At 39.1% G+C, this 48,776-nt stretch carries 40 protein-coding genes; 16 read left to right on the forward strand and 24 right to left on the reverse strand.

Translation table 11 applies throughout. The features are described from left to right. The first annotated feature begins 353 nt into the window (after nucleotides 1-353). Nucleotides 354-968 (forward strand): TIGR04211 family SH3 domain-containing protein, encoded by a 615-nt coding sequence (locus CWC11_RS01840; protein WP_138681354.1) that lies wholly within the window; start codon nucleotides 354-356, stop codon nucleotides 966-968. A gap of 29 nt (nucleotides 969-997) precedes the next feature. Here CWC11_RS01840 and CWC11_RS01845 read toward each other — a convergent pair whose 3' ends face one another. The 5 genes from CWC11_RS01845 to CWC11_RS01865 form a co-directional block, all read right to left on the reverse strand. Then, nucleotides 998-2,053 carry a DUF21 domain-containing protein gene (locus CWC11_RS01845; protein WP_138681355.1) on the reverse strand — a complete coding sequence of 352 codons (1,056 nt, stop codon included), beginning with the start codon at nucleotides 2,051-2,053 and terminating at the stop codon, nucleotides 998-1,000. Nucleotides 2,054-2,075: 22 nt separating this feature from the next. Then, entirely contained in the window at nucleotides 2,076-3,428 is a 1,353-nt protein-coding gene (locus tag CWC11_RS01850; protein ID WP_104642171.1) for a magnesium transporter, read from the reverse strand. Nucleotides 3,429-3,742: 314 nt separating this feature from the next. Further along, nucleotides 3,743-4,492 carry an RIO1 family regulatory kinase/ATPase domain-containing protein gene (locus CWC11_RS01855; protein WP_138681356.1) on the reverse strand — a complete coding sequence of 250 codons (750 nt, stop codon included), beginning with the start codon at nucleotides 4,490-4,492 and terminating at the stop codon, nucleotides 3,743-3,745. 133 nt (nucleotides 4,493-4,625) lie between these two features. Beyond that, nucleotides 4,626-5,141 carry a MarR family winged helix-turn-helix transcriptional regulator gene (locus CWC11_RS01860; RefSeq protein WP_227006915.1) on the reverse strand — a complete coding sequence of 172 codons (516 nt, stop codon included), beginning with the start codon at nucleotides 5,139-5,141 and terminating at the stop codon, nucleotides 4,626-4,628. 118 nt (nucleotides 5,142-5,259) lie between these two features. Continuing rightward, nucleotides 5,260-6,927: a methyl-accepting chemotaxis protein gene (locus CWC11_RS01865; RefSeq protein WP_138681357.1), complete on the reverse strand. Its 1,668-nt coding sequence runs from the start codon at nucleotides 6,925-6,927 to the stop codon at nucleotides 5,260-5,262. Between the two features lie 569 nt (nucleotides 6,928-7,496). On the opposite strand from CWC11_RS01865, the gene CWC11_RS01870 reads away from it, so the two are divergent. The 8 genes from CWC11_RS01870 (at nucleotide 7,497) to CWC11_RS01905 (ending at nucleotide 19,552) form a co-directional block, all read left to right on the forward strand. After that, on the forward strand, nucleotides 7,497-10,205 hold the full coding sequence (locus CWC11_RS01870; RefSeq protein ID WP_138681358.1) for an endo alpha-1,4 polygalactosaminidase: 2,709 nt from the start codon (nucleotides 7,497-7,499) through the stop codon (nucleotides 10,203-10,205). Further along, on the forward strand, nucleotides 10,205-13,486 hold the full coding sequence (locus tag CWC11_RS01875; protein WP_138681359.1) for a tetratricopeptide repeat protein: 3,282 nt from the start codon (nucleotides 10,205-10,207) through the stop codon (nucleotides 13,484-13,486). Before CWC11_RS01870 ends, CWC11_RS01875 begins: the two co-directional genes overlap by 1 nt. A 15-nt stretch (nucleotides 13,487-13,501) precedes the next feature. Continuing rightward, nucleotides 13,502-14,017, forward strand: coding sequence for a protein PelC (locus tag CWC11_RS01880; RefSeq protein ID WP_138681360.1), 516 nt, complete (start codon nucleotides 13,502-13,504; stop codon nucleotides 14,015-14,017). Further along, nucleotides 14,014-15,312 (forward strand): PelD GGDEF domain-containing protein, encoded by a 1,299-nt coding sequence (locus CWC11_RS01885; RefSeq protein ID WP_138681361.1) that lies wholly within the window; start codon nucleotides 14,014-14,016, stop codon nucleotides 15,310-15,312. Before CWC11_RS01880 ends, CWC11_RS01885 begins: the two co-directional genes overlap by 4 nt. Beyond that, the gene (locus tag CWC11_RS01890; protein WP_138681362.1) at nucleotides 15,309-16,295 is read left to right on the forward strand and encodes a HEAT repeat domain-containing protein; all 987 of its coding nucleotides are present in this window, start codon (nucleotides 15,309-15,311) and stop codon (nucleotides 16,293-16,295) included. The genes CWC11_RS01885 and CWC11_RS01890 overlap by 4 nt, the downstream gene beginning before the upstream one ends. Beyond that, nucleotides 16,285-17,802 (forward strand): GT4 family glycosyltransferase PelF, encoded by a 1,518-nt coding sequence (gene pelF / locus CWC11_RS01895; RefSeq protein ID WP_138681363.1) that lies wholly within the window; start codon nucleotides 16,285-16,287, stop codon nucleotides 17,800-17,802. The genes CWC11_RS01890 and pelF overlap by 11 nt, the downstream gene beginning before the upstream one ends. Next, nucleotides 17,790-19,154 carry an exopolysaccharide Pel transporter PelG gene (pelG, locus tag CWC11_RS01900; RefSeq protein WP_058547232.1) on the forward strand — a complete coding sequence of 455 codons (1,365 nt, stop codon included), beginning with the start codon at nucleotides 17,790-17,792 and terminating at the stop codon, nucleotides 19,152-19,154. Before pelF ends, pelG begins: the two co-directional genes overlap by 13 nt. A gap of 95 nt (nucleotides 19,155-19,249) precedes the next feature. Beyond that, on the forward strand, nucleotides 19,250-19,552 hold the full coding sequence (locus tag CWC11_RS01905; RefSeq protein ID WP_138681364.1) for a hypothetical protein: 303 nt from the start codon (nucleotides 19,250-19,252) through the stop codon (nucleotides 19,550-19,552). A gap of 127 nt (nucleotides 19,553-19,679) precedes the next feature. Here CWC11_RS01905 and CWC11_RS01910 read toward each other — a convergent pair whose 3' ends face one another. The 3 genes from CWC11_RS01910 to CWC11_RS01920 all read right to left on the reverse strand — a co-directional run bounded on the left by CWC11_RS01910 (nucleotide 19,680) and on the right by CWC11_RS01920 (nucleotide 23,206). Next, nucleotides 19,680-20,681 (reverse strand): D-Ala-D-Ala carboxypeptidase family metallohydrolase, encoded by a 1,002-nt coding sequence (locus CWC11_RS01910; protein ID WP_138681365.1) that lies wholly within the window; start codon nucleotides 20,679-20,681, stop codon nucleotides 19,680-19,682. Nucleotides 20,682-20,692: 11 nt separating this feature from the next. Continuing rightward, nucleotides 20,693-22,018: a L,D-transpeptidase family protein gene (locus CWC11_RS01915; RefSeq protein WP_138681366.1), complete on the reverse strand. Its 1,326-nt coding sequence runs from the start codon at nucleotides 22,016-22,018 to the stop codon at nucleotides 20,693-20,695. Between the two features lie 210 nt (nucleotides 22,019-22,228). Continuing rightward, nucleotides 22,229-23,206, reverse strand: a complete 978-nt coding sequence (locus tag CWC11_RS01920) for a DNA topoisomerase IB (protein ID WP_138681367.1) — start codon at nucleotides 23,204-23,206, stop codon at nucleotides 22,229-22,231. Nucleotides 23,207-23,516: 310 nt separating this feature from the next. Between CWC11_RS01920 and CWC11_RS01925 the strand changes: the two genes are divergently transcribed. Together CWC11_RS01925 and purU are read left to right on the forward strand one after the other, a co-directional pair. Then, nucleotides 23,517-25,397 carry a hypothetical protein gene (locus CWC11_RS01925; protein WP_138681368.1) on the forward strand — a complete coding sequence of 627 codons (1,881 nt, stop codon included), beginning with the start codon at nucleotides 23,517-23,519 and terminating at the stop codon, nucleotides 25,395-25,397. 179 nt (nucleotides 25,398-25,576) lie between these two features. After that, entirely contained in the window at nucleotides 25,577-26,407 is an 831-nt protein-coding gene (gene purU, locus CWC11_RS01930; RefSeq protein WP_138681369.1) for a formyltetrahydrofolate deformylase, read from the forward strand. Between the two features lie 85 nt (nucleotides 26,408-26,492). Here the strand turns inward: purU and CWC11_RS01935 are convergent, their stop codons facing one another. The 3 genes from CWC11_RS01935 to acs form a co-directional block, all read right to left on the reverse strand. Beyond that, complete coding sequence (locus CWC11_RS01935) at nucleotides 26,493-28,085, reverse strand: AbgT family transporter (RefSeq protein WP_138681370.1); 1,593 nt, start codon at nucleotides 28,083-28,085, stop codon at nucleotides 26,493-26,495. Between the two features lie 187 nt (nucleotides 28,086-28,272). Continuing rightward, complete coding sequence (locus CWC11_RS01940) at nucleotides 28,273-28,923, reverse strand: response regulator transcription factor (RefSeq protein WP_138681371.1); 651 nt, start codon at nucleotides 28,921-28,923, stop codon at nucleotides 28,273-28,275. Nucleotides 28,924-29,027: 104 nt separating this feature from the next. Then, nucleotides 29,028-30,968 (reverse strand): acetate--CoA ligase, encoded by a 1,941-nt coding sequence (gene acs, locus CWC11_RS01945; RefSeq protein WP_138681372.1) that lies wholly within the window; start codon nucleotides 30,966-30,968, stop codon nucleotides 29,028-29,030. Between the two features lie 442 nt (nucleotides 30,969-31,410). Between acs and CWC11_RS01950 the strand changes: the two genes are divergently transcribed. Both CWC11_RS01950 and CWC11_RS01955 read left to right on the forward strand, forming a co-directional pair. Further along, entirely contained in the window at nucleotides 31,411-32,580 is a 1,170-nt protein-coding gene (locus tag CWC11_RS01950; protein ID WP_138681373.1) for a DcaP family trimeric outer membrane transporter, read from the forward strand. Between the two features lie 425 nt (nucleotides 32,581-33,005). Next, nucleotides 33,006-35,129 (forward strand): TonB-dependent siderophore receptor, encoded by a 2,124-nt coding sequence (locus CWC11_RS01955; protein ID WP_138681374.1) that lies wholly within the window; start codon nucleotides 33,006-33,008, stop codon nucleotides 35,127-35,129. Between the two features lie 482 nt (nucleotides 35,130-35,611). Here the strand turns inward: CWC11_RS01955 and recA are convergent, their stop codons facing one another. Together recA and CWC11_RS01965 are read right to left on the reverse strand one after the other, a co-directional pair. Next, nucleotides 35,612-36,655, reverse strand: a complete 1,044-nt coding sequence (gene recA, locus CWC11_RS01960) for a recombinase RecA (RefSeq protein WP_058547221.1) — start codon at nucleotides 36,653-36,655, stop codon at nucleotides 35,612-35,614. 65 nt (nucleotides 36,656-36,720) lie between these two features. Then, nucleotides 36,721-37,212 (reverse strand): CinA family protein, encoded by a 492-nt coding sequence (locus CWC11_RS01965; protein ID WP_138681375.1) that lies wholly within the window; start codon nucleotides 37,210-37,212, stop codon nucleotides 36,721-36,723. A gap of 21 nt (nucleotides 37,213-37,233) precedes the next feature. Here CWC11_RS01965 and mutS point away from each other — a divergent pair, with 21 nt between their 5' ends. After that, on the forward strand, nucleotides 37,234-39,816 hold the full coding sequence (mutS, locus tag CWC11_RS01970) for a DNA mismatch repair protein MutS (RefSeq protein WP_138681376.1): 2,583 nt from the start codon (nucleotides 37,234-37,236) through the stop codon (nucleotides 39,814-39,816). A 177-nt stretch (nucleotides 39,817-39,993) separates the two neighbouring features. Here mutS and rpoS read toward each other — a convergent pair whose 3' ends face one another. The 11 genes from rpoS to CWC11_RS02025 all read right to left on the reverse strand — a co-directional run bounded on the left by rpoS (nucleotide 39,994) and on the right by CWC11_RS02025 (nucleotide 47,559). After that, entirely contained in the window at nucleotides 39,994-40,959 is a 966-nt protein-coding gene (gene rpoS, locus CWC11_RS01975; RefSeq protein WP_058547218.1) for an RNA polymerase sigma factor RpoS, read from the reverse strand. A gap of 35 nt (nucleotides 40,960-40,994) precedes the next feature. Next, the gene (locus CWC11_RS01980) at nucleotides 40,995-41,819 is read right to left on the reverse strand and encodes a peptidoglycan DD-metalloendopeptidase family protein (protein WP_138681377.1); all 825 of its coding nucleotides are present in this window, start codon (nucleotides 41,817-41,819) and stop codon (nucleotides 40,995-40,997) included. A 41-nt stretch (nucleotides 41,820-41,860) separates the two neighbouring features. Beyond that, nucleotides 41,861-42,439, reverse strand: coding sequence for a YqaA family protein (locus CWC11_RS01985; RefSeq protein WP_104642152.1), 579 nt, complete (start codon nucleotides 42,437-42,439; stop codon nucleotides 41,861-41,863). A 9-nt stretch (nucleotides 42,440-42,448) separates the two neighbouring features. After that, nucleotides 42,449-43,087, reverse strand: a complete 639-nt coding sequence (locus tag CWC11_RS01990) for a protein-L-isoaspartate(D-aspartate) O-methyltransferase (protein ID WP_058547215.1) — start codon at nucleotides 43,085-43,087, stop codon at nucleotides 42,449-42,451. Next, the gene (gene surE / locus CWC11_RS01995) at nucleotides 43,077-43,841 is read right to left on the reverse strand and encodes a 5'/3'-nucleotidase SurE (protein WP_138681378.1); all 765 of its coding nucleotides are present in this window, start codon (nucleotides 43,839-43,841) and stop codon (nucleotides 43,077-43,079) included. Before surE ends, CWC11_RS01990 begins: the two co-directional genes overlap by 11 nt. Further along, on the reverse strand, nucleotides 43,822-44,871 hold the full coding sequence (gene truD / locus CWC11_RS02000) for a tRNA pseudouridine(13) synthase TruD (protein WP_138681379.1): 1,050 nt from the start codon (nucleotides 44,869-44,871) through the stop codon (nucleotides 43,822-43,824). The genes surE and truD overlap by 20 nt, the downstream gene beginning before the upstream one ends. Then, on the reverse strand, nucleotides 44,868-45,365 hold the full coding sequence (ispF, locus tag CWC11_RS02005) for a 2-C-methyl-D-erythritol 2,4-cyclodiphosphate synthase (protein ID WP_138681380.1): 498 nt from the start codon (nucleotides 45,363-45,365) through the stop codon (nucleotides 44,868-44,870). The genes truD and ispF overlap by 4 nt, the downstream gene beginning before the upstream one ends. Beyond that, nucleotides 45,362-46,063 (reverse strand): 2-C-methyl-D-erythritol 4-phosphate cytidylyltransferase, encoded by a 702-nt coding sequence (gene ispD / locus CWC11_RS02010; RefSeq protein WP_138681381.1) that lies wholly within the window; start codon nucleotides 46,061-46,063, stop codon nucleotides 45,362-45,364. Before ispD ends, ispF begins: the two co-directional genes overlap by 4 nt. Continuing rightward, nucleotides 46,053-46,340, reverse strand: coding sequence for a cell division protein FtsB (ftsB, locus tag CWC11_RS02015; RefSeq protein WP_058547210.1), 288 nt, complete (start codon nucleotides 46,338-46,340; stop codon nucleotides 46,053-46,055). Before ftsB ends, ispD begins: the two co-directional genes overlap by 11 nt. Nucleotides 46,341-46,373: 33 nt before the next feature. After that, nucleotides 46,374-47,006, reverse strand: coding sequence for a hypothetical protein (locus CWC11_RS02020; RefSeq protein WP_138681382.1), 633 nt, complete (start codon nucleotides 47,004-47,006; stop codon nucleotides 46,374-46,376). Nucleotides 47,007-47,079: 73 nt separating this feature from the next. Further along, the gene (locus tag CWC11_RS02025) at nucleotides 47,080-47,559 is read right to left on the reverse strand and encodes a DUF2947 domain-containing protein (RefSeq protein ID WP_138681383.1); all 480 of its coding nucleotides are present in this window, start codon (nucleotides 47,557-47,559) and stop codon (nucleotides 47,080-47,082) included. Nucleotides 47,560-47,620: 61 nt separating this feature from the next. Here CWC11_RS02025 and CWC11_RS02030 point away from each other — a divergent pair, with 61 nt between their 5' ends. Together CWC11_RS02030 and CWC11_RS02035 are read left to right on the forward strand one after the other, a co-directional pair. Next, a complete protein-coding gene (locus CWC11_RS02030; protein WP_138681384.1) occupies nucleotides 47,621-47,860 on the forward strand; it encodes a DUF1653 domain-containing protein in 240 nt (79 codons plus the stop codon). 52 nt (nucleotides 47,861-47,912) lie between these two features. Next, a complete protein-coding gene (locus CWC11_RS02035) occupies nucleotides 47,913-48,758 on the forward strand; it encodes an AAA family ATPase (protein ID WP_138681385.1) in 846 nt (281 codons plus the stop codon). Nucleotides 48,759-48,776 lie beyond the last annotated feature (18 nt).

The following is a 48,776-nucleotide window of genomic DNA, read 5'->3' on the forward strand; positions in this document are numbered from 1 at the left end:
TAAGTAAAAACCGAGCAAAGCTTCCGCGTCCTGCTCACGCCCCTTACCTACATCCATGTAGGCAACAAAGAGTAAATTGCCCCTAAGTAGAACCCGAAGGGCAGCGCATGTTTGGTATTGATGCTACGTTATCGTCTATTTATGGGGAATAACCACACTACATAGGCTCTGTCTTGCCTAAATACCAAACAGTCTGCTGCAAATTCAACCTCGAAAGATAAACAGGCCCCAAGCCTTAGCTGGGTTACAATATCAACCTTGCTATTGCGCTATTAAATCCATACTATCTGACTACTTATGTGAAATAAAAATCACGACAATAACGGACTCGGTAAGACCAACAAGGTAGATAAATGCTAAAACACTGTTTATTTGGGCTACTTTTAACAGCCACCACATTTATGAGCCATGCAGAAGAAGCTCAACCAGCAAATTCAACAAATTCAACAAATGCAAACACCGCTTATATTATCGACAATTTATATACATTTATGCGCTCGGGTGCAGGTAAAAATTATCGGTTATTGGGTTCTGTAGATGCAGGTACACAGTTAACTTTATTATCAAGCGAAGAAAACGGCTTTATTAAAGTAAAAGACGATAAAGATCGTGAAGGCTGGGTAGAAGCTAAGTTTATTTCACAAACCGCAGGCTTACATCAGCAATACAAAACACTAAGCAGTGAAATGAGTACCATGCAAGAAAAGCTACGCCAAGCACAAATAGAGCTTCCACAGTTGCAAGAACAAACTCAAACACTGACAGACCAAAACCAGCAGTTATCTGCACAAATTACTAAGCTTAAAACGACTCTTGAACAAGAGCGTGTTCAAAAGCAAGCTGCAAGCTCTAAAGAAAAACGCCAACTACTCACTTACGGTGGTGCAATTGCGTTTTTAGGTCTGTTTTTAGGTATTATACTAACAATTGTGCTATCGCGTCGTAAACGTTACGAAGGCTGGGCATAAGCCCTACTCTGCACAATAAAAAAGCCGCTTTATAGCGGCTTTTCTATATTTTCATGAAGTTCAAGTTTTGGGGCGCTCATACCTTTGAGTAACCGCCCAAATATATCAGCACCAGTAATAATGCGTTTCTCATCGCCCCACACCAATACTACGTCGTGATCAATTGCTCCATCAAACGACTTATCTAAAGAATGACTTGCGCGTATTTTTAAAATAACGTCGCTTAAACGCATTGTTTCGTCAGCCACTATAATAGGCCTATGGCAATAGTAATATGGGTCAAACGTGTCAGGCTCAAAAAGCGCTGAACGTAAGAAGCCATCAGCATCAACAACAAGTAAAGGCCAACCCTCCTCATTAGTTATAATTACCCAGTTATAGCCTGATTTATGTAACTTACGTAAAAAGTCGTTATCGGCGCTTAAAGTAAGCTCAGGGAATATTGGTAAATCTAATTTAGTTGGCAGTGCAATAATTGAATCAGGGTCTATAACTTCCCCTTCCTTTGTGACACTTATTTCATCAAGGCTAAAAAAGTTAAGTGCGCCAATACCTTCTACATGTTGAACATCAGCCTCTTCTGCTTCTATATGTTTGCGAATAATGCCTCTTAATTCACTCTCAGCAAAGTAGGTAATACCTTCTTTACCTAGCCATGCATCAAGAACCAGCGCAGTAGGTTTAGCTACAATATAAAACAGTATTTGATAAAACTTAATAAGCGGCGAAAGCAAGCTTGCCATTTTAAGCGCATTACGCGAAAAATAGGCTTGTGGTGTTATTTCACCAATAATAGTAATAGCAATTGTAGAAAATAAAAACGAACTTGCGCCCATAAGTACCGAATCAGAAAGCAACGTAAGTAATACGTTTATACCTACATTGCCCCATAAAATAGTCGATAGTAAAAAGTTAGAGTCGTTACGAAGCGCCATCACTTTAATTGCGGCTTCATTGCCTTTTGCACTTTCCATCTCGAGCTGTAATCTACTTAGTGAAAAAAACGCTAAGTTTAGGCCCGAAAATATTGCTGATTGTGAAATACACAGCGCAATAGCACACCAAATCATGACATCAAAAGTCATTATATTTTCCTGTTCAAAAAGCTCATAAAAGCAATAAGCTGCCTAAGCCTAAAAAGGTTACAAATCCAACAATATCAGTAACGGTGGTTAAAATTACCGAACCCGATAACGCAGGATCTATTTTCATTTTGTCTAAAATCGACGGTATAACTACACCCGCTAATGACGCAGCAACTAAGTTTAATAAAATAGCCACCGTAATAGTTATGCTCAGCATTATGTCGTTAAACCACAGGTAAGTAAGCGCACCTATCACAAATGCCCAAACCAAACCATTTACAGCACCTACTCGTAGCTCTTTTTTAAGTAAAGCATTACGGTTAGAGTCAGTAACCTGCCCAAGCGCTAAACCACGTACAATAACGGTAAGGGTTTGGCTACCTGCAATTCCCCCCATAGAGGCAACTACCGGCATTAATACCGCAAGTGCAACTACTTGTTCTATCGTTGCGCCAAATAAACCGATAAACCACGATGCTAAAAAAGCAGTCGCTAAATTTATACCTAACCAAATACCGCGGTTTTTAGCACTTTTGCGAACACTTGCAAATAGGTCTTCGTCTTCACGTAAACCACCGGCTTTAGCAGCTGCTTCGTCGGTTATTTCTTGGCGTAACTCGTATGCTGAGGCAATCGTCAAACGCCCTAATAGTTTATTATCTGCGTTAACTACCGGCATTGCCATTTGCTCTGAGTGAATAACCACTTCAGCAGCTTCATATAAATCATCATCAGCATGCAGTGATGAAAAGTCATGATTGGCAAGCGTCATTAAATTATCGCCATCATTAGCTTTAATTAAATCGTTTACAGCCACCTCTCCTATTAAGCTCCCTTTACGGCTAACTAAATAAATAACTTCACTGTATTGAGGTAAGCCTTTATGTAATAACTTTTTAGCACCACCGGCGGTTAGTTTTTCCGACACTTTTAAAAAGTCAAAACCTAACCAGTGACCCAATTGCTCTGGCGGATATTGCTGCGCTAAGTCGTATTGCTTTGTTTGTGCTTCATCGAGTTGCTTTTTTGCATACTCAACAAAACGCTCTGGGATAACTTCTTCAAGCTCTAGCAGTTCCTCTACGTTAACTTCGTCGAGTAACTTAAACGCATCGGTGTCATCGAGTGTTTGCAATAGCCATAAACAGCTATCGTCACTTAAATTAACAAAAATTTCGTGTTGCGTGTCTTCATCTAATAACTGCCATATTTCAAGACGCTGCTCTTTAGGTATCGCTTCAAACAGTAATGATAAGTGCTCTGTTGAGAGCGTTAACTGTGCATCTGCTAAGAGTTTATTTTTTCGCTCTGTTGTTTCACATTGCATCAAGTCGTTTATGAGTTGTGGGAGCTGGTCTACCGGATACTCAATCATCTTAAAACCTTAAAATTTAAAAATGCACATTGTTTATAGTTTACTTGAACAATAAAAAATTGCAGAGAAAACGTGAACTTATTAAACATGCACAGGCTATTTTTGCGCATTGTATGGGCAAACTAAATGTTGTACTAATGTTTATTTTCAAATATTAGAAAAACAGTCAAAGGGATTATTTTTACATTAATATTTTTTAAACTGAGTAAGCTAAATAGCTTAGTTTAAGCAAAAAAAAGCCCATATTAGCGAGCTAACATGGGCAAAATCACACAATGAAATCGGTGTTTTTAAATTACAGTTTATGCTTTAACTTAAAGTCTGTCGGTAATATTGCGTACCAAGTCAGAATCTACAAATTGAGTAATGAGTGCTGCACCCCAAGCATAACCCCGCTGAATTGGGTAGCCTTTGAATATCCAGCGTTTACGCACATGATTAAAACGCGTTAAGTAATTTTGCTTGGCATCTGGCAATGGCTTATCACTGAGTTTATTCCATGCTTTATACACACCCGACATATCAGAGCCACGCATAAAGCGTTGTAACCAGCGCGGAAAGCGCGAAAAACTCATTGTTGACTGAAAATCGATGATGTAAGGCTTACCATCACTGCCGCACAAAATGTTTCCCATATTTCGCAAATCTAAATGCACAATGCCTTGGCGGTGCATTTTTGCAACTTGGTGTTCAAGGTCTTTAAAAAAGTTAACTGGCAGTGTTTTACCTTCATGTATTAGGCTTCTAAGCGGTGTACCTTCTATATAGTCATATGCTACTGCTATTGGCGATAAACGACTATAACGATTAACCACTGCATCTAACTGCGCCAGTCGGCTTAAACCTTTATATTCTTGATTAACAGATAATCGAGCAAATGTTTTACGAATAAACCACGGGCTTAGGCTAAAGTCTTTTACTATTAAATCAAATTTGTCATCTTTATATCTATATACAATCGCATTAGCAAAACGCCCCTTATGAACAACACTTAAGTGATGTTGCACAAATGAATGCTCAGGAAATTTCTGCTGTAATTGTGCTAACAAATTATTTTCAATCATAACAAACCTAACAAGATGATAACCTTAATTGCCTAGGCAACTATATTATCAAGATTGGGATTTCTACACAATCAGATCAGGTAATTAGCAGGCTAACTTTTTGTTGAAACAGTATCGCTATTTTATTGATAATCTATTTTTGAGGCGCATTTGGCAGTGTGTCTAGGTTGTTTATGGCTTTAAATAATAAATCAATTATTTGATTTTTTTCAGGCTCAGAAAAGCCATTTAATGCTTGAGTATACACTTCGTTAACTAAGGGCATAATTTCAGGGCAAAGCGCTTTACCCTTGTCGCTCAAACATAAAATAGTTGAACGCTTATCAAATTCACATTGTGTTTTATTAACCAGGCCTTTTTCTTCAAGGCGGTTTAACAACCGGCTCATAGCACCACGATCATAAACCATATACTCACAAAGCCCGGCCAGTGTATTTACAGACTCTCTTGCAAGTAATACCACAACAATATACTGCGCTGAAGTTAAATCCATAGGGAGTAGTTTTGCATCAACATGAGTTGCAAGTCTTGAACGTAAAAAAGACACTAAACGCCCTAAGTCTTGTTCTGGTGAAAGCTGATCTCGAGTACAACGTTTAATTGATGGCATATTAGGCATAACTATTTCACTATGTAGATATATTTGCATGCAGATAGACCCTAGCGCATACAAAAAATTCAATAATTTTTATAAAAACTAAGTAGCTAAAACTAACCACAAAAATAAAGCCGCAATAAGCGGCTTTAGCTAAAAGCGTTTACATTATTTAAATTTTAAACTGACCAACCAACTGGCCTAAATTTTCACCCCGTCCAGCTAAGTGAAGCCCAACTGATGAGGTTGTTTTACTAGATATAGTAAGCTCGTTTACTATTTCCTGAATAGCAAATACGTTACGGTTTATCTCCTCTGTAACACTACTTTGCTCCATTGCTGCGGTGGCAATTTGTGTACTCATATCGTTAATACTTCTTACTGAGCTGGTAACCGCACCTAAGCTTTCAGAAATAGCACGAGATGACTCTACAGAGCGATTACAGCTTTGTTGACTTGCTTGCATTGCCTCTACTGCAGCCGACACTAAGTTGTGCAGCTCGCTAAGCATTTCACTAATTTCAAGGGTGCTTACTTGAGTACGACTCGCAAGGCTTCTTACCTCATCTGCAACTACCGCAAAACCTCGTCCTTGCTCACCTGCACGTGCAGCTTCAATTGCGGCATTTAATGCAAGTAAGTTTGTTTGCTCTGCAATACCGCCAATAACGCTTAATACACTATTAATTTTTTTAGATTGATCGCTTAATGAGTCAACCTGTTCAGCTGCTACATTTATCTCACCCATTAAATGGCTTACTTCACTGAGTGAAATATCAACACACTCCTGCGCTTTAGCTACTTCTTGCGTTGCCGCTTGGGTAGACTCAGCTACTTGTGTCGTATTTTGCGCTACTTCATGAGATGTTGCTGACATTTCGGTTATAGCAGTAGCAACAAGATCCGTCTCATGGTTATGATTAAGTAGCTTACTTTCAATTAGTTGCGTTTGTGTATTTATATCTCCAGAAGCGGTTTTAACATCATGTGTTACATCAACAACATTAGCAATTATACCGTGAAGCTTACTTACAAACATATTAAATGCTTCGCCAAGTTGGCCAATTTCATCATTAGTATCAATGTCTAAACGTTTAGTTAAATCGCCCTCACCTTTGGCAATATCATCAAGGCTTTGCACCATACGCTGTATAGGTTTAACCATGGTATTTGCAGCGATTAATGCACATGCAATTGTTAACACTAGCCAAAATAGCGCAATTAATAATAGCGTCGTCACTTTATCGTTCATGTGCTGTGTCATGGTATTACGATATTTAGCTAGCTCAGCATCAATGTCATCCATGTACTCGCCTGTACCAATCATCCAGTTTGTTCCTGGGATCATGGCTGCATAGCCCATTTTTTCAATTAACCCTGCCGTACCGGGTTTTTGAAAATGATAGTTAAATGCACCGCCCCCTTTACGGGCTTGCTCAAGTAACCCAACAATAATTTTTTTACCGTTTGGGTCGGTCATGCCTATCTTGTTTTGACCTTCAATTGCATCACCTAACAAAGCATGGAACACGCTCACACCGTTAGTATCGTAAATAAAAAAGTAACCACCTTGCCCAAAGGTTAAGTCTCTTAGGGCTTTTTTGGCATCTTCCTGTGAGCCATTCGCTAATTGATAACGAACAACCTTACTGGCAATTTCTATCTCAGTGCGTAATAGAGTTTGTTTTTCGCTTATAAGTTTTGCTTGGAATGACTCAAAGTTTTGTTGCTGATTTTTATTCTCTAAATAATAAGAGCTCAGCATTAAACTAATCAAAAGTAGTGTTAGTGGCAAAATAGCTAATAACAACAATTTGTTTTTTAAGCTTAAATTACTCATTATTTCTCCGAACGCAGCAACAATAGTCATAAACAATAAAAATAAACTTTTATTGTTAAACTAATTTGCAAATAGTTAAATTACGATTGTTTACATTGTTTTATTAATGCTTGAGTAAGCTTAATAAACACAAACAAGATAGGATTGAACATACATTTAGCACGATCTGTTGGCTCATATTATAGCCGTAAGAATGCCTTAATGACATATAAAAAATTAAGACCTTAGTCTCAATAAAACAGCTTGGGGTTTAGCTAAGTAAACCTCTAGCCAAAATAGAGGTTATGCTCAATAAACAATCACTTTTTTAGAGGTGTTAAATTATAAGCAATTTTTGTTGAAACTATTTAATTTACACCAAATAAAAGCCCCTTAGTTACCTTTAATCTTGATGAGTTAATCTGGAGCGCATGTTAGTATAAGAAATAGGTGCAAGTGTTAACGCACCAGTGGATATTGATATTTTATTAACATATAATAATCCTATCTTACTAATACCAAATAGCTAGCATTAAAACGGAACGCATTACTTTGAGTCACAGTTATAATTTATTAAAAACGAATTACTAATGAAGTATTTTTTATACCTTGCGCTCTTAGTATCAGTCCATGTATTTGCAAAACCTGTAAATAATAGCATCGCATTTTACTATTCATCCCCTATGCCACTGGCCGAAATGACCTTTTACTCTCGAGTTGTAGTGCAACCTGAGTTAGTAACTGAGCATGAGCTTGCGTGGTTTAAAAAACGTAATATAGCTGTTTATGCCTATTTAAGTGTAGGAGAGTCATTTAATGAAAGTGAATCATCACTTTCATTAAACCCAAACTGGAATAGCCACATTGCTGATTTAACCTCAGAGCATTGGCAGCAACATATGCAAAACAGCGCGGCTTCATTAAAAGCGCGAGGTTTTACTGGCTTGTTTTTAGATACATTAGATAGCTACCAACTTTTAGATACTAAACACAATAAGCCTGAGCAACAAGCGGGCTTAGTCAATATCATAAAAAGCTTATCGAATACATTTAATAAACACCTTATTCTTAATCGCGGGTTTGAGTTATTACCTAAATTAACAGGCTTTGCCAGCGATTTAGTAGCTGAAGGTTTATATAGCCATTATAACCCACGCGACAACAGCTATAAGTTTACCACAAAGGATGATCAAGCTTGGCTAATTGCACAGCTTAACAAAGCACAAACCTTAGGTTATAATGTACAAGTTATCGATTATGCAAAGCCAAATAACCGCCTTGCAATGGCACTTAAAATAAAACAAGCAGGTTTTACTCCATGGGTTACCGATGGGCACCTACAAACATGGGGTACATCGAGCATAAAACCGGTACCTAGGCGAATTTTAATTCCTTATAACAGTAAGGTTAAACCGCTTATATACACACTTGTTCATTTAAAACTAGCCACCATGATTGAGTACTTAGGCTATATTCCTGATTACGTTGATATGGCAAAGCGCCCGCTGCCATTGGTGGATCCAAGCTTACATGCAGGTATTATTTCGTGGACAGTCAGCGATGCCTTTTATACTCCAACACTTACAAATTGGCTTGAATCTAATTTAGGTGTAGTACCACAGCTTATTTTAGGCGAGTTACCTAATGCATCTAAGTTGTTATTAAAATTAGGTGTAGAGTCGTTAAATACCTCACCAAAGGCGCCCTATGAGTTAGCTCACTTTGAACCTTGGCTAAAAGGGGAAGCAACAACTGCTCCGGCGATTACTAAACCTTATTTTTTAAAGCTCTCAAAAAATGCAACGCCATTAATCACAATTAATTCGGCAGACAATTTAGCCGTTGTCCAAGCAGCAAAAACAAAATATGGCGCTGTAGTTGTCGCGCCGTGGTTAATAGACGCACTCCCAATGGAAGGCAGTAAATGGGTTATTGACCCTCGAACGTTACTTACAAAAGCCATGGGGCTACCGCCTATTTTAGTTCCTGATACCACCACCCTTAGCGGCCGACGTATGCTAACTATTCATATAGATGGTGATGGTTTTACAAGTGTTGCGCACTTTGCAGGTAAACCTTATTCAGCAGAAGTGATTCGTGATGAAATAATTGAACACTACAAACTGCCACTTACTTCATCTGTAATACAAGCCGATATTGAACAAGGCGGTTTGCACTCAAAAATGAGCCCTAAACTTGAAGCCATAGCGCGTGATATTTTTGCCCTGCCCTACGTAGAAGTAGCTTCACATACTTATAGCCATCCCTATTTTTGGACCGCTCTTTCAGGGCGTAAAAAAATAGATGTAGATGATACCGATTATGGTTTTCACTTAGATGTACCTGGTTACAATAGCATTAGCCTTAAAAAAGAAATTACTGATTCAATAAAATATATTGATGAGAAGCTAACACCTAAAAACAAAAAAACAGTAATGATGCTTTGGTCAGGAGATGCAACGCCAGGCCCTAAAGCACTTGAGCTTGCTCGCGATGCTGGCGTACTCAATGTTAATGGCGGCAATACCGATGTAAATGCAGATAATCCTAGCCTTACACACGTATCGCCAATTGGCAGGCCTGAGCGTGATTTACTTTATCAAATTTACGCGCCAATCCTTAACGAAAACGTTTACACCAACTTATGGCACGGCCCTTATTATGGATTTAGGCGCCTAACAGAAACATTCGAAATTACAGAAAAACCATACAGATTAAAGCCATACACTATCTATTTTCACTTTTATTCTGCAGAAGTGCCTGCTGGGCTTGATGCACTAAAGCACAACATAGACTACGTATTAGCGAGGCCAAATACACCCGTGCATTTAAGTGATTATGCAAAAATAGCAAAAGACTTTTATTTTTCAGCACTTGCAAAAAACAGTGATGACGAGTGGCTATTTAGCTCAAAAAGCATTCGTACTTTACGTATTCCAAGTGACTTTGATGTACCTAATGTTACCCAAAGTACGGGGATTTCAGGTGTTACACAAAAAGGCGATTACATCCACATAACTGACGATATAGCACAGTTAAGCTTTGACCATACACAAACCAATAACAGTCCGTATTTAGCATCGGCAAACGTTGCTATTGATACCTGGCAAGTTAATGGACCTGTAAGCTTTAAGGCATGGGTACCCGCTACGTTAGATCTAATTAATGCACGTTCTTGTGAATTTATCTCCCATATGGGTAAACATTTTAAAGGGACTTCACGCGGTAAAATAACACAGTTTAAGCTGCCAGAAGGTCAATTTTACGGTTACTTAAACTGCAAAAGAGGTGCATTTTAATGAATAATAAAAAACGCCCTCATTTAGTTTCTGTTAAAACAATTTTAGCTATTTTAGCCGTTAGTTGTTTTGCACTTTATGCTTTGTTTCCGCACACTTTATTTTTTGAAGATGATGCACTTTCGCAAGATTACACCTTTGAGAAGTCATACTTAAATGCGGCACTTAATACTGACCCTAATAATGAAAAGCTGCGTGCAAAAAAAATAGAGCTACATATTGGGCTAAGTGAATATTCACAGGCAACTAACGAGCTAGATAAACTTCCTAAAAGTGAAAGAAAAACAGAGCTTGAAATAAGGCTCCTTTATGCATTGTGGGTAGATAGCGGTGCTAAAGAAGATGACAGGTTAGAAGAGCTTTCGCTTAAAATTACTGCGTTTAATAACTGGAATGAAAAAGTACTCAAAATAGCTAAAGCAATTGGCTTAAACGAAAAAGTGGCAAAGTACTACGCGCAAAACAACCAGCCTCTTATTGCAGCCGATTATTGGCTAAGTGCTGGCATGCCAATAAAGGCGTTGGCCATATATAAACACTATATAAATGCTGATATAGCCGCAAAAGCTATTGAAACCGCCTTAGGAGCAGATAGCCCAGAACTAGCTTACACCTGGTGGAAAACCTATGGCGATGCAAGCAACATTAAACGCACTCTTTATTTAGCTAACTTAGCTGGTAACACTGAAGATGCCGCTAAAGCTATTGAAGTATTACTTAAAGCACAACCTAATAACACACAGTATTTAACACAAGCTATGCAACTGCGTTTAGCAAGTGGTGATGCAAAAGGTGCAGAGCAGTTATTAGCAAAGCTATTATTAAAAAACCCAAATGATAAAGAGCTTCATTTGCTTAATTGGAAAATTAAGCGCTGGCAAAATAAGCCAAAAGAAGCGTTAAAAGAATTTAAATGGTTAATGGCTAACCGAGCTGTAACTGCAGCGATGCTCACCGATAGTATTAACGATGCTAACGCGCTGTACTTGTATCAAGATGCTGACGAAATATACGAATACAAAGCACAAAATAGAAATCTTAAAGGCAATGGTTTTGCAAAATGGATGCAAACCAATGAGTATATTGGTAATCCAAAACAAGAACTAAACCATATAGAACGCTTTGAGCAAATAAATGGCAAAAGTACCCTTTCTCAATATTGGAAAGCAAAAGTACTGCACGATACAGGAAATCTAAAAGCCCTAAGAGCTTTATGGCCAACATACTCGGGCCCTAAAAATGAGGAAGATTTACTGTGGATCGCCCGTGCATTTTGGCTAGAAGACGACTTTAACACTGCATTGCAAGTGCTCAAAAACAAGCAACAAAGTTCAGATGATGAATTTTGGAGTGCCCAAGTAGATATGGCTATGCGAGTACAAGATAAAACCCAAGAATTATATGCGCTTGAGCAACTGAAAAAGATTAGCCCTTTAAGTGTCGGTGATATGCTTCATTACCAACAATTACGCTTTGCAGGTAAACCAAAAGAATTACTAGCATATTTATGGGCCAGTGAAAATAAAACCGACAGGCAGCTAATACAAATAGCATTGCTTAGTACACAAGTTAATGATGCAGAAGCGGTTGCGCGTATTCATGCAGAACTTGATAAGCAGCGTTATAACAAAGCGCTCTATCCTGCTTGGTTGCTGCTTTCTAACTGGTATCAAAACCAAAGTGACTTAAACTATGCGTACACTACATTAAATCGCGCGGCTAAATTGAGTGAATACAATCCTGATGTTGTGTTAGCGCAAGGTTGGCTCGCACTACAAATGCACGATACTGTAATGATAGAGCGTATTTTAGCTAACTACTCTCAAAATGATCCGAGTTACGAGTGGACACAGCTTTTAGCTAGCTTATCAATACATCAAAAATCATATAACAGCGCGTATTTTTACCTACGTAAATTAGCAATAAGCGACCCTAGCGACTTAACAACCTTAGTGAACTTAGCTGACGTAATGAAGCAGTTAGGCTATTACGCAAACGCAACTGAGTTAAATCATTATTTATTGCAGCATTTACCAAAAGATAAGTACGCATACAGAGGCTTAATGTTTCGCTGGGCAGGCGCTATGGCGATGCCTCATTTAATGCAGCTCAATACAATGGATGAATTAGCCCCAGACACCATAGGCGAGCCGCAAACAAATTGGTGGCTTGCAAGGCGCGCCGCAACAAAATTAGAGCCTTGGCAAAAGCTTCAGCTTTATATGACCAATGGTGAATTTAATAAAGTTAAACAGCTTATGGCTGAAGCCTCACTAAGTAAACTTGATGAACTTAATGCACTGCTTTATTTAAAACAGCCTTATGCCACTATGCAGCGATGGTACGAAGAGCTAACCGGTGAGCCTAACGAATCACAATTAAGCTTACTTAGAAATGCTCGTACATCGTACTTTAGAGCGATTGAAGTTAACGCCTCTCCAGAAGCCGGATTAAACAGCAGCCAATACGATGTAAATGTTTACTTTCCGTATGCTAATGGCCAATGGAAGCTTAGTATTAGCGATCAGCAAAACTTAAATAACAACGGATTGCTGTTTGCTATTGAAGACAAAATAACGCGAGGTCGTTGGTACTTTGATGCCAAAATTGACTCCCACCAGGGAAGTTTTGCAAGCCGCCAAGGCCTAAGTTTAGATTCACGTTATCAGTGGAATGCGCGTACACAAGTCGGTTTAAAGATTGAATATAACGTAGAGAATCGCCAGTCCGAAGCGCTACTTAGCTATGCTCAATTAGATAAAGCAACGGCCTACGTTAACTACAATATTGATAATAGACAGAACGTGCAGCTTTCTGCCGCGGCTATGTCATTTTCTCAAAGAGATAATGGCAGTTCATTAATTAACAGCCAAGAGTATAACGCTCGTTACCAGTACAGTATTTTAAAAGATCGCCCAATTTGGAATGCGTATTTTAGCGCCCAATGGCAAGATTTTGAACGCGTTAACGCATTAATAAATACAGAGCAAAGACCATTAATAATTGATTTGCAACCTTTTAGACGCTTTGCGCTAGGTACTTCATTTGCATCAACGGGCTCACTAGAGCCACCGTATTTAGGAGCAAGCCCATCATGGTTATTCGATATAAGTACGGGGTATCAAACACTTAACGATACGGTTGATGTATCTGTTTCAAGTGGCGCAGGTTGGTCTGTACTGGGCGACGATTTATTTAAATTACAGCTGGGTTATCAAAGTAGCAATAAAGTAGGTAACTCAGATACACAATTACAATTAGGTTATTACGTACATTTTTAAATGTTAGGAGAGAGTATGTTTCGTTTAATTTTACCGTGTTTGGTATTACTATTATCAGCATGTACCACCAGCAGAGTGGCTGATGATGTAGAGCTAAATCCAAGTGCTACTGTGGCTTTATTACCGCTTGTAAATCATGCACAAACCCCACTGGCTGGTGAGCGTGCTGAAGATATTTTAGCAAGCATTTGGCAACAAAATAAATTACCGGCATTAATTCGCGCCCCTCGCGTTAATACCAAAGAACTCCCACCTCTTGACGATCAATACCGTTTAGATAATGCAATGCAATGGTTAAGCACTCAACAAGCCGATTATGTTTTATCTGGCAGTATTGAAGAGTGGCGTTATAAAGCAGGCCTTGATGGCGAACCGGTTGTAGCACTCACCCTATCGCTTAGCGTTAATGGACAAACAACCCCTGTATGGACTGGCACTATAGCTAAAAGTGGCTGGGGTCGAGATAGTATTGCTGCAACAGCACAAGATGTGATTGCCGATTTAATTTCGTACATAGAGGTTAGTGAGTGAAAACACATTTCCTTAGACCCAGAGAGGTTCCTGAGCTACAAATATGGGCTGAGGTAATAATATTTACCGCGCTTGCTTTAGGGCTGCCTATATTATTTAACGCCGAAGATCCTTTTTGGACTGAGGGAGGCTTTTCGTGGCCAGTACTTGGCCCATTATTAGTTGCTTTGCGCTATGGTTTTTCAAAAGGTTTTATTAGCATTTTATCCTTGCTGGTAGGGCAATTGTTATTACTAAAAGTAACTATTTTATCTGCCCAAAGTGGGTTTAATATTAACGCTATGATTGGCTATATTATTGTTATTATGATTGCTGGCGAATTTAGAGATGTATGGGAGCGTACTAATCAAAAGCAAAGTATTGAGCTTGAATACGTTACTGACAGACTAGAAACCTTTACTCGCCAATATCATTTAATTAGCTCATCACACGATAAAATAGAGCAAATGTTAGCAGGTCATACACTGAGCTTGCGCGAATCTTTGCAAGCAGTAAGAACCTCTATAGGCCACTTAAAAGAAAGACGATTGGACAGTGCTGCGCAAAAAATTATCGATTTATTTGTAGAGTACGGCTTGCTAGAAAAAGCGGCTTTATACAAAGTAGAAAACGATACTATTTTAGAGCCTTCCCTTGCAAGCATTGGCCAAATGGGGACGCCAGTGGCAAACGATCCGCTTGTACTTGCCATGTTTGAAGAAAAAGAACTTGTATCTGTAAAAGATGAAAAAGCATCATCAGGCCTAAGCAAGTACCATATTGCTATTCCTTTAATAGATGTAAACAACACTATTTATGGCGCTATATTGGTCGAAAAAATACAATTTTTTGCACTCAAAAACACCACACTTACACTTCTTGCCGTAATGGCTGGACACATTGGCGACCTACTTCGCCATGAAATAACAAACCCAGTTATGAATAAAGAAGAGTCACCTTACTTTATTAGCCAAGTTAAACGTGCAAACAAAGAGGCCAAACGTTACAACATTCCATCACAGTTGCTCAAAATAAAAGCCATGAGTATTTCAGATAAATCGACCCAACTTATGGGGTATTTAAATGAAGCTCGCCGTGGTTTAGACATTTACTTATACGACAATGAAAACCAAGTGTTATTGCTATTAATGCCCCTTGCCGATGAACTTGAAAAAGCAGGCTTTATTGCCCGTATGAACACCTGGTGTAAAGAGCGTACGGGTAATACATTAGCTGAGCTCGATATTGTTATTGAGCAACAAGTTTCTTTACCTGTAAGCCCAGATGACATAAAGAGAATGGTTTCACTGTCATGATTATAATTATAGTGGCCGCTATATTAGGGTGTATTTGCCAATACTTTGCACTAATGGAAGTCCTAAAAGAACCTAATTGGCTGCTGGCAATATCACTTCACGCTATAGCGAGCGCGTTGTTTGCTATTGTTAGTTATTTTTTTATACCTAAAAAATATAAAACCACACTTTTTAGCGCGTTTTTATTACTATTTTTACTGCTATTTACATTACCTGTACTAGGAATTATTGGTGTAGTACTTGCGATTACGTACGCCCTTTGTAAACCACTTAAAAATGACGATATAGAAATACAAGAGCATAAAATACCTGAGCTTCCCTTCGAAGCCAGAGCTATCGCAGCAACACCTACCTACTCAATTGGCGGCTTAAAAGCAATTTTAAAACATGCCAGTGAGCCTAATAAACGCTTAAGCGCTGTAATGGCCGCTCGCCACATGAGCGATTCACAAGCCATTCCTATATTAAAACTAGCCCTTAGAGATTTAGAAGACGATATTCGCTTATTGGCTTACTCAACGCTTGATGGTAAAGAAGCTAAAATAAACGAAAGAATAAGCTTATATCAGCAAGAAATTGCCCAAACAACTAAGCAACCTAAACTGAGTAATTTACAAAAACAGCTTGCTCAATTGTACTGGGAGCTAAGCTATTTAGGCTTAGCGCAAGGCGCATTAAAACAATACGTACTAGAGAAAGCACAAGCCCTTGCGCTGCAAAGTATTGAGCAAGTACAAATGCCTGCCACTTTTATATTTTTAGGCCGAATATGCCTTGCGCTTGGTCAGTACCAACAAGCGCATGAGCATTTAGTTAAAGCCACAGAACTTGGTATGGCAAGGCGCCATGTATTGCCCTATAAAGCCGAAGTTGCTTTTTGTATGAACAAGTTTGATGACTGCAAACGCTACCTCAACGAGCTTCCTATGCAGCCTAAAGGTAGCGAGCTACGTCATTTACAGGAGTACTGGCATGAGCAATAAAAACGCCGATATATTGCTACTTTTAGAAGGTACTTACCCGTACGTGCGTGGGGGGGTTTCTAGCTGGGTTCACCAAATTATTGAAGGGCTTCCTCATTATAATTTTGAACTGATATTTGTTGGTGGAGCGCCTGAGCATTATGGCGAAATTCAATATACACTGCCTAAAAATGTAACCAAATTACATGTCCATTATTTAGTTGAAGATAACAATACTGACATTAAAGCTAAACATGGTGTTAAGTATAAAAAAGAGCTATTTGAGTTCTGGCAGCAACTACAAAGCTACTTTAGAGACTGCAACGAGCCTATACCTACAGAGCTGCTAAAATTTGCTTTTGAAACATTAGCTAAAAAAGATGGCATAAACGAAGCTGACTTTTTATACAGCGAATCATCGTGGCAAGTACTAGCTAATTACTACTTAAAATATTGTGATGAATCTTCTTTTATCGACTTTTTTTGGTCGTATCGTAATTTATACAAACCGTTATTTAAAATAGCCGAAATTGCACGCGAGCTCCCTAACGTTAAACTCATTCATTCTATATCTACCGGCTATGCAGGTATTTTAGGTGCTGGCGCCAGTGTAATAAGTAACACACCATTTTTGCTAACCGAGCATGGTATTTATACCAAAGAGCGAAAAATAGATCTCATTCAAGCCAGTTGGATTAAAGAGTCTGAGCAAAGCCTAGGAAAAAACTTAAATACTGAGATGGGCTTTATACGCCGTATGTGGATCAGCTTTTTTGAACAAATTGGCCGTACAACGTATCAAGAAGCCGACAAAATCATTTCCCTTTATGAGGGAAACAGGCAGCGCCAAATAAAAGATGGCGCAACACCAAATAAAGCCTTTGTTGTACCCAATGGTATAAAAACCTCACGCTTTGTTGAATCTCTAGCAAAGCGACCTAACAAAATACCACCCGTAGTAGGATTAATAGGTCGCGTAGTGCCTATAAAAGACATTAAAACCTTTATACGTGCTATTAAAGAAGCCCAGTCGAGCCTGCCAAATGTCGAAGGCTGGATCATAGGTCCCTTTGAAGAAGACCCACAATATTACAAAGAGTGCCAGCTACTCGTAGGCAGTTTAGACTTACAAAGCACCATTAAATTTACTGGTATGCAAGATATAGCTCAAATTTTACCAAAGCTAGGAATTGTAGCGCTTACCTCTATTTCTGAAGCGCAGCCATTAGTACTTTTAGAAGCAATGGCTGCAGGTGTCCCGGTACTTGCCAGTGATGTAGGCTCATGCCGTGAAATAATAGAAGGCGGTACCGAACAAGACAAAGCTCTTGGTAAAGCCGGTGAAGTAGTCTCAATTGCCTCTCCAAGCGAAACTGCACTGCAAATTTCAAACATGCTAACTAATGAGCAAATGTGGTCAGAGTATCAACAAAGCGGCTTAGCCCGTGTGCAAAAATTTTATGACGAGAGCCACATGTTTGCCCGTTACGATAAACTTTATAAGGATACAATGGCATGGCCGGAATAGGTTTTGAGATACGTAAAATTCTCAAAAAGAACACCCTACTCTCAGTTTTTGAAGCTTATGGTTATGCTGGATTAATTGGCTCTGGGCCTTGGCTGCTTTCAATTGTAGCGCTAATGCTTATTGGTATATTAAGTTTAGGAATAGTACTGCCAAAAGTACTGATCATTCAGTTTTTAACGCTTGTAACTTACATGATGGCAGCATCACTTATTTTAACCGGTGGACTACAGCTGCTCTTAACTCGCTTTATTGCTGATTTATTTTTTCAAAAAGAAGATGCAAAGGTACTGCCTAACTTACTTGGCGCACAGCTTGTAACCACTATAGCGGCACTATTAGTAGGACTAGCTGTGTGGCCATTATTACCCTTGCCGGTTGTCACTAAAATAATAATTTTAGGCGCTTTTATAAGCTTATGTAATCAATGGTTAGGCGCTATATTTCTCTCCGGAATGAAAGAGTACAGGCTAATACTCGTTACTATGCTCAGTGGTTACAGCTTTATGGTGTTACTGGCTTTTTTACTACGAGACTGGCAAATAGATGGGTTGTTTTTTGCCTTTTTTGCAGGAGAGGCTTTACTCTTTTTTAGCTTCTTATTTATGATTATTCGTCGATACCCAGGTGAGAAGTTTATAAGCTTTGATTTTTTAAATAACAAACAGGTGTATTACAGTTTATTTTTTTGTGGGCTATTTTATAACATTGGCGTATGGGCTGATAAGATCATTTTTTGGTACTCTCCTAGCACATCAATTCAAATTATTGGCACGTTGAGAGCCAGCCCAATTTACGACTTACCTATATTTTTGGCTTACCTTTCTATCATTCCTGGTATGGCGGTGTTTTTAGTAAAAATGGAAACCGACTTTGTAGAAGAGTACGACCGTTTTTATACCGCTATTCGTGAAGGCTCATCGTTAGAAGAAATTTACTATTTGAAAGATAATATGATCCAAACTGCTCGCTCTGGGCTTTACGACATATTTAAAATTCAAGGCATAACCGTGGCTTGCTTATTGTTATGGGGCGAGCAAATACTTACCTTTATTGGTATTGATCCTAACTACAAAACACTGTTATTTATTGATGTAGTTGGTGTAGGTGTGCAGGTTATATTTTTGTCTATTTTAAATATTTTATTTTATTTAGATAAACGTTCAACCGTGCTGTTTTTGGCTGGATTATTTTTAGTTATAAATGTAGTTTTAACCTTACTTTCAATTGCTTTAGGGCCACAGTTTTATGGTTATGGCTTTGCGTTAGCCACTATAATTACCTCTGTTGTTGGGCTATTTTGGCTTTCTAAACAATTTGAAGATTTAGAGTATGAAACGTTTATGCTGCAATAACATAATATAAAGGCTGCTTATGCAGCCTTTATATTTAAAGCTTTTTCTTACAAAATAAGCATTTTGCTTTACACCTTCAGTATTGGGCGATTTTAATGAGAAAGACATTTGAATTTGCAATCAAATCAAACAAAATTAAAGTAGTTAATTATTGGTTTGGTGGCATTAAGTTATATATAAATAACCACTTACACGATTTTGATACAACGCTTTTTGCTATTAGCAATAAAACGCTGCTATCTGCAGACCTTGACGGTATTGGCACTTTAGAAATAAAACCATTATCGGCGCTAATGTCTGTAGAAATTGATGCATACCTTGTTAAGGGTACTGATATACAACATGTATATAGCTCACATAAACGCCTCACTCTAAAACAAAAAAGGCTAGCGCAGTAAACGTATAGAATGCTGCTAAAATAAAGAGCGTTAAAAGCCAAGAAAGCTCCCTTTACCTAGCACCGTTAATTTATCGAATATACGATTTAATAATTTAGCTATGCGCTAAGCGGTGTAGAAGCTGCAATTACTTACTCACCCAGCGCGCTTTAAAACCACGTGTATCAACATGAATAAATGCGCCTCTGTGCGACTTAGACCCATAAATACCTAAACCACCTAGTAAACCTTTAAATGACTCTCGTCTAGCTAACGACTCAACTATATCGGCCATCGCTTTAGCATCTCCTATTGAATGCTTACCGTCGTTATTTATGTCATCCATACGGTAGTTATCATCATTATCTATAAAAATATCGGCAGCATCGCCAAATACATGTCGACTGAGTTTTACATTGCCAATTGATTTGTTGTAGTACGGGGTTCTATAACCGCTCATAACCACCATGTTACTAACAGGTATGCCTTCTAAAATGAGTTCTTTACGTATTTTTTCTAGTTTAAGTAGTAACTTATTTTGTAAAAATAAATACTTTGGGTGCTTACTTCGCTGCTTACTAACAAACTCTTTAAGTGAAAAATGAGGTGAAATTTTTACGTTTTCATTTTCAGGCGTCACCTTCACAAAGCCATCTGGCACTATGTAGTGTGAAGTGTCTTTAATTTGTGAAGGTTTAGGGTAGTGGCCAATGTGGTAATACTTGAGCTTTCCTCCTTCAACGTTGCTTGCGGGTACTTTTACAAAAACGTTGATTTTCATACGCTGTTTTTTATCGGGCGACTCAATAATTACCGTTGTTAAACCAGGCTCTTTGGGTGCTTGCCATTGCCAACGGTTGGTGTCTGTAAGCTTCGAGTTCCCTTGAGTATTAATTAGTGTGTAAGCATTTTTTGACTGGGCAAAAAGCACTTCAAACTCAACCTCCTCTTGAGGCATTACAAATACCGAAAACACTGAGTACGGCATAACTATATCGTTAATTTTCAAACTAAATTCTGCATCTTCAAAGTTAGCTTTATTTTTTATATCAACCACTTGGTGCACAGCTTTTACAGGCGCTTCTGCAGATACACTGCTGCTAAATATAAGTGTGAATATAGCGATAGAAATATAATGAATAAATTGCATAAACCCTCTCATTATTTATTTTTTAACAAAGCAGCAATTACCGATTGTTTATTATTGTTTAAAAGTGCTTTTTTATCACGTTGATAAATATCATCTCTAAAGTTAACCAGCTTATTTTCATCAACCCATGCAGTCCAATAAACTAAATGAATAGGAAGAGGCTCATCTAAATGAAACGTTTGAGTACTATTTTGGTCACGAGCGCTATCGATATGACTGAGGGTTTGTGTCTCACCTTCGTGCTTAATAATCTCACGCGCTAACGAAAAGGGTTCTTCTATCCTTATACAGCCATGCGATAAAGCGCGATTTGATTGGCTAAAACGCTGCTTAGCTGGTGTATCGTGAACATAAATTGCTTCAGCGTTAGGGAATAAGTACTTAACTTCTCCTAGAGGGTTTTCTTCACCAGCACGTTTTACTAAAAAGTGATCAAATTGGTACGGCTTTATAGAATCCCAATCAATATGGCTAGGATTAACAGTTTGTGAGTCTAGGTAGCTGTTTTTTCTAATTTCAATATTATTTTTTACAAGGTAATCAGGATCCTCGGCGACCTTTGGAGCAATTTCTTTGGTAGCGATTGAGGTGGGTATACGCCACTCAGGGTTAACTACAAACTTTTCTATTTCGTCGCTAAATGCAGGCGTTTCCCAACTTGGTTTACCTACAATTACGTTATTTTTTAATTTTACATCGCCAGTTTTTACAAATCGTAAGCTGTATTCTGGGATATTTACATACACATATTGCTCATCACTTGCGCCAGCAAAGTTAGTTATTCTATAAAAGTTAAGTTTTAATTTATCGAGTTTTTCTTTTGCGGGAATGTTAAGCGTTGCAAAGGTGCGCTTACCTACTCGGCCATCAACTTTTAAACCGTGGCGACTTTGAAATTGTTTTACAGCTTGTTCTATATCTTTATCGAACATGCATATGGTTTCGTCGCAAGCATTACTTTTTAAGTCACGCTCTTGATATAAACGCTGTGCAAGTAAGCTCACCTCTTTACTATTACTGCCTAGTTCAAGTAATTCGTCGTTATATAAGTGTGTAAAACCACCGTTGTTAACTATTTCTTGATACCAATTAATCGCTTTTTCTGTACGCTCAATTAACTGGGCTGAATATTGGTCAAAGTAATAGCTGTCATCAGCTTGCATGTACTTTTGTGAGTTGTAAGTAGTTAGTGAAGAGTTAGCAAGCACCACACTCTCAAGCTCATTTGCAGCAAGAGTGGGTGCTGAGCATAATCCGCTCATGCTAATAAACAATGCAGTTTTTAAAGTAAAACGCTTTGCTTTAGTAAACGCTTGATTTGAAAATGACCCCTTCACTGTGTACCTCCTCGCTAAATATCGTTGATAAATGCTTTTGTACTTGCCACTAAGTAGTACACTGGAGGTGCAACGGTAATGCCAAATTAAATTTTAAAAATAAACATTTGAAATTTAATGACTTTTTAAAAATTCACATTTAAAACGTTAATAAATTAGATTAGTGGATATGTAATTAATATGCTTAAGTGTGTAAAGTTGCTATGGCAATTAATCGTTTAAAAAAGCTAAAAAACCACGTTCATAACGACTCAAGTACTTCGTTTTTCGTGGTAATGAGAGAGACTCTCTCCACGCAGTTTGAATATCTTCATCTTCTTTGCACAGCGTAATTAAATCAGGATGCACATACGATTTACGTGCTATGGCTGGGGTATTACCAAGTTGCTGGGAGACACTATCAAGCATGTTTTTTAAAGTAAGCGCTCCTTTGGCTTTAGCTAATTGTTTGAATGCAATCACGCTTGCTCGCCAAGTTCTAAAATGTTTTGCACTAAAATCCTCACCCATTATTTGCTGAATGTATTGATTTATTTCACTTGATGTAACATTGGTGCGCTCACCTTCATTTATATACTGAAACAAATGCTGGCCGGGTAAATCTTGTAGGTCCTTTATTACATGGCTAAGCACTCTATCGGTTATATTTACTTCACGCTCCTTGCCTGATTTAGCCCGATACTTTAGCTGAATATTTTTTCCCGTGAGCTTTGCATGGCGTGTGCGTAATGTTGTAGCACCAAAACTTTTATTTTGCTTTACGTTACGTTCATTACCTACCCTCAGTGCACCTAAATCCATAAGCCTTACAACTGCCGCTAAAGTACGTTCAATATTAAGCTCATCGCCTTGTAAGTCTGTTTCTAAACGTGCTCTTAACAAAGGAAGTTTATTACCAAACACTCCACATGCTTGATATTTTTTAGCCTCTTGTTGCGCTCTAAATTCAGGGTGATAGCGGTATTGTTTTCGCCCTTTACTATCAAACCCTGTCGCTAAAATATGTCCGTTTTCTTCTGGGCAAAACCAAGCGTTTTTATAGGCAGGCGGAAATGCCAATCCATTTAAACGATCAATCACATTTTGCTCTTTTATTTGCTTACCTATTGGATCGAAGTAAAGCCAACTTTTGTGTTTAAGTTTACGCGTGATCCCTGGCAAATTATCATCTACATAAATTAGCTTCATTTACCCTCCAATTATATTTAAAGCATGTTTCTAAATATAAAATGTATCACTTTAAAATAACCTCAAACTGAACAAGATTATTGATATATAATAAAAACTAACAACAACTATAACGACTTAATATATTAATAATTCTATTTAGGTTTTTGTAAAAGTAGGTAGAACTTACGCGCCAGCAGCGAGTCTATTACGATTAAACTTGATGCACTCAGCGCTAAAAATAACTACTTGAGATAGATTTATTATCCTAAGTTCAGATTAATTACACTTTGTCCCCCGCAAGTGGGGTGCTGTTTAAATGGAGAATTCAATGGCTTTTGATTATGGATCGATTGATCTTGGACTAAAAAACCCCTTCAAGCTTGAAGGTAAAGTTACAGCATTAAGAGGGCTTATTGAGTCTATTGCTGGTGTGAGTTTACTTGTGATTGCAGCAGGCTCTGTAAAAGAGGATGCAACCGCAGGTTGGATTTTAATGATATTTGGCATGCTTATATTAGCGCTTGGCATTCGCTCATTATCATCGGGTATATACGCAACCCTCAAGTACTTTGTTGGCAGAAACCACCCAACGTCGTTAGCTTATAATTTCAGTAAATCAGAAAGCTCAACCGCACAAGAAGAGAAAAAAGAGGTAGCCTATTCAGCTCAATCTCTTGAAGAAATGCTAGTTGGTCGTAAAAATAGTACATTTAAAGAGCCCAACGGCTTTTTATCTCGCTTGTTACACAGCCTAATCCCTAAGCTTTTATTTTTACCTTATCCTATTCGTAATATTGCTCAGCGTTTATTTGGCTCATGGGTAAGCACGCTTGTTGCACTTATTGCTTATGCACTTGTAGCATTCGTATCTTTATCAGGTTTTACTGGTGAAGCTGGCGAATTAGCCTTTCCTATATACAGTGCCATATTAATGTTTTATGTGCTTTTTTCTTGGCGCTCTTCAGGCAAACCTATTTCACGTAATGCAGAAAAAAATATCGAAGCTTTAGGTACTGGCGCACTTGCTAAAATTATTTCTTTGTCGTTTATTTTACCTATTGTTATTGGCCTTTCTATGTCGTGGTTAATGCAAGAGCAGCATATAAGTAAAGTGCAAATTGATAACTGGCTAGAACAGTTACCTAGCTTACATGCAGGCCTATATTTAGTGGCTATTATTGTATTGGCTATTCTTAGCTGTGCACTTGTTTTTGTAATGATAAAAGCACGTTTAAATTCGGTAACGCCTACTGCTGAAGTATCAGAGCTTCGTGAGAATTGGCAGGAGTCTGTTCATCCAGAAGAAATATTTATAAACCTTGATAACTTAGTAATGGCTAATCGCCGATATAAAGAAGTGCCTAACAGGGTTTACCGCGAATTAGACCCTAAATTACAAGAACAAATAGAAGGTAAAGGTGGCTTTAAAGGTGAAATGATCCAAGAGATTCAACCTAAATTACACCCTATGGATTTAGGTAAAAGCTTTTCACTTACTCGTTTATTAGCTCTATTAAGTGGTAACTTACTATATATAGTGGCGCTAACGTTTACTGTACTTTTAGCATACTCGCTTATTAATATTTACCACTATGTTGATGCGGCAAACATAAGCACCATTGAACAAGCATTTAATAACCAGCACATTATTCAATTTAGTGAACTACTTATGACAAGTTTTCACTTTTTACTAATAGGTATACTTATAAAAGCATTTGCTCAATTACTTATTAATAGTGCACACCTATTTTTTGCTGAAATGCAATTTGAGTCATTACTTGTGTACTTTAAATGCGAAGGTACATTTACCGAATCTAAAATTTCAACGGGTACAGGTATTCACGACAGTACTAGCTCTGTAAATACATTAGTGCGCAGTAGTATAACGCCTTGGATTATTGTATCTCGTGTTATTTCTACAACATTTGCAGCAACAGGTATGAAAAACCTAGAGCATCCTCGCCATATTATGGAAATGCATAAAGACGAAGGCCAATTGCAGGCTATCAAAAACGACTTAATTGCGTTTTTGAAAGACCGCGAGTCTATTGCATCAATTACGAGTGAACGCGATTTAGGTAACGCGTCGCAGATACATCAGCTAAACCAACAAACCCGTGCGATGCCTACTCAGCAAGCTATCACTGACGAGGAAGCTGCGTTTTACCTTAGAAAAAAAGAAAATTTATCTGACAAACCTAAAGCCTAAGTAAACGTTACAAATAATGCCACCTTGTAAATAAGGTGGCATTTTTTTATGCTTCAATTAACTTTATTACCTCTTTTTTACTCAACAACATGATTAATACTGTATTAGTGCACAAAGCTCTTGCTTTATACGCTAAAACCCAAATAATAACGTATTAACCACAGGGTAGAATGAGGAAAATGAGTTACATACTAACCACCCAATGTGCCGATGATGTAGGCTTAATAGCCAAAATTACAGGCCTGTGTCATGAACACAATTTAAATATTACACGTAATAACGAATTTGTAGATAAAGACGCTAAACGCTTTTTTATGCGTACAGAGCTAACTGGTGAGCCACAAAGCGACTTTTTAGATAAGCTACAAGCCTTATTGCCAGAAGGCGCACAGCTTGCACTACACAATGGCGCTAAAACAAAAGTCGTTTTACTCGCCACTAAAGAGGCGCACTGTTTGGGCACTGTGTTGCTTAAGCAATTTGAGCAAGCATTAAATATTGAAGTATTAGCAGTAATAGCTAACTATCCCGATTTAGAACCATTAGCTAAAGGCTTTGATGTACCTTTTCATGTTGTATCGCATGTTGGTTTAACCCGCGCAGAGCACGATATACAAGTAGGTGATTTAATTGCCTCTTACAACCCAGATATTATTGGCCTAGCTAAATACATGCGTATTTTAAGCCCTGAGTTTGTTGGCCGTTTTGAAAATAAAATCATTAATATTCATCATTCATTTTTGCCTGCATTTATTGGCGCAAAACCTTATCATCAAGCATTTGAGCGCGGCGTAAAAATTATTGGCGCTACGGCTCATTTTGTAAATAATGAGCTGGATGAAGGGCCTATTATTTTGCAAGACGTAACTAGCGTAACACACGCTAACACTGCCGAAATGATGGCTAAAATGGGTAAAGACGTAGAGAAAACGGTATTTAGTAAAGCCCTGCAACTTGCCTCTGAGCATAAGCTATTTATTAATGGTAATAAAACCGTGGTGTTTAGCTAAATATTAGTAATTATTAAAAAAGCCAGCTTAGCTGGCTTTTTAGTACTTAATCTGAGTTTGATTACTTCACGTATACACTAATTATTTAAGGCGTGTAATATGTGGGTGACTCTGGCCCGACTGGCATTCCCAATAAAAACACCCAAACATAAAACAAAATAACCCAGCCTACAAAAAACACCATACTGTACGGAAGCATAGTTGCGACTAAAGTGCCTATTCCCATATCTTTTTTATATTTAACTGCAACAGCCAATATGAGACCAAAATAACTCATCATCGGCGTTATTAAGTTAGTTACTGAATCACCTATACGATAAGCCGCTTGTATTGTCTCTGGTGCATAGCCAATTAACATTAGCATAGGCACAAATATTGGAGCGGTAATAGCCCACTGTGCTGAGGATGAGCCTAAGCTTAAATTAACCAAGGCACACATTAAAATAAACAATATAAATACTTCGGGGCCTGTTAGGTTGAGCGCTTGTAATAATGCGGCACCATTAATAGCTAAAATAGTACCTAAGTTAGTCCATTTGAAAAAGGCAACAAACTGCGCTGCAAAAAATACAAGTACAATATATAGCCCCATTGAGCTCATACTCTTATTCATGGCATTTATTACATCTTTATCGTTTTTCATGGTGCCAACAACACGGCCATATACAAAACCAGGGATACTGAATGTCACAAAAATAATAACCACAATCCCTTTTAAAAAGGGTGAACCCGCTACCTCTCCGGTATCTTGATTTCGTAAAATGCCATCATCTGGAATAATAGTCCAAGCAAGTAATAACGAAACAACCAATAAAGAAATGCCAGCCCATTTTAAACCTGACTTCTCTTGTTTAGTCAGTTTATCAATGCTGTTTTGCGATAAATCGATACTCGCGTCATCTGGGTTATACTTACCTAAGCGTGGCTCTACTATTTTTTCGGTTACAAAAGTTCCTAATATCGCAATTAGAAATACCGATATCATCATGAAGTACCAGTTAGCCTCAGCGCCCACAACATAGGTTGGATCAATCATTTGCGCAGCGGGTGTTGTAATGCCCGCTAATAATGGATCTATGGTGCCTAATAATAGGTTTGCGCTATATCCACCTGAAACACCCGCAAACGCAGCAGCCAAACCGGCTAAAGGATGACGCCCTAAACTATGAAAGATCATAGCTGCGAGGGGGATCAGTACAACATACCCTAGCTCAGCTGCCGTGTTTGACATAATAGCGGCAAATACCACCATAAATGTCACTAAACGTTTAGATGCGCCCATTACCATGCCTCGCATAGCGGCAGACAATAAGCCTGAATGCTCAGCAACACTCACACCGAGTAATGCAACAAGCACAGTACCAAGCGGCGCAAAGCCGGTGAAGTTGGTAACAAGCCCAGTCATGATCCGCTGTAACCCCTCAGCGCTCAATAAGCTAACCACCTCAATAACACCATCCGGATCACGCCCTGTCGCACCTTCTGGTCGTGGATCAATTGCGCTAAGTCCATACCAATCAGCAATACCACTAAATACAACAATTGCGACTGCAAATATTGCAAATAAAGTAATCGGATGTGGCAGCATGTTGCCTAAAAATTCAACAGTGGCTAAAAATCGATTAAATAGCCCATTGTTGTTTGGATCATTACTTGGTGAGTGTGTGGAGTCTGTCATACCCTGCTCTTGAAGTTACAAAATTGCAGTAACCTAGCATTTTTTGTATGTGAGTTCATGTATAAAAGGTGAATAGCTTGTGAGAAGGTTTAAATAAAGAAGATTAAACAGAGCCTTTTTGCCAATTTTTAATTTACTATTTTAAAAATACAATTGGCAAAAAGGCTCTTTTTTATAATACAGTTTGTTATGCTTGCTCTATTGGCTCAAGCTGAAGCTTGGCAGCAATTAAAACGGCTTGTGTGCGGTTGTATACGCCAAGTTTTCTGAATATGGCTGTAATGTGTGCTTTTACTGTCGCTTCGGATATGTGTAGTTCGTAGGCTATTTGTTTATTAAGCAAGCCCTCGTGTAAATATTGAAGCACTCGGTATTGCTGTGGTGTAAGTGAAGCAACTTGCGCTGCAATTTCTCTATCTTCACCTTCAATTTCAGCTACTTTATTTTTAAGCTCTTTTGGTAGCCATGTATCGCCTTCAAGTATTTGGTTTATTGCGCTGGCAATATCATCAGATGATGACGATTTAGGAATAAACCCCATAGCGCCATAGCCCATTACTTTTGAGACTATATTAACGTCTTCACTACCTGAAACTACTGCAATGGGTAAGCTCGGATAATCTTCTCTAATACGAATAAGACCATATAAATCACCATTACCTGGCATGTGAAGGTCTAGCAGTAATATATCAAGATCCTCTTGCTCGCTTAACACTTGCAGTGTGCTGTCAAAATCTGACGATTCAAAAACCTCTAAACCTTCAAACTTTGCGCTCAATGCGCCCTTTAGTGCTTCGCGAAATAACGGATGATCATCCGCTATTAAAAACTGACTCATGGTTCACTCCTAATAAATTCGGCCGCCAACCAGGTATAAAATCCTAACTGACAGCCGATATACTACGTTTAGAATCAACTTGTAATCAAGTTTTTAACGCGCATTTAACGATTTAATCTGTTCTCGATTAGTTCATCCACTACAGATGGATCAGCAAGCGTTGACGTGTCACCTAACTGTTGATGCTCATTTGCTGCGATTTTACGTAAAATTCGGCGCATAATCTTACCTGAACGTGTTTTAGGTAAACCTGGCGACCACTGAATCATATCTGGCGATGCAATAGGGCTAAGCTCTTTACGAACCCAGTTTCGTACTTCTTTAGTTAGCTCATCACTAACGGTTACACCTTCATTAGGCGTAATGTATACGTAAATACCTTGGCCTTTAATATCATGTGGGTAACCAACAACAGCGGCTTCTGCTACGGCTTCGTGAGCAACTAGCGCGCTTTCTATCTCAGCAGTGCCTAATCGATGTCCCGAAACATTAAGTACGTCGTCTACTCGACCTGTGATCCAGTAATAACCATCTTCATCGCGGCGACAACCATCACCTGTAAAATAAACACCTGGGTATGCACTAAAGTAGGTTTGCTCAAAACGTTCATGATCGCCATAAACAGTTCGCGCTTGTGAAGGCCAGCTATCTAATATAACTAAATTACCGTCAACAGCACCTTCTAGTGTATTGCCTTCTGCATCAAATAAGGCCGGAGCGATACCAAAAAATGGATGTGTAGCAGAACCCGGTTTAGTATCAGTCGCACCAGGTAATGGCGTGATCATAATGCCACCCGTTTCTGTTTGCCACCACGTATCTACAATTGGACAATTCGATTTACCAATTTGCTCGTAATACCATGTCCACGCTTCTGGGTTTATTGGCTCACCAACCGATCCTAAAATACGTAAGCTATCACGATGTGAAGACTCAATCGGCTCATCGCCTTTAGCCATTAAGGCACGAATGGCTGTTGGAGCGGTATATAAAATAGTAACGTTGTGTTTATCAACTACTTCGCCCATACGACCAGCTGTTGGGTATGTTGGTACGCCTTCAAATAATACTTGGGTACACCCATTCACTAATGGACCATATGCAATGTAGCTGTGCCCTGTGATCCAGCCAACGTCGGCACTACACCAGTAAACATCATCCTCTTGTAAGTCAAATACATACTCATGAGTCATTGATGAATAAACTAAATAGCCGCCAGTGGTATGTACAACGCCTTTAGGCTGACCCGTAGAACCTGATGTATACAATATAAATAAAGGATCTTCAGCGTTCATAGGCTCTGGTTCGCACTGCGCTGGTAAATCAGCGACTAAATCGTGCCACCAAATATCATGGTCATTCCAATCAACTTCACCGCCCGTTAATTGATGCACAATAACGTGCTCAATTGTGGTTACTGAGTCTTGCGATACCGCTTCATCAACATTAGCTTTTAGCGGCACGCAATTCCCCGCGCGTCGGCCTTCATCTGAGGTGATCACTACTTTAGCGCCCGAATCTTTAATACGGTCAGCTATAGCCGATGGTGAAAAGCCACCAAATACAACAGAATGAATTGCACCAATTCGTGCACACGCTTGCATTGCATAAACAGCCTGAGGAGTCATAGGCATATAAATAGCAACACGATCGCCTTTTTGTACACCTAGCTTTTTAAGGCCATTAGCAAATTTAGCCACTTCATCGTGTAATTGTTGGTAAGTAATATTTTCGCTTTCATTGGGGTTATCCCCTTCCCAAATAAGCGCAACTTTGTCTGCTTTAGTTTTTAAGTGGCGGTCAATACAGTTGTAAGACGCATTTAAATAGCCATCTTCATACCATTTAATGCTTATGTGGCCTTTATCAAAAGAGGTGTTTTTAACTTTAGTATAAGGAGTAGACCAATCGAGGCGTTTGCCATGCTCACCCCAAAAACCTTCAGGGTCATCAATAGATTGCTTATAAAGCGTATTATATTTATTTTTATCAACAAGAGTCGCATCTTTAATATGCGCCGGAACTGGATAGATACTTTGTGACATCTTCGTCTCCATTAAAATTGCTTGCCTTAGGCTCTTATCAAGGATTACTCAGCAGTGCTTTATTAAGTATTAGACCTTAGTTGTACTCTACTTCAATTTGCTCATTTGTAGTTTATAATCCACCTGCTTTCAATTATTTTACATAACCAATACAAGATGTTAAATGTAAGTAAATGCAAACTAATCAACTCTAAAACCTTAGTCTTATAGACCAATAGGTAATTGAGTAAATATTGCGCATATTCAAAAGTGTTTGTGTACTTTAATAAAGATATTTGCGGTATCACCTGCTAAAGCTTTATTTAACGAATGAAAACAATATGTGTATTGAAAAGCAAAATGAACACCCTTTTTTATTCGTAAGTAATACTCGTAGCAAGTAATACAACCTTACATGAAAAAAAAAGCAACAAACAACAAGTAGCCTATAAAGGACACCACAATGAAATTTACCCCATTAAAAACATTGGCAGCAAGCGCTGTGCTATGTGCACTATCAAGTACTGCTTATGCAGCAACAGCTGCAAAAATTGGTGATACCGAATTCACTTACGGTGGATACATTAAATTAGACACTATGTGGAGCGATTACTCTGCAGGCGCCCCTTCGGGCTCTAGTGTTGGTCGTGATTTTTATGTGCCAAGCACGCTACCTGTTGGTGAAGATGACGATTCTGATGCTGTATTTGACATGCACGCACGCGAATCGCGCTTTAACTTTGGTACTTCAACGTTAATGGATAACGGTAAAACAGTAAAAACCAAAATTGAGTTAGACTTTTTAGCATCAGCACCTGGTGGCAATGAGCGTGTATCAAATTCATATGCACCGCGTATTCGTCATGCTTTTGTAACTTATGATGGTTGGTTATTTGGTCAAACATGGTCAAACTTTCAAAATGTAGGCGCTTTGGCCGAAACACTTGATTTTGTAGGCCCTGCTGAGGGCACTGTATTTGTTCGTCAAACTCAAATTAAATATACAACTGGCGCTTGGTCTTTTTCATTAGAAAACCCAGAAAGCACAATTACCACACAAGGTGGCGCACGTGTAGAAACAGACGACGCATCACTTCCTGACTTCACCGCCCGCTATACCCACAAAGCAGATTGGGGTAACTTTGTAGTGGCTGCACTAGCACGCCAACTTACATATAAAGTAGGCGATGTAGATGCTGACGAAACATCATTTGGTATTAGCGCATCAGGTCGAGTAAACCTTGGTGAAGATTACCTTAAGTTTATGCTTACACAAGGTAAAGGTTTAGGCCGTTACGTAGGCTTAAATGTTGCCCATGGCGCAGTGCTTAACGGCGATGAACTTGATGCAATCGATTCAACGTCTGGTTTTGTTGCTTATCAGCACAAATGGACAAGCCAGTGGCGCTCTACGTTCTTATACTCATTCTTCAGTGCCGATAACAACACTGATTTATTAGCTATCTCTGGCGATCCGGTGGAATCTAGCCAAAGCTTTAGTGCCAATATTTTATACTCGCCAGTTAAACGTTTAACGTTTGGTGCTGAGTTTAAGCATGCTGAGCGTGAAACAGAAAGCGGTGTAGATGGCGATTTAGAGCGTTTGCAATTCTCTGTTAAATACTCTTTTTAATAAGTAAAAACAGCTTACTTCCTTAAGCGGCCTTGGCCGCTTTTTTTATATCTACTATAAGCTATATCTCATTATAAAATATGCTAATAACCTATGTTATTTAGTGAGTTCTTAATCAAATTCAACTCAGTAATAAATTCTATATTTCTATTCAGCCAAACCTAAAGTTAATAACTTTTAAATAGCTATAAAAATAGATACCTCAGTAATTTAAACTAAAAATATGAATTCGCGTGCCTTTTTTAATAATCATTTAATACCATTTTTGATAAGTATAAACCTACTAATGTATGTATATCATCCTCAATTGAGCCGCTAAAATTCAATAAAACAGAATAATTATAGATAAAACACATTAATGCAATTGCAAATCGATATCATTTAGATTAGATTGTGCACTTCTTTTGAACTAATTGGAAAAACTCATGTCGTCCCCACAAATTTTGCGTCTATCTAAACTAAGCTTTGCTACTTCTTTAATTTTATCTGGTTATGCATTTGCTGATGAGGCAAATACAAAAGATGACTCACTAGAAAAAATAGCTGTATACGGCCAGCATCATAAAAACTACATAACTGAAGATGCGCAATCTGCTACAAAATTAGGCTTATCAATTAAAGAAACGCCGCAAAGTATTTCTGTTGTTTCTCGTGCGTTAATGGACGACTTTTCATTAGACGATATCAATTCAGTGCTTGAGAGCACACCAGGTGTAACGGTAGAACAAATAGAAACAGACCGTACTTACTTTAAAGCCCGTGGTTTTGAAATAACAAACTTTCAAGTAGATGGCTTAGGTATTCCACAAAGCTCAGGTTCAATTCAAGGCACGTTAGATACTTCTATCTATGATCGCGTAGAAATTGTACGTGGTGCAAACGGCTTAATGACTGGTGCTGGTAACCCATCAGCTACTGTAAACATGGTACTTAAAAAACCAACGTATATTACACAAGCTCACGCTTCTGCATCTTATGGCTCATGGAATAACAAACGCTTAGAGCTCGATGTTTCAACTCCAATTAACGAAGATCATGCCATTCGTGCCGTATTTACAAAGCAAAAAGCTGAGTCATACCTAGATCGTTACGAAACAGACAAAACGATTGGTTATTTAGCCTACGAAGGCAAGCTAACTGACGACACCCTATTAAGCATTAACTACGTTAATCAGCAAAAAGATGCCGATAGCCCGCTTTGGGGTGCATTACCACTTTACTATACTGATGGTTCAGCCACAGATTATGATTCATCTACCAGCACAGCATCTGATTGGTCTTATTGGGATAACAGCGCTGAGCAAGTATATGTAACGCTTGAGCAAAACTTATCTGCTACTTGGGTAGCAATAGCCCGCTATGCACACATTGAAAACGAGCAAGACTCGGAGCTTTTTTACGTTTATGGCACGCCTGAAAAAGAAACAGAACTTGGTTTAACAGGTTACGCAAGTCGTTACGATTATGAAGATAAACACGACCTGTTTGATTTATATGCCAGTGGTAAATTTGATTTATTCGGTCAAGAGCATGATTTATCGTTTGGTGTAAGCCAAGCAAAAATGGATTACAACGAGCAGTCTCTTTACGATTACACCACAGGGAATGGCTTTCCTGAAATGCCATCACTCGATACGTGGGATGGCGTAATGCCTGAGGCAACACTTGCCGATGGTTTGAACGGTAGTGATATAGAAAATAAACAGCAATCAGCCTATATATCAACACGTATTAAACTTAGCACTCCTTTAAGTATACTTGCAGGTGTTCGATACACCGACTGGGAAACAAAAGGGACTGCTTATGGCGTTGAGCAAACACGTAGCGATAATGAGCTTATACCTTACGTAGGCGCAGTGTATGACTTTACCGAAACACTATCTGCCTATGCAAGCTACACAGAAACGTTTGTTCCTCAAAAAGAGCTTGATATAAACGCAGAGCAATTAGCACCAGTTACAGGTAAAAGCAGCGAAATTGGTGTTAAAGCCCAGCTTTTAGATGATCAAATTTTTGTTACATTTGCTTACTTTGATGCAAAACAAGAAAATTTAGCGGTCGCATTACCAGATTCACTTCCAGGTGATACTCGTTACTACGGCGCAGACGGTATTAACAGCGACGGTTTTGAAGTTGAGTTAAGTGGTAAAATTACAGACGATTTAAGTGCGAGTATTAGCTTTAGCAACTTAAATATTGATGGTGACGATTTAGTTAAAGATTACACACCTGAAAACCAATTAAAACTAGCAGCTACTTATCAAGTACCATTTGTTGAAGGTTTAACATTTGGTGCAAACTACCGCTGGCAGGATTCTGTAAGCCGTGTACAAGTAGAAGATGCTTCAGGCACAGCGCTTGTAACGACTAAACAAGATGCTTACGGCATTCTTGATTTAATGGCTAACTACAAAATTACAGAAAACGTTGGTGTTACTTTTAACGTAAATAATACCACCGATGAAAAGTACTTACACAGTTTATACTGGGCACAAGGTTACTACGGTGCACCGCGTAACTATGCGCTATCGGTAAACTGGCAACTATAAAATTTTTTAAAAGCTTTAAATCGCTTAATTTAAAAACGACACATTATTTGTGTCGTTTTTATTTTTAAGGAGGCAGTTTTACAGCTAATTAAATTCCAATCTATCTTATTAGCTATCGAGTGCTAAAACATCATCACTTCCTTGCTGTTTAATTACTTTATATTACGAGTAATTAAATAATCAGCATTAAGCTGGCAACTTAAAATAATTAATATCAATTTACTTATATAAGGTCTTACTAGCGTTAAAAAATTACGCTAAATCTAGGCAGTCTTTTTATCTGGTTGTTCTAAATAAAAACTTTTAACCACCTTATGGTGTAACTTAATTCGTTTGGCTTCACAAAGACTTATGCAGGTTAGTAATAAGTATTGCTGCTATTTTATATTACACGCCCCCACAAACAAAAAAACGCTAACCATTGCTGGTTAGCGTTTTTTATAAAGCTCGGGTCAAATCAAGCTTAAAGAACGTTTTAAACCTTAAAGGTCTGCGTCATCGCCTAACTTATCTTCACCGTCTTCTGGTTCAATAGTCGCTTTTAGCAATAACATGTCGCGTAGTTTGCCTTCAATCTCATCTGCAATTTCTACGTTTTCTTTCAAAAACTTAATTGAGTTTGATTTACCTTGGCCTACTTTATTACCATTGTAACTGTACCAAGCACCTGCTTTTTCAACAATTTTGTGCTTAACACCTAAATCAATTAGCTCGCCTTGCTTAGAAATACCTTCACCATACATGATGATAAATTCGGCTTGCTTAAACGGAGGTGCTACTTTGTTTTTAACAATTTTAACGCGCGTTTCGTTACCAACAACTTCATCGCCTTCTTTTACAGAACCAATTCGACGAATATCAATACGAACTGATGCGTAAAACTTAAGAGCGTTACCACCGGTTGTTGTTTCTGGGTTACCAAACATTACACCAATTTTCATACGAATTTGGTTAATGAAAATACATAACGTATTAGAACGTTTAATATTACCCGTAAGCTTACGTAATGCTTGCGACATTAAACGTGCTTGTAAGCCCATGTGCGAGTCGCCCATGTCGCCTTCAATTTCAGCTTTTGGTGTAAGTGCAGCAACAGAATCGACAATAACAACATCTACCGCACTTGAGCGTACTAACATGTCACAAATTTCTAGCGCTTGTTCACCCGTATCTGGCTGAGACACTAAAAGCTCATCAATGTTAACACCTAGTTTTTGTGCGTATACTGGATCTAGAGCGTGCTCGGCATCAACAAAGGCACAAGTTTTACCTTCTTTTTGAGCTTGTGCGATAACTTGTAAAGTAAGTGTTGTTTTACCTGAAGATTCAGGACCATATACTTCAACAATACGACCCATAGGTAAACCGCCTATGCCTAAAGCAATGTCGATCCCTAATGAACCTGTAGATACTGCATCAATGTTTAGGGCTTTATTGTCGCCCAGTTTCATGATTGATCCTTTACCAAATTGACGCTCTATTTGTGATAGTGCAGCGTCCAACGCTTTTTGTTTGTTATCGTTCATTTTGTTCTCCAAATCCAGCTAATGCGAACAAGTATACTGTATGAAACCACAGTATCAAGCGAAATTTATAAATTTATCTTCTCTATAGTTTTTTTCAATGCAAATTCAATAGCTTGCATTCTAACTTGCGCTCTATCACCACTAAATATTTGCTTAAAAGTGAATTGCTTACCAGCAATTTGTATGCAAAACCACACAAAGCCTACTGGCTTGTCGGGAGTCGCCCCACCTGGTCCTGCAATACCTGAAATAGCAATCGCAACATCGGCATTAGCAACGTTTATTGCACCAAATGCCATTTCCTTCACTGTTTGCTCACTCACAGCTCCAAATTGCTCCAACGTACTCGTCGCTACATTAATCAATTCGTGCTTTGCCTCATTACTGTATGTAACAAACGCACGCCCTAAATAACGTGAGCTACCAGGGGTATCTGTTAGGGCATAACTCACTCCACCACCAGTGCATGATTCAGCAGTAGTGATCCATAAGCATTTATCCGTTAAAATAGCGCCTAATTGCGCAGCAAGTGTTTTAATCTCTTGATGTAATTCCATATTCAGCCTTTGGGTAAATACATGTCGTTTGATCTTTATGCACCACACACTATAAAACAACAAACCCCTATGATGCAGCAGTATCTAAAAATAAAATCAGAGCATCGCGATATTTTATTGTTTTATCGTATGGGAGATTTTTACGAACTCTTTTTTGATGACGCTAAACGCGCAGCTCAACTTCTTGATATATCGCAAACGCACCGCGGTAAAGCGGGCGGCGATCCTATTCCTATGGCCGGGGTACCTTATCATGCCGTAGAAAACTACTTAGCTCGCTTAGTACAAATGGGCGAATCAGTTGCTATTTGTGAACAAGTTGGGGATCCCGCAACGAGTAAAGGCCCTGTAGAACGTAAAGTAGTACGTATTGTAACACCGGGCACTATTTCAGATGAAGCGCTGCTGCAAGAGCGACAAGACAATCTATTGACCAGTGTTTGGCAAAATAAAAAAGGCCAATATGGAATCGCTTACCTTGATATAAATTCTGGTCGTTTTAACATTGTAGAAGTAAATACTGACGAAGCTTTTAGCTCAACGTTACAACGGTTATCGCCAGCAGAATTACTGTATAGCGAAAGCTTTGTAAATACACATTTAATTGAACATATTAAAGGCGCTCGTCGTCGCCCTGAGTGGGAGTTTGATTTAGACACAGCGCAGCACTTATTGTGCGATCAATTTGGTACCAAAGATTTAGTTGGATTTGGTGTAGAAAAAGCTCACTCAGCGCTCGTAGCCGCCGGCTGTTTAATGCAATACGTAAAAGATACACAGCGTATTGCCTTGCCTCATATTCGCGCCATTACACTTGAGCACAACGAACACGCTGTTATATTAGATGCCGCAACCCGAAAAAATTTAGAACTAACGGTTAACCTGTCGGGCGGATTTGAAAACACCTTAGCACAAGTACTCGATAAAACGGCCACAGCGATGGGCTCACGCTTATTAAAACGCCGAATTCATACCCCTGTTCGTAATAAAGATGAGCTTAATTCTCGTTTAAATGCCATTAGTGCAATTTTAGACGTACAACTTTGCGGCGAATTACACGAGTCACTAAAAGATATCGGAGATATAGAGCGTGTGATAGCGCGTTTAGCGTTATGCACTGCACGCCCAAGAGATTTAACTCGTCTGCGCAGTGCACTACAAGCACTTGCACCTCTGCATAATTTATTAAGTGATGCGAGTGACCCGCGCATAGCAAGTATTATCAAACACTCGCCTGAACTACCAGAGCTACAAGCATTGCTAGAGCGTGCTGTTATTGATAATCCGCCAGTACTTATTCGTGATGGTGGCGTAATTGCGCCTGGTTATAATAGTGAATTAGATGAGTGGCGTAACCTAAGTAAAGGTGCCACAGATGTACTTGAGCAGCTTGAACAACGCGAGCGTGAACGTACGGGCATTAGTACATTAAAAATTGGCTACAACCGCGTACACGGCTTTTTTATAGAAGTGAGTCGCGCCAATTCACATTTAGTGCCTGCTGATTACATTCGTCGCCAGACGCTTAAAAATAATGAACGCTATATTATTCCAGAGCTTAAAGAGCATGAAGACAAAGTGCTTGGCAGCCAATCAAAAGCTCTCGCGCTTGAAAAACAACTATACGAAGAGTTATTTGAATTTATAGCCCCTCACATTGAACAGCTGCAAATAATGGCTGCAGCGCTTGCTGACTTAGATGTATTAAATAACTTAGCAGAGCGTGCCTTTGCACTTAATTATGCTAAACCAGAGTTATGCGACAACGACAACATTAGCATTAAACAAGGCCGTCACCCAGTTGTTGAACAGGTAATGAAAGAACCCTTCATTGCAAATCCTGTAGAGCTTAATAGCCAGCGCAAAATGTTGATTATTACAGGTCCAAATATGGGTGGTAAATCAACCTATATGCGTCAAACAGCGCTTATTGTATTAATGGCGCACATTGGCTGTTATGTCCCTGCCGATAGCGCGAAAATAGGTAATATAGACCGCATATTTACGCGTATTGGTGCAAGTGATGATTTAGCCTCTGGCCGCTCAACCTTCATGGTTGAAATGACCGAAACCGCCACTATTTTAAATAATGCTACAGCGCAGTCTTTGGTGTTAATGGATGAAATTGGGCGAGGTACAAGTACCTACGACGGGCTTTCGCTTGCGTATGCTACAGCCGATCATTTAGTATCAAAAATTTCGGCAAAAACACTGTTTGCAACACACTATTTTGAACTAACAGAACTTGCAGAGCAAACTCAAGGTCTTGTAAACGTTCACCTTGATGCAATAGAGCATAACGACACTATTGCATTTATGCATACCGTGCTTGATGGCGCAGCAAGTAAAAGCTTTGGTCTGCAAGTAGCCGCACTTGCAGGTGTGCCTAAGGCAGTAATTACACAAGCTAAACAAAAACTTAAGTTATTGGAAAATCATCAAAGCGTTACTGCCCCTAATACTGAGCAACAGGCATTTTCATTTAATAACGAAGCGGTTATTGAACCTTCACAAGTCGAAGAACAATTAAGCGCAATTGACCCAGATAACTTATCGCCTCGTCAAGCGCACGAACTGCTTTATAAATTAAAAGCACTGCTTTGAGGTTAATTAGTCCAAGCCTTATCCCGTCCTAAAAAGTGTTTATACATTTAGGACGGAACGACAGGCATAAGAAGTGTTTACACATTTAGGACGGAACAACAGGCATAAAAAAAGCTGAAGAGTTAACCCTTCAGCTTTTTACACACATAATTTATTACTTAGTTTGCAAAATTAAAGTTACGAAAACTGATTAAATAAGCTTTCTGTACTTAAACCTTCTTGTTGCAAAATATCTTTTAAACGGCGTAAAGCTTCAACCTGAATCTGTCTTACACGTTCTCGTGTTAGTCCAATTTCACGCCCTACATCTTCAAGTGTTGATGGCTCGTAGCCTAGTAAACCAAATCGGCGTGCTAGTACTTCACGTTGCTTAGGGTTTAACTCACCTAACCAATCTACAATATGTTTATTAATATCGTTAGTTTGAACTTCACCTTCAGGGCCTGCGCTTTTTTCGTCTGCAATAATATCAAGTAAAGCACTGTCGTTTTCACCGCCGATAGGCATGTCCACAGAGGCAATTTTTTCATTTAAACGTAGCATTTTAGTTACGTCTTCAACAGGTCTATCAAGGCTTGCAGCAATTTCTTCAGCAGTTGGCTCATGGTCAAGCTTTTGCGTTAACTCACGTGCTGTACGCAAGTAAACATTTAATTCTTTAACTACGTGGATAGGTAAGCGAATAGTTCGGGTTTGGTTCATAATGGCACGTTCAATAGTTTGACGTATCCACCATGTTGCATAAGTTGAGAATCTAAAGCCACGTTCTGGGTCGAACTTTTCAACGGCGCGGATTAAACCTAAATTACCTTCTTCAATTAAATCTAGTAATGCCAAACCACGGTTATTGTAACGGCGAGCAATTTTAACAACTAAACGTAAGTTACTTTCAATCATACGTTTGCGTGAGGCTTCACAACCTCGAAGTGATTTACGTGCAAAGAAAACCTCTTCTTCTGCACTAAGTAAAGGAGAGAAACCTATCTCACCTAAATAAAGCTGAGTTGCATCAAGATTTTTTGTAACTTCTTCTTTAGCAAAAATCTCATCTTCTTCTACTTTTTCAAGTAGTGAGTTGTTTTCTTCTACGGCGGTGTCATCGAACTTTTCGTCAGTCGTGGTGTTTTTTGCTGCGCTAGCCATAAGCCTTCTCCCGAGCAATTATCAATACCTAAAAATTAGGGAAGGTATTTAGCAGGATTGACAGCTTGCCCTCGGTAGCGAATTTCAAAACGAAGTGCGGTGACCGAAGATTCTGAATTTCCAATTTCTGCTATTTTTTGTCCTGCCTTAACTTTCTGCTTTTCTTTAACAAGTAATTTCGAGTTATGTGCATAAGCACTTAGGTAATCATCATTATGTTTCAATATGATTAAATTACCGTAACCTCGAAGAGCGTTACCCGCGTACACCACCGTTCCTTGTGCCGCGGCTAAGACTGAAGCCCCTTTATGATTAGTAATCTGTAAACCTTTATAACCGTTTTCCTTATTAGAAAAGCGTTTGGTAACTTTGCCCTTTGCTGGCCAAAACCACTTAACTTTACTGCTCGACAAACGTTTAGTTTTACTAATTGTGTTACTGGCTTGTTTCTGAACATACTCTCGTTGTTTTGGAGGATCAAGCTCTTTCTTTAATTTTATGTTATTTTTTTGTACATTTTTTATAGACTTTTTACTCGAATTCGTATATTTTTCATCCCTTTTTATTTTTTCTGTTGGAGCAACCAACGATATACTCTGGCCTGGGAAGATAATATAAGGTGATGGAATTGAATTGTTTTTTGCCAGCTTTCGAAAATCCTGCCCCGCGCTAAATGCAATAGAATAGAGTGTGTCCCCTTTTTGTACTTTGTAACGATTACCATTAATGTTAATAGTATGACCTAAATCATTAACATTATTATTTAGGCTACTTACAGGGGCAGGAACATGTCTTGAAGAACAGCCAAAAAGAAAAACACTAATGAATATAGCAACATACAGTAAAAACTGTTTATTCATCGTGTTTTTCTCCTTACTTATAAAATGGGGGTTTTTAATACTTATCGTAGTAAAAAGTATGCAACTACTATCAATACAACTAAAGCCCAGCCAAGTACTTCAATATATTGACGTAATTTTTGTTCCATTTTAACTCCGCCCCATTTCATTAAAGCAGAAACTAAAAAAAAGCGAGCCCCACGTCCAATTGCAGATGCGAGTAAAAATGGTAAAAAAGCCATTTGCATTACACCAGCCCCAATCGTAAATACTTTATAAGGAATAGGTGAAAAGCCAGCTAAAAAAACAACCCATACACCGTACTCTTTAAACCAGGTAAGTGCGGTATCAAATTTATCTTGCCAATGCATTTGGGCAATAAGTGGTTCTACTACAGGTTCGAATAACCAAAAGCCTAGTAAATACCCTATAACGCCCCCAAAAACCGATGCAACTGTTGCAAAGCTTGCAAAGCGCCATGCTTTACTTGGCTGTGCAAGCGACATAGGTGCAAGCATTACATCGGGCGGGACAGGAAAGAAAACAGACTCTGCAAAACTCATAGCTGCTAAGTAACGCTCTGCATGGCGGTGTTTAGCCCATACTAGGGCCATATCGTATAACTTGGTAAACAACTTCAAAATGAATTCCTATTCAATATCGCCAGGTATGAGCGGTACAAACCTTACGGGGGCAATAACATGCTCTGTGTAGTTATCGCCATTGCGAATAACCATGGTTAACTTTTGCTCTTGCTCTCCTATAGGGGCGAGTAACACGCCACCATCAGATAGCTGAGCGAGTAAATCTTGTGGAACTTTAGACGCGGCTGCGGTAACAATTATGCCATCAAAAGGGGCTTGTGACTGCCAACCTTGCCAGCCATCGCCATGTTTCATTGCTACATTGTATAAATCGAGTTGATGCAAACGGCGTTTAGCTTGCCATTGAAGCGCTTTAATGCGTTCAACCGAATATACTTTAGTAAACGATTTAGCCAGTACAGCGGTTTGATAACCAGAGCCTGTGCCAATCTCAAGTACTTTATCGCGCACACCTGCAAGGCGAAGTAACTCTGTCATACGGGCGACAATATAAGGCTGCGAAATTGTTTGTCCTTGTCCAATAGGCAGCGCCGTGTTTTCGTAAGCTTTGTGTTTTAGTACATCATCTATAAATACATGGCGCGGTATATCTGCAATAGCACTAAGGACTTGTGTATCCTCTACCCCTTCACGCTTTAAAAGCTCAGCAAGCGCTTTGGCGCTTCGTGAGTAATTAGCTAGCACTATTTATCTCCAAATCAGCTAACCAGTCTCCTACTGCTTTTAAGCTATCTTTTGCAGTCATATCAACACTTAGAGGCGTTACAGATGCAAAGCCATTATTTATTGCATAAAAATCAGTACCTTCACCTGCATCGCTTTCGGTACCTAATGATCCATACCAAAAAATATCACGACCCCACGGGTCGGTTTGCTTGGTCATGGTTTCGGCTTTATGGCGCGCACCTAAACGCGTTACTTGTACACCTTTTAATTCATTTAACGGAATATCGGGCACATTAATATTTATAATTTGATCTTTAGGAAGCGGATGCGATGCCAAAGCTTTTATTATATTTACGGTTACTGCGGCTGCCGTTTCAAAATACTCACCTTTATGCGAGCAAAGCGATACAGCAATAGCAGGCAAGCCTAAATGGCGACCCTCTGTAGCAGCTGCAACGGTACCAGAATAAAGCGTATCATCGCCTAAATTAGCACCATGGTTAATACCCGCAACAACTAAATCGGGTTTTTCATCAACAAGTTGGTTAACACCTAAGTGCACACAGTCAGTGGGTGTGCCATTAACTGATATAAAGCCATTTTCAAGCGTCGTGGCACGTAAAGGGTTCATTAATGTTAATGAATTACTTGCTCCACTGCAGTTTCTATCAGGGGCAACCAGCGTTACCTCTGCTATTTGCACGAGCGCTTGATATAAAACTGCAATGCCTTTGGCATTTACACCATCGTCATTACTTAGAAGTATCTTCATTATTGCTGTCCTTTTCTTTTCGCTCGCGAGGGCTAGCATCTGTATAATCCACCAGCTCACGTAATAATGCGGTTGCAAAACACCCTTTAGGTAAACCAAAACTTAGTTTTAACGTGGTTTCATCAAGTGTTTCAACAGATAAATCTTGTGGTATAAGCCTTAGCATTCTGCGTTCATTTTTAAGGCCAAGATCACCTAAGCCATCGCACCATGTTTGGTATGGTTTAAGCCATATTTTTTCTTGACCGGTTAAGCCTTTTTCGCTTTTACCTACCATAGGTGCCGACATCATAATATCGCCAGAAGCTAAGCGAGCTATGTTTTCATCACTTATTGCATCCTCAAAAAACGCATTACTGCCGTTTAGCATAAATACTTCGCGGTGCATGGTTTTGGCTAAGCCATGTTCGTTTACACGCAAGCTTACTATTTGGTTAAATACGTGCGAGCGCGCTGCAGAAATGATAATACCGCGTAGCTTTTTATCGCGAATACGTTCACCTGCAAACATCTTTTCGGCCATTACTAAGTTATGGCCGCCATGCCCAAAGCGCTGCTCACCAAAATAGTTTGGCACACCTGAGCGCACCGCATTTATACGGCACAATATATCAAGCGGCTGTGTGACATTACGAAGCGTAATAGTAAATTTATTACCCTTATGACAACCCGTTCGTAGTTTTCGCTCATGGCGCTGCTGCGATACTACAAAAATGCTCTCGCTGTTAAGCTCACTAAAGTCAATATGCTTTTTAATAGGTACTTTTACGCTAAACCATTGGCTACATACACCGTGGCGATCTTTCATGCCCGCGTAACTCACATCACGAGGGGATACACCTGCTTTTTGAGCGATAATTTTAGCAACATATTGTGTGTTTTCGCCTTTTTTAACAACTTGCAAGCACACATGCTCACCACTGCCAGTAAACTCAATACCTAAATCTTCATCCACCATAAAATCTTCAGCAGTGGTTTTAAAGTCCGCTTTAGAAAGTGGTGCACCGTATAAATAATTTAAGTCGCTCATGCGTTTGTTGTACTCGTAAGCGCTTTACTCATAATAACAACTGCATGACTAGAAATACCTTCTTTACGCCCTTCAAAGCCCAGTTTTTCGGTTGTGGTGGCTTTAACATTTATCTGGCTAAGATCGCAGTTTAAATCGCTGGCTAAATTAGCGCGCATAGCTTGAATGTGTGGCAGCATTTTTGGTGCTTGCGCCACAACGGTTACATCACCATTGCCAAGTATATAGCCTTGCTCTTTAGCAAGGCCTACAACGTGGCGAAGTAAAATACGGCTGTCGATATTTTCATACTCGCTGGCTGTATCAGGAAAGTGCTTGCCAATATCGCCCATAGCGAGCGCACCTAAAATAGCATCGCATAAAGCATGAATAGCTACATCACCATCTGAGTGTGCTAAAAAGCCTTGTGGGTAATCAATTTTTTCACCACAAATTGTTAACGGGCCTACGCCGCCAAATTTATGTACGTCAAAACCATGGCCAATTCGAATCATACTGCACTCTCGTTTTGTTGTTTGTTTAATAAAAACCCCGCCAAATCTAAATCTTCTGGCGTGGTTATTTTAATATTGTCGCTACGCCCAGTAATCAATTTAACCGGCTTATTTGCCCACTCTATGGCGCTTGCTTCGTCGGTAATTGTTACCCCATTTACCAGAGCATTTTGTAAAGCGCTTTTAAGCTCATCATACTTAAAAAGCTGCGGAGTAAGCGCTTGCCATAAATCGTCCCGGGGTACAGTTTGCTCGCTATAAGTATGCCCGCGCTTTATGGTGTCTTTTACTTTACTGGCTAAAATACCGCCTTCATTTGCTTTTATACATTCATTAATAAGCGTATTTATATCGTCAATATTTACAAGTGGCCGCGCGGCATCATGCACTAGCACCCACTGTGGTGGGTTGGCTTCTAAAAAAAGTAAACTATTAAGCACAGAGTCGGCACGCTCTTTACCACCACTTGCACGTATTACGCGTGAATCTATTTGCGGGAGTTCATCAAAGTAAGGGTCAGTGTCGCTAATCGCCACAACAATACGGCTTAATTGAGGGAGTTGAGATAGTTTAGCTAAGGTGTGCTCTAAAATGGTTTTACCAGCTAACTTTATATATTGCTTAGGCGCATTGTGCTGCATTCTGCTGCCAACGCCTGCTGCCGGTACAATAGCAGTAATTGTATTTTTAGTTGTCATGTTGTTTACCCGGTAAAACACGAATAAATGTTTCGTCCGGCTTGATCATTCCTAATTCGTTACGTGCACGCTCTTCAATACCTTCTTGGCCAAGTTTTAAATCTTCTATATCGGCGGTAAGTACTTTATTACGTTTAATTAATTTTTCGTTTGTTTGCTGATGCGATGCTACCGCCGACTTTAATCGTGTGTAGTCTTGTACGCCGTTATGGCCAAACCATAATCTATATTGCACAAACAGTGCTAAGCACAATAAGCCAATCTGAAAAAAACGCATTAACACTCCTTATTTTGTTTAATTACTCGCAGTTTAAGCAAGTGGGCGTTTAATATTACGCCAATTAATATTCCCTACCAGTAGCATTTCTCTAAGCGATAAAACACGCGGAATACTGCGCTTTGAAAACTGCCATTGGTGGCCACAACATGCTGCTGTTAAACTTATTTTACTCGGTTTAATTAATTGCGCATTTTGTTCTTCAAGGCTCTCGCCTAAAAAGCTAAACCAGCCTAGCTCATTACAATGTAATTTATTGTCTTGAAGCTCATCAATACTGTCTATTCTAAAACGAACTTGGTCGTAGCAATGCAATAATACAGGTACTACAAGCCCCACTTTGGCATACGATTTATAAAAAAGTTCATTTGCTTCAGTGTTCACTTCAGGCGGTGTAGGCTTTTGTTTTTCAAGCCACGAGCCATTTTGCGAATCAAGCTCAAAAGGCGTTTTGCTATTGGCAACCAAAGTAGCCGCTCGTTCAATGTAATAAGGTAAACTTTTTAATTGCCTACGAAGTTTATCTGCGTCGGGCTCGGCGACTAAACGCTGAACCTCTCGCTGATAAAACGCATTACACAACTGAGCGTATAGCACTTTTTGTGCATCAGTTTGCCAAATTTCAACTTGCTGCTGAGCACCAAGTGACTGATTTTTCGCGACCAATAGCTGTACTCAAAAACAAATAGGTAGTTGTTTTATAGCACAGTACCGAATACTTTTTAAGCGCCCTAATAATTTAAGCGCTTGGCTTTTCACCTAATTTTGCATTACCGGACTCTAAAAACTGCACAACCGTATTACGCTTTTTACCTAATAACAAACTGCCATCAGCTAAAAACATAAAGTTTTGCCAATTGCGTTTAAATATATCAAAGGTTGTTTCAATAATATTATTTCGCGCCATACAAAAATAAACGGTGGTATTAGCTTGCCAATCTAGGTGTTCTAAAATGGCCTGTGGTAAATGCTCGTCTGAATTTTCCCACGCGTCTTCCCAGTTTACTTCTTCGCTAAAGCTCTCTTCTTTACCACACCAATCTGTTTTATCAAAAAAATCTGGGTGGTCATGTTCGCGGCTAACCATCGTTGCCCAAAGCACCGCGGCACGCTCTTCACTCATTGGTTTTATACGCGCTGCGTCCTCGTCTGAAACGGGAATATCTTTATGGCGAAAAACCCACGCCTTTTTGTAATCATCTAACAGAATATAATTCATAGTATTTGGTATATTGTTTGGCATAATAAAAAGCAAATGTAATTATACAAGAGATCAAAACATGACTACAGCAATAAAACCACTTTCCCTCAAACCAGGCATATACCAACACTACAAAGGTCCACAATACAAAGTTATTCACGTTGCCACCCATAGCGAAACCGAGGAGCAACTTGTTATTTATCAAGCCTTGTATGGTGAGTTTGGCATTTGGGCGCGCCCACTAAGTATGTTTTTAGAAACCGTCGAAAAAGGCGGCGAAACCATACCTCGTTTTGCTTACCTTGGACCTATAGATTAACTATGGCATTATAACTAAATAACTTACTGCTCAGACCAGACAAGGGTGCACCGTGCAATTTAACTCTACCGACAATTACATCGCAAGCAGCTCGCTAAAACAGGCTGTAAATGCCGCCATTATGCTCGAAAAACCATTATTAATTAAAGGTGAACCCGGCACGGGTAAAACCATGCTAGCTGAAGAACTTGCAAAAAGTTTAGATACCGAGCTTATTCAATGGCACATTAAATCGACCACCAAAGCGCAGCAAGGTTTGTACGAATACGATGCCGTATCGCGCCTACGCGACAGCCAATTAGGTGACGAACGCGTACATAATATTGGCAATTACATTGTTAAAGGTAAATTGTGGCAAGCGTTTAACTATGCCGAGATTAACGGTAAACGCCCTGTACTTTTAATTGATGAAATAGATAAAGCCGACATTGAGTTCCCAAACGATTTACTGCTTGAGCTTGATAAAATGGAGTTTCATGTTTACGAAACCAACGAGCGCATTGTAGCCAAAGAGCGCCCTATTGTGATCATCACTTCAAACAATGAAAAAGAATTGCCCGATGCCTTTTTACGCCGCTGCTTTTTTCACTATATTGATTTTCCGAGCAGTGACGAAATGCAGCAAATTATTGACGTACACTACCCCAATGTTAAGCAAGATTTAGTACGCCAAGCGCTAGAGGTGTTTTTTAACTTACGTGAAGCCAATGGCCTTAAAAAGAAGCCCTCCACCAGCGAATTACTCGATTGGTTGAAGCTTTTAATGGCAGAAGACATAGACGCAAAAACACTGCACGACAAAGCGCAAAAAGGCGGATTAATGCCAATGTTTGGCGCTTTACTTAAAAACGAGCAAGACATAAGCCTAATCGAAAAACTCGCGTTTATGAGCCGCTAGGGCCTGTTGACCTTTCAG

The organism is Pseudoalteromonas sp. S3178, assembly GCF_005886985.1.
Lineage (GTDB): Bacteria > Pseudomonadota > Gammaproteobacteria > Enterobacterales > Alteromonadaceae > Pseudoalteromonas > Pseudoalteromonas carrageenovora.

Coding starts and splice junctions, on each gene's coding strand:
- CWC11_RS01890 (WP_138681362.1), top strand. CDS start 15,309: ATGATTATAATTATAGTGGCCGCTATATTAGGGTGTATTTGCCAATAC.
- CWC11_RS01955 (WP_138681374.1), top strand. CDS start 33,006: ATGTCGTCCCCACAAATTTTGCGTCTATCTAAACTAAGCTTTGCTACT.
- CWC11_RS01910 (WP_138681365.1), bottom strand. CDS start 20,681: ATGCAATTTATTCATTATATTTCTATCGCTATATTCACACTTATATTT.
- pelF (WP_138681363.1), top strand. CDS start 16,285: ATGAGCAATAAAAACGCCGATATATTGCTACTTTTAGAAGGTACTTAC.
- CWC11_RS01905 (WP_138681364.1), top strand. CDS start 19,250: ATGAGAAAGACATTTGAATTTGCAATCAAATCAAACAAAATTAAAGTA.
- ispD (WP_138681381.1), bottom strand. CDS start 46,063: ATGACAACTAAAAATACAATTACTGCTATTGTACCGGCAGCAGGCGTT.
- CWC11_RS01860 (WP_227006915.1), bottom strand. CDS start 5,141: ATGCAAATATATCTACATAGTGAAATAGTTATGCCTAATATGCCATCA.
- ispF (WP_138681380.1), bottom strand. CDS start 45,365: ATGATTCGAATTGGCCATGGTTTTGACGTACATAAATTTGGCGGCGTA.
- CWC11_RS01840 (WP_138681354.1), top strand. CDS start 354: ATGCTAAAACACTGTTTATTTGGGCTACTTTTAACAGCCACCACATTT.
- CWC11_RS01980 (WP_138681377.1), bottom strand. CDS start 41,819: ATGAATAAACAGTTTTTACTGTATGTTGCTATATTCATTAGTGTTTTT.
- rpoS (WP_058547218.1), bottom strand. CDS start 40,959: ATGGCTAGCGCAGCAAAAAACACCACGACTGACGAAAAGTTCGATGAC.
- CWC11_RS02025 (WP_138681383.1), bottom strand. CDS start 47,559: ATGAATTATATTCTGTTAGATGATTACAAAAAGGCGTGGGTTTTTCGC.
- pelG (WP_058547232.1), top strand. CDS start 17,790: ATGGCCGGAATAGGTTTTGAGATACGTAAAATTCTCAAAAAGAACACC.
- recA (WP_058547221.1), bottom strand. CDS start 36,655: ATGAACGATAACAAACAAAAAGCGTTGGACGCTGCACTATCACAAATA.
- CWC11_RS01865 (WP_138681357.1), bottom strand. CDS start 6,927: ATGAGTAATTTAAGCTTAAAAAACAAATTGTTGTTATTAGCTATTTTG.
- purU (WP_138681369.1), top strand. CDS start 25,577: ATGAGTTACATACTAACCACCCAATGTGCCGATGATGTAGGCTTAATA.
- CWC11_RS01965 (WP_138681375.1), bottom strand. CDS start 37,212: ATGGAATTACATCAAGAGATTAAAACACTTGCTGCGCAATTAGGCGCT.
- truD (WP_138681379.1), bottom strand. CDS start 44,871: ATGAGCGACTTAAATTATTTATACGGTGCACCACTTTCTAAAGCGGAC.
- CWC11_RS01850 (WP_104642171.1), bottom strand. CDS start 3,428: ATGATTGAGTATCCGGTAGACCAGCTCCCACAACTCATAAACGACTTG.
- CWC11_RS01870 (WP_138681358.1), top strand. CDS start 7,497: ATGAAGTATTTTTTATACCTTGCGCTCTTAGTATCAGTCCATGTATTT.
- CWC11_RS01925 (WP_138681368.1), top strand. CDS start 23,517: ATGGCTTTTGATTATGGATCGATTGATCTTGGACTAAAAAACCCCTTC.
- ftsB (WP_058547210.1), bottom strand. CDS start 46,340: ATGCGTTTTTTTCAGATTGGCTTATTGTGCTTAGCACTGTTTGTGCAA.
- CWC11_RS01950 (WP_138681373.1), top strand. CDS start 31,411: ATGAAATTTACCCCATTAAAAACATTGGCAGCAAGCGCTGTGCTATGT.
- CWC11_RS01920 (WP_138681367.1), bottom strand. CDS start 23,206: ATGAAGCTAATTTATGTAGATGATAATTTGCCAGGGATCACGCGTAAA.
- surE (WP_138681378.1), bottom strand. CDS start 43,841: ATGAAGATACTTCTAAGTAATGACGATGGTGTAAATGCCAAAGGCATT.
- CWC11_RS01935 (WP_138681370.1), bottom strand. CDS start 28,085: ATGACAGACTCCACACACTCACCAAGTAATGATCCAAACAACAATGGG.
- CWC11_RS01855 (WP_138681356.1), bottom strand. CDS start 4,492: ATGATTGAAAATAATTTGTTAGCACAATTACAGCAGAAATTTCCTGAG.
- mutS (WP_138681376.1), top strand. CDS start 37,234: ATGTCGTTTGATCTTTATGCACCACACACTATAAAACAACAAACCCCT.
- CWC11_RS02030 (WP_138681384.1), top strand. CDS start 47,621: ATGACTACAGCAATAAAACCACTTTCCCTCAAACCAGGCATATACCAA.
- CWC11_RS01845 (WP_138681355.1), bottom strand. CDS start 2,053: ATGACTTTTGATGTCATGATTTGGTGTGCTATTGCGCTGTGTATTTCA.
- acs (WP_138681372.1), bottom strand. CDS start 30,968: ATGTCACAAAGTATCTATCCAGTTCCGGCGCATATTAAAGATGCGACT.
- CWC11_RS01940 (WP_138681371.1), bottom strand. CDS start 28,923: ATGAGTCAGTTTTTAATAGCGGATGATCATCCGTTATTTCGCGAAGCA.
- CWC11_RS01880 (WP_138681360.1), top strand. CDS start 13,502: ATGTTTCGTTTAATTTTACCGTGTTTGGTATTACTATTATCAGCATGT.
- CWC11_RS01875 (WP_138681359.1), top strand. CDS start 10,205: ATGAATAATAAAAAACGCCCTCATTTAGTTTCTGTTAAAACAATTTTA.